The sequence below is a fragment of the Rhizobium sp. FKY42 genome (genome assembly GCF_005222835.1).
Lineage (GTDB): Bacteria > Pseudomonadota > Alphaproteobacteria > Rhizobiales > Rhizobiaceae > Neorhizobium.
Genome location: NZ_STGA01000058.1, coordinates 1 through 41318 on the forward strand (window position 1 = coordinate 1; position 41318 = coordinate 41318).

Consider the following 41318-nt stretch of genomic DNA (forward strand, 5'->3'; position numbering starts at 1 on the left):
GGTTCACATGGCTCAATTCTCAATGGAAATTATGCGCCTAACCGGCTCAGTTTCGCGCGGAAACCAACAACCGAAGACATCGCCCTTCGCGTCGGACAGTGGATCGAACCATCCCCGCCCCTCATGGATGACGATGACGATTTCCGCACTGCGCCGGTATTTTACTGCCTTGCGGGTGCTCTCCTTGACATCGATGGAAAAGCCGGCCTGTTCCAACACGGCTGCGCACGGGACACGGTCCCGAAGTTCTTCCAGTTTCTGTTTCTCCATTATTTTCCCGGCGCTCTTGGCGCCGCCCTTCTCTCCAGATCCATTCTTCCCGCAATTTGCGGGACCGTTCCCGGCGGTCCGCGAAGAGCAAAGGAGGCAAGGGCGCGCCATGGCAACCTGCTGATCTGCAGCTTGGCACCTCCCGTCGGTGCCAAGGCGCGGCGAAGCTTCCCTTGTCGCCTGCCGCGCGCAAGCGGCATCAAGGAGAGGAAAATGCCGGCTCAATGAGCCGGCCAGGGATGAAATTCATGCACGATCTCCAGATCGTCTTCATCGTCGAGTTCGTCGCTCGGCAGAACGCCGAACTCGTCGCCGGACCTGAACAGTGTGACCGGAACCATGAGGGTGCGTGAAAGCTGGAAGGCGTGGTTCTGCGCGACAGAAAGATCGGTGTTCATCTGAGGCTCCATCTTTGGAGCGGGCCATTCCCGCTCGATGGCTCCCGTCAGTGTCCGGAACCGGTCGCGATCACCGCGAAGGCAAAGCCGAAGCGGCCGCAGCTCGCTAGCGGACCCCGTCAGCGGGTTGATCGACGGAGATCGGGGACCGGACCAGGAAGCCATCCATCAAGAGCGGGATTGGGACGCCTCCATGGGCCGGCCTCCGACAAACAACGATCGTGCTGACGCGGATCTTGTTGTAGCCCTCGATACCTGACGCTACCTTCTTTTCGCTCCGGTCATCAGGTCAGAGTCGATGCCTATGACTGCTGGAGGCGGATCACAGACGACGTGAAGCCGCGAATGCTGGAGGTTCGCGATTGTGAGCCATGCGGAGCCGCCTCTTGAAAAGCCGACACGCAACCGATATATATTGAGCATAGTCGAGAGCGCTGATCCGTCGGTGCGTTGAACGATTGTTTCACTCGGCTTACCGAATTGGAGCGGACCGCATGCGGTCCGCTTTTTCGTTTCAGGGGGATTCGTTGCATCTACTATATCTCGACGAGTCTGGTCACTCGCATGATCCAAGCTCCGACTTCTTTGTCCTTGCAGGCTTTAGCGTATTCGAGCGCCAAACGCATTGGCTGGAAGCCCAGATAGATCCTGTAGCGGCGCGCTTCAGCTCAACCAATCCTCGAGAAATCGAGTTCCATGGAAACCCAATGCGCTCGGGCAACGGTACCTGGAAAGGTGTGCCTCCCAACGACAGAGTTCAAGCCGTCGTCGATATCTTGTCGCTACTGGCAGACAAGCAATTGCAGTTGAAGGTCTATGCCTGCGTCATCGAAAAGAAGCTCTTCTCTCCGAACGATATTCTGGCTCGGTGCTTCGAGGAGGTGGCTTCGTGTTTTGATGGCTATCTGAAGACGCTTTATAAGAAAAAGAACCCCCAGCGCGGCTTGGTCATCCTCGACAAGAGCAACTATGAGGAGAAAATCCAAACCCTCTCTCATGTGTTTAAGCACGTGGGGCATGCCAACGGCCAACTTCGCAACTTTGCCGAAGTCCCGCTTTTTCTGGATTCGAAGGCATCGCGCCTGATTCAGATGGCGGATTTGATCGCCTACTGGATTTTCCGTCACTTTCAGTCGGGCGACCAGCGTGGCTACGACCTCATAAGGCCTTACTTTGCCCGGTATGGCATCGGGCCAGTCTCAGGTCTGCGCTGTCACGTCTCGCCGGAGACAGAAGCGCGCCTCGCTTCGCATCCAGTTCCAGCTCACCCTTTTCCAAAGGCAACCCCGAAAACTATTGCCGCCGCATCCCAAGTCTCTACGCCTGAGGATCAAAGCGATTTTTGAGGTGCATGCGCTCCCTCGACACGCCCGGTTTGAGCATTTTTCAGTGAAAATTCCGGCTCTTCACCTTCAGCGTATCGATATGAAGATCGGGCGTGAACATGTCCCGCGGAACGACCGGCTTTGTCCTGCCGCGTGAATCCGGCCCGCCACCACCTTGGGCAAACTCACCGCCGCGACCAAGCGTACCACGCCGCCGTGTACGAAGCGGGTGACCTATTCTAGTTCATTGACGACACGCCGAAATGCGTTAGTCGCCTCCGCCTTGAAGGGACTCGAACCGCCGACCCCGATATTTCGCCGATAAGTTCGCGCTGAATTTCCGTATAGGGACAACTACTTGCCCTCGGGAATGGCTTATATGGGGCCGGCAACCGACTGGCGGCTTTGTGATGGGACGCCACCAGAAGCTACGTGTGAAGGTAATCCACCGAGCGCATGAATTAATTTGCGCACCCGACGCAAATCTTTTCAACCACTCAACAAGGCGTGCTCAGTCAACTCACAGGCCAACTTTTCGACGAGAAGACGGGTTGGCTTGTACGGTCGGGTCCGGCGGTCGCAACCGCCGTCGACAAACTTGCAGCCAATGCGGAAACTGAAGGAGCCTAAGCTATGGCTCGCTCATCGATCGCTTTGAACTGAAAGCCGTTGTCCATCAATTTCTTCAGCAGGGCCGCAAACAAAGACGGATCGTTCTTCCAGTGAGCGTCGTGCGCAAGAATGATGTCATTGTCCTTGGGGAACCCCGCGTCTGTGGCCGCCACGCCGGCAATGCCCTGCCAGTCTAGGTTTTTGATGTGCTCCAAGACGCCATTTGGCGCAAACTCGAACTTCCAGCCGATATGCCGCAAGCCAAGATTGCCGACCTCAGTGACCGAAGGCGGATGGAAGCGCCCATCACCTGGCAACCGTGCGAGCGAAAAATTCAGAGTGGGCTTTCCGGTCACCGCCCGAAAATGGGCAACGTTGTCGGTAAGGTTCTTCTTGAACGCTGTCTTTTGTGCTGGTTGGGTCAGGTCGCCGTAGGTAGCCTTATAGTCGGGAAGCGCAGAAGGCTTGTGAACGAAGCAATGGTTGCCGATCTGGTGGCCCTCCTTCAGCATTCTCTCGACGAGAACTTTTTCTTTGGCATCATCAAAACCGTTAGACCCCGTCAGAAAAAAGGTCGCCGGAGCGGCTACATCCTTCAGCTTGTCCAAGACGACGGCCGTACCAACATTGGGGCCATCGTCAAATGTCAGAAATGCATTTTTCGCCACTGTCCATACTCCTCTCTATTCGCGCCGTCACAGGCCCACCCTATTCGGTCACGGTTATCACGTTGATCGGATCCGAGAGGCCGACAAGTCGCCCCTGCGCCTCCGGAAGCTTGTTGAGCGCCTCGGGAGAGAGCGCGGCAGGCAGGTCCAACCGGCCCTTGGCTACACCGAAAATCCAGTCGAAGTCGAAGCTATCCACCGAAAGCCCGACATCCTTGACGCTGTGCAACAACGAGACATCGAACCAGCGCTCGCGCTTGGGTCCCTGCGCATCCTGTACAGACAGTGTGATAGCGCTGGCACGAAGAATCTCCGTGATTTTTGGCTCCACGCGCACAACACTGTTTTTCTCGCCAGCGACGAAGCGCCTTGGCCAGCGGATTTCGTAGCACCAGACGTCCTTATTGCTAGCATCCCTTTTGCTGTAGAAGAGGAGCTCGAACGATCGAACCAACGTCGCCGCACCAAGGCCGGTCGGAAACTCGATCATGGCCGTCGATCCATCGTTTTGAGCCTTCATGGCGATGACCAGGTCAGATATATCCACCGGCTCGTTGGCGGCCCGGAAATGAAAACGCATTTTGCGTATATCACCCGACTTCGATGACACGAGATCGAAGTATCCCGAAGCGAACTGCTCCAAACCTCGGATGGCCTCGTTGGTCTTACCAACAATATGCAGGATCTCGGCCCGCGTCTCGAATTCTGCCAGCAATAGCGAGCTTTCCGCCGCCAGGTCTAACGACGTTCCGCCGCCACCGTCGAGCAAAAACGCAGATTCGAACAAGTCGACCTGATGCCCGATTTGCTTTGAGGGCTTGCGAACGATCAGCGCGAGATGTCGATGGACATGGAGCGGATACCGTCGCGTCGCAACAGGGCTCATGATATGCAGTGCTTCCGTCTTCATCGCCTCGACAAATTTGAGCGGTGATCCCTTGGGCTCGCCCACCGCCACCGCTGCTGGCATGAATTTCTTTTCCTGGATCAAAATGGCTGTCAGACCGGCGACTGCCGTTAGGTTCTCGTCACTGTCCGGCTTTGTCGCAAGCCGGGTCATGACATTGCCCATGTCGCGTCCGGTGCGGACCCACTCAACAAAGCTCGACTCTGACTGCCGCGTCCTTCGCAACGACAGATCCGCAGACGGCTCCAGCTCGCCCGTCGTCTTGACGATGACCGATGCCCGCAGCTGAGGCCGCCCTCGTGCGTTGTTGTCGCCTTCCAAAATTTTGATGTGACCCTGGTAAACCCCGAGTATGTACCGACCATCACCGACCGGCCTGATCATGAGTGCAGCATCAACCGCCTCACCTTTGTAAAGTTCGACCGGAGAGTCGGAAATTCCATCGACGAACAGCGCCTCATGGGCGACGTCAATGGTTAGAATACCGCCCGTGACATCAACCGCGACGCAAGTTTTGCCATCGCAATTTAAGGTGAAACTTTGATCGATCAGGACCCAGCTCGCATCGAACCTAGAAAGCGTCTTTTGTTTGACGTCAGTCTCCCCGGGCATCCAGCTCCAGCAGGGGTCGGCATAACGGGATAGCGCTAAGCCGACGAAACTTTCCTCCATCTCACTCAGGTTTGCGTCGGGCTCGTTTATCGCTTCCGGCATCACGAAATGCAGCATGAACTGCGAATTGCTATAGATCGGCAGCTCTGTGTTCGGCTGATCGAAGTGCAGGCCGACAGGCCCTTCGACGGCAACGGAAACAGCCCGCGAGCGCGCATCGCCGACCGGGAAGTAACTCAGCAGCGGGTCCGGACCGATCTCCTTGCGTAACTGATCGAGCTGCAGGCGGTCAGGGTCTTTGGGCGCTTCATCCTCGATGCTCTTGAACTTGTAGGTGTTGATCATCTTGAGGTCCGCGTCGATACGGTCCGCCAGACCAAAATGGTAAAACGGAGGTTCGGAAAGCACACATGCCACTGGTGCGATCTTGCCTGGGCTGCCCGGTATGTTTCGCAGCGTCGGGAAGAAGGCGCGAACCTGGGGTCGCGTAATGTTGGCGACAGATGGCGCTGCCAGAATAACGGTGCGCGCCGCGGCCCATTTATCGTCATCGACAAACAAGTTCGTCGACCGCCGACGGGGATCGGTAATGATCCCACCATAGCGGCTGTGGAGCGTGACCCGATGTCGGTAATAGGTCGCCGAGTGTTCAGGCCAGCTGAATTGATCGAGTGTCGTGGCCGCGGGACGCGGAATGATCCGGATGTTGTCCTTGATGTCCCCGATCTCATCGGAAACGCCAAAGAATGCATCCGCCTCGAAATCAGCGAGCGCGGACCGGTTTACTTCTCCGACGGCGCCGGGCTCGCCTTGGACCACGTTGATCGGCAGAACGGGAAATGCCGCGGCCGCGCCTTTTGGCACCGGATCGATCCAGTGATAGATGGGCTGGCCGGTGGCCCGCCAGCGCTGTGTCGCCACCCGCGCCGATCCGTAAATACGGTCTTCCGGCCGGGGCCGCAGCTCAAGTCGGAAACTGCGGGATACGTCGGCGCTCGACGCGGAGACGAGGCTCCCCGGCGCCATGGTGGCTCCCGCCAACGAAGTGGCGGTTTCGACGAAGAACTTGGCGCCGTCGAAAATCGTCCATTTGCCATGACGTCCCACTGCAAGGGTCTTCATGCGGTCATCGAAGACCTCGCTTTCAAAATGCTGTGAGAGCACCGCCGGCGCGACCAGCACACGGTGAACCCAGCCTTCCGGAAGATCCAGCACGATACCGGATTTGCTACCAGCCTCGCATGTTATCGTCAGTTGGATTTGCGCCCTGGCGAGGATATCGTCTACGAGTTTGCACAATTCCTCGATGCGTTTAGACAGCTCGCCCATGCGTTGACTGCCGTTGGACGTCAAAGCAAAGCTCGTCGGAATTGTTAGGCCTGTAGGGTCATAAGGATTTATCTCAATGACACGGTCGAGATAGCGGCCGCCGGACTCCACCGCGCCAAAAATCTGGTCCGATGCGGCAACACTTATCATGACTGCCTTGACGGCTGGATCCGGCAATTTGCGGATCTTTTCCGCGTAGGCATGTCCCGCACCCTCGAATAAAGCCTGCGCCCAGCTGAGAGCGGTAAACAGCTTTTTCTGCCTGTCCAATTCCTCCGCGGTGCTTTTTTTCGTGTCGTCAGAGTTGTCACGGGCCGTCTGGTTCCAAAGGTCGATATTGCGAGCCCAGCACTCGAAATCGGCATAAGACACCCGAGGCGTTTCAATCGTCAGATCTTCCGTGGACCGCCGCATCCATCCTTTACCCGGCGGTGAAAGGAGAAGCACCGCACCAGCGCGGTCTGCGCTTCCTTGGGCGTGGTCGCTGGATGGATCGGAAAAGCTTAATCCGCCAGGTTCGCTCAGACCCTCCTTCCAAGTCAGCCGCAGCCAACATGGCGAAGGGTCGTCCATTTTATCGAGCGTGATCGTGAGCGTCTGATCGGTCAGCGCCTTCGATTTTACCGAAGTTGTGATAAACACGCCTTCAATCGCTTGGACTTGTTTGATCTCGAGCTGATCGTCGCGAAGCTTTCCGGAGATTGCGGCAGCGTGCAGTTTGATCTCGGTGACATCCGAATTGACGCCTCCCGTACCGTCGCCCAACCTGAACAGATTGAGATGCAGCTGACCCCCTACGATGTTCTCTAGCACCAGCCTAGGGTCGTCCTTCGCCAAGGGAAAGACATTGCTCGGAATGGAAAATTTGTCCTTCTCCGCCGGCTTGCGGGCAAATTGCATGTCGGAGACGGCTGTACGACGCAGATAGGGCTGGAGCGCATCTGTCGCAGGAATGAATGCGGCCACGGCCGCGTTTGGCGGATTGCCCAATGGCGCTGGCAGGTAGGGATTGTTGTCAACTCCCCGCAACGCGGCGGGTAGCGCACCCGATCCCGGCAGCCAGAAAGCGGTGATGCCGTACCTGCGGCCATAAGCCAAAGCAGGTAGTGGCGGGAAATCTCCGTTATACTTGGCCTCCGCCAACTGGTAGCCGCGCACCAGCTTGGCCAATTGCTGCTGCTTTATCTGATCCGGGCTCATCTCTGCACCACCCCGGCCGGGCAAGGGGCGGTTTTGAGTTGCGAACGGCACACCCTCATAATTGACGAATATGCCCGATGCCCCATTGTTTAACGCCGGCAGCGTAGGCAGCACCGTTCGATCGTCAATAACGATCTTTGGATCCTTGCGGTCGACGAGCGCAGCCAAGCTGGCATGCACCGTTTCGTCGACGCCTCCAGAGACGGCGCGAACAAAAAAACCCAGACCCGAAATCCTAGCGCTCGCCATTTCCACGGCCGTGGGATCGGCCGTCTCGGTTATCTGGATCGGTAGCGGCTGCGGCGTCGCATCGGGGCGGAAAAGCATGCCCGACGGCGTCTTTCCGGTAATCTGCGCCACACGGCGCTCGAACACGTGTTCCAGCAGCACGTCCCGCAAAGTTTCGGGGACAACTTCGAAACCGGCCAACGGCAGGCATACGTCCAGCAGGTCGTCCAAAATCGCCGGCGGCTTGGCGCGATGAACCCGTCGCTTAAGCCACAGACTGTCCGACAGCCTACCTTCAAGCGCGTCGCCGTTCTCGATTTTCGACCCGATCAGCGCGCCAATAATACGCTTGCCGAAGTCACGCCTAACGGACTCGGCCGCGTTGAAATCGCCTTCGATGAACTGCTTGAACTGGGAATAGACGTCGGTCGCTTTGTTGATATCGCTGGGGTCTGGATTAGCTTCGTCTTCGAGAATGCGCGTTCCTTTCAGGAGATCGGCATCCAACCGACCGTTCCGCAGGAAAGCCGCATCGCAGAATGCAAGCAGCCAGGCTTCAAGTCCGGTTTCACTCTCAAGAAACACCGACAACTGTGCGAGTTCCGTCCAGAATGCCTTGACTTCCGCGCTCCACGTTTCCCAGGTCTCGGTTTTTCCGGACGGTACGGTTGAAAAGAGCTTTTCGATCGTGTCCAGTTTCAGGGTACTGGGAAGGTAACGCGCTATGCTTTGCCAAGTCAGCGAAGGCGCTATGTCCTGGTCGGCAACAGTGCCGCCTGGAGCAGCGACAGGGGCCGCCGATCCGTCGAGTGCAGCCAGTGCGGCATCCAAGGCGTCATAAAGATTCTTGTATAATCTCGTTTCATCGACATCGAGCGAATAACGCTCGCGCTCGAACAGGCTTGCGAGACTGCGGCAAAGCGTCAGCAAGATCTCGCTGCGAGCCGATGCCGGTTCGGCCTCGGAGCCGGCGGGCTTAGGATACCGCATGGCGACTGTGATCACGTCGAACAGGGCAACGACCGAGGCTCGCTCGAACCATAGGCGCACATCGGTCGGAAGCGCCGCGGTTTTCAGAACCTCCCTGCTGGAAAGGCCAGCGACTGTTTTGCGGAAATCGTCATCCCCGACAGCCTTGGCGAGATCAGCGACAAAGTCCTCGTCACCCGCGGCTTCTGCGAGCGTCGAAGACATCGCAAAGAGCGATGGCGCATGCTCCTCGATGGCGCCGACGAGCCTGCGCAATTCATCCGCCATCGCGACCGGCTTCACGCGGCCGTCATTCTCGAAGAACGTGTTTGCCGCCTCGTAGTCTTGAAGCGTTCCGGTCAACAAGTCGAACAGGTGCTCTCCTGCTGCATTGCTGACCGCGACCACCAAGAGTTCTTCATCCGCCGACAACAGGCTGAACTTAAGCTCCGCCACTGCTTGGCCCGGGGGCACGAACAGTACCCCGTGATATTTGTCGGCTGCGCGTAGATGGGCGCTCGTCAGCAAGACCGTCAGGTAGTTTCTTTGCGCCAGCGGCGCTGGCCATTTTGCGGTTGCGCGGAGCAGATCGACAGCTCTGGCATTACGAATGTCGGCCACGTCGCGTCTGTCAGTAGTTGCAAAAAACTCGACGGGCTCTCCAGCAGCGTCAGTGAAGGCAGTCCCACAATCCTCCAGCCAGGCTTGGATCTCTCCCGGCGAAACTGCTCCTTTATAATGTTCGAGCCCGAGATCTCCGACCACGCTGACCGGGGTGCCATCCTTCGGAACCGCAATGAGATGGAAGCCTCCCTGGGGTAACTCATCCAGAAAACGCCAGAAGACCGGCCGGGCTGCATCTTCGTTGTCTTTCACGGTGCCGCCTACGGCCTGCACTTCAAGACCGACGTGACAACCAAAGACCTCTCCTGTCTTGACGCCATGCAGCGCGTTCGGCTCAATTTCCCCGGCGATGTGGACGATCTTCTTCATAGGGCCTTCCTCGCCTGGTCGAGCGCTTCGAACTTGTCGAGCATCTGCTGGTATTTTTCCGGTATTGTGACCTCTGTCTGCGATTGGCTGCTGCTGCGTCCGTCCCGCAAATTGTAGGTGACCTGGGTCGAGTATCTAAGCTTGAACCAGCGCGAGATACGCACCTCGACTGAAAGCGACCCGAACGCCTCCGCTTTGCCGCTATCCTGGTAGCTGATCGACAGCATCAGTGTCAGATAAACCGACACCATCCCCCAGAGGCTGACATTGCCCGCGACGACCAGAACGAGCGATACCGAAAGACCTTGATCAGAGCCCGCCGGTCCACCGATCATCTTCTGGAAACGGATCGCTACGCTAAGCGTGATGTACACGCCACCGGAAACGGGGCCAAAGGAAAAGGCAAGCGCAGCGGAACCACCGACAGCAGCCTCGACGGACACCATGAGCCTCGGTCCGAAAGGCCGATATTCTGCTTCGATCTGGATATATCCAGTGCCGCCAATGATGAAAAAGGAGAAGATAAACGGCAGTTCGCGCCGGGACAGGTTGAAACGGTCGGCAATGACAAAGTCGGGATAGGCGCGCAGCGAGAAGTGGTTCGCGATCTGGATGTTGCTGACGCCCGACGTGCCGAAGTTCAGCGACATGGGCGGCATGGTAAAGTCGTGCTCCACCCCGACCGGAACACCGCCCTCCTTGAGGAATTTGAGCCCGCCCCAGGCGTCCGGGAAGATCGATCCGAGCGTATCCTGGATCATTTGCATGGCGCGATGGATGCGGATCTTGCGCGGGTCGAGCGTGAAATCGAGATGCCCTTTGCTGCTGTAACTAATCAGCACATCCTCAAGCGCGGCCATGACCTCGCCGCCGACCACCATCTCGATCGTCGTCGTCAGCAGAGCCTGGTCCGTAATCGTGATTTCCTTCTGGTCCTTGGACGCTTCCGCCCGTAGGAACGCCTTAAGCAGACTGCTCTTCAGGAAGAACGTGAATATACCGTGAGAGAATAACTCTTCGCGATCGGGCATGGGCGCATTGACATCGGCACGAGCCCAGGCCCGTCCGGCCTTCGGGTCAATGTCGTGTGTGATTTTTACGGCATTGGCGATGCCGCCCGGTATCTTCGCGCGCGGCAGCATTCCGGAAAAATTGATGCCAAAATCCGGTATCAATCGTCGCAGCAGCGTGTCCTTGTCGACATCGAGGCGGAAGGTGTCGCCAAATTCCTTGAAGTTGAAATCAAGGCCGACGGACTTGAGACCGTCACCCAGCTGATTGAGCATGCCGCGCACTGGCGTCGTCTCGAGCGCATCCTTCGCCTCGTCGAGAAGAATGCGGATGCGCTCCGCATTGGTCCGGAAGGTCGCGATCTCGGGCGCTTGGGTTGCCGCGGAGAAGAGCTGCAATGCCAGTCCGGGCAGCGCCGAAGCCTTCGCCGAACCGATCTGCGATAAAACATCGGCGCCGCGATCAATGTAGCTGCGGACGTTTTCTCCGGCCTCGGCGAAGCGGTTGGCAATCTCTGCTGTTGCTCCTAGCAGTCTGTCAACGCCGGCCCGTGTGTCTTTCCACTTGCTAGGATCGAGGATGCCGCCGGAGAACGCGTCCAGGATCGGCTTCAACTCCGCGGCTGCCTGCTGCGCTGCGGACTCCAGCCCATCCCGGATGGAATTGCGGGCCGCGATTGCCTCCTCGCAGAGCTTCTTGGCATCACTTACCGCGGCCAGAGGCAGGGCTGTGAAGCTGTCGATCGCCGCCTCTGCTTTCTGGGATATCTGCAGGATCACAGCTCGGGTATGAGCCTTTATGCTGTCGGCCTCCGTCGGCCAGTCCGCGGCGAAGACAGTGTCGAGGATCGGATTAACCACTTGGGCCATGAATTGCTCCACAAGCGATTGTTCAATGGTGGCCTGAGCGTTTTTGACCCTGTCGTCGAAGGAAGCAAGCCAGCTGTCGATCGCGCCAAGCGCCGTGTTTGTAGCTTGTCCGATGCTGGACAGTTCCACGTCGATCCAGTTCACGGCTCGCTCGACGGCGATGTCGAGAGGAAGCATACCCTCACGCCACTGGTCAAAAATCGCCTGAGCGCTGGCCGTGAGTAAACCTTCAAGCTTATCAAGCTCGACCACGAGCGCAAGAGACAGGGTCTGCAACTCTTCTTGGGTGAAGTCGACGGCAGCTTTCGTGGCGGCCTCTGACGAATCGAGGGCAGCCACAGCTACAGCTTTCGCGCTGTCGAAGATGGTTTTCGTTGCCGAGTTGAAGTCAGCCGTGATTAGCTTTAGGGCCCCAACCCCGTCCTTTAGATCTTTAATTTTCTTGCCGAGATTAACAGCGCCAAGGGTTAGTTGGAGCTGGCTAAGCACTGCGCTTGCCGCGGCCTTTGCCTGCGGATCTGAGATGCTGTCGATCGCGGTTTGCAGATTAGCGATTGTCCCGTTGATAGCAGGCTGCAGGCCATCGGCCGCGTCGATCACCGGGCGAAACAGCATATCGACAAGCTGTGCGTAGTCCGCCGCCGCAGCGTCGGTCGACTTTTTGAGGTTTATCACCTGCGCTATGCACGCGCTGATGCGGCCCCCGAGCGCTGAGGCCGCACCACCGATCTCTACCGCAAATCGCTGGCGCGCCTCCGCAAGCGCCGCCTGCCCTTCCATCGCCACGGCGTCGAACTCGTCATGAACCTGTTTAATGGCCTTATCGAAACGATTGATCGACCACGGCTTCTCGTCATCATAGGCGTTGCGCAAGGCCTTAAGGCGCGCACGCGCGCGCATCATCGCGCTCTCGGCATCGCTACGCCAATCGCCCACGATCGCGCGGGCTGTCGCGATCTCGCTACGGATGGACACGACACCTTGCGAAGCCTGTGTCAGGATATCGCTCGTCGCCTCGACAATTTCCCGTTCCGCCAAATCGCGGACGTCTTCTCTGGTCGGCAATGCCAGCGGTTCCAACGCGGCTATCGCCTCCGTCTCTGCCTGCCTTATCATCTCTAGCAGCAGCAGCTTGCGCTTCTGAATGGTTCCAGCAGCCTTGGTCGCGATCTGGTCGCAATCGGCGCTTTCCATAGACCATGCTTCCGCGATCAAGGTCGGTGCACCGTCAGCGAATTCTTTGACCTTGTTCAGCACGCTCTCGCCGCGGGAAAGGAAGGTGTCGATCTCCTTGACGCCTGCGACATCGGCCATTGCCCCGAGGGCAGCCTTTAGATCGGTGAGTTGCGCGGGTGTGGGCTCGTTGTCCCCAATCGTCTTCAGCAAGGCCACCACCTTGCCATAAGTCGGGATGGCTGTTGGCTGGTTGCCCGTGCCGTACGGAAGAACCAAGTCAGGTTTCAGCAATGCTTGGGGTTCCCCGGCCCTCAGCCTATGACCAAGTTCGGTTTTGATCGAGTCCTTCGCCGGAACAGATCCCGGTGCACGCATCAGTGATACCGATTCCAGCCCCGCGAAAATCGGCTTATCCCCACGCTCTGCGTTCAGCCGAGTCCGGATCGCTGAGGGCGCCAAGCGCCAGGTGAAACGGCGCAGGCCGGGCAGGATGCGTATTGACGCTGCTTTGCGCGCCAGCTGTTGTTCTCCGTCTCGCATCCTTTCTGCGTCGCTTTTGTTGCCGACAAGAGCGTCGGCGCTTGCCGCCACGTCGCGCAGAAAGTCCATATGTCCGAAGGGCGACGTATCGATGCCATCGCGGATCGGCCAACGATCGGTGTTCGCCGTCGTCTCGGCTGCTTTCGCATCGGTATAAAAATAAAGATGCGCAACGTCGAGGCATTCCTGAACGGCCTGCGGCCGCTCGCCACCACCCTCGCCGGCTGTGACGAAGGCGACATCTGGGAAGGGGTAGACTTGTGGACGCAGTTCGGCCTCACCTCGGTTCCAGAGCGGCACTTCCCACCCCTCTGTCCCGACGTCCCGACCCCAGGCACTGTTGACATGGATGACACAGGAGTTAAAGCGCACCTCCTCCAGGAACCCCCGGCTACGGGGTGCGACATCCTCAATATCTGGATAGCGACGGCTGGGCTGCAGGATCTCGATGAACTCTTCCACCTTGCGCAAGACCGGTCGCCGCGTGCGGGTTGGCTGATGCGGATAAGGTGCAAATTGTGCCGAGGCGGCAGTCGTGCGCTCGTAGATAACGACATGCTTGGCGCGGTGCCAAAGCCCGGCAATGCGTCCGAGAACCTCGACACGATGCTTGTGCAACCGGCCTTCGCGTGTCTCGGTGATGACGGTAATATAGCCATTGAGAAATCTGACTGTCTGGTTGCCGCTGTCGCCCATCGGGGTCAACGCGATCGAACCAAGCGTACCGTCCGATGACGACGGGTTCTCTGCAAATACACGCGTCACATTGGCGGATTCGAGCGGCCACATGGCGCCGCCTGCAAGACCGCGCTCGTGAAAGCGCGGCGGTGCAAGTCCGCTTGCTGTCGATTTTGCCTCATACTCGCCCGCCTTGACCGGCGGCGCGAGAAGCGCAGTGCTGCGCAAAGCGAAGGTTAGCCCACTGTCGAACTGGGATGGCACGAATGGATCGGAACGACGGGTGTCGAGTGACCATACCTCGAGACGTTCCGGTCGGCGCTGAAATGCCTTGCGCAACTCTCTCCAACGGGTAGCGGTCGCATCCTTTTTCTCGTCAGCCTTGACCATCCGACCGGTCAGAGCCTCTAGCTCTGCCACGCGTGGACCAGACCGGCCATCCTCGGCCGGCGGCACAACAAGACCCGTCGAAAGACCATAAAGCAGCTCGGTGCGCAGTGCCGTCAGTTTGCGACCGATGCCGAAATCGCTCGAACCGGTGAAAAGATCGCGCGCCCGATATTCGGGAAGCATATACGCACGCGCCAGATCGGAGGGATCGACCCAAAGTACGGTGGGCGGAGAATATCGCATATCGACCGCATGCTTACGCGTGACATCCGTCTGTGGCGGCGCGGGCCTGATCGGAACCGTTCGATTGATGGGATCGTGTATCTCAAGCATACCCGGTTTGTCGGCGGCCTCACCGGTGGACGACGCCGGACGGACAAACATGTAATCGGCGTCTTGTAGAAACATGTTCCAGTCGCGTGTGTCGCTGTCATACTGCGCCACCGGACGATCCTCGCCCCCTTGCGACAATGGCTGGCGGCTGAACCGATAGGCCGAAAAGGGCGCGTCGCTAAGCACGGTAAAGGTTGCAAACGGGACATCCCCGGCAGCCTGCTTACGCTCCGACAGACTCGCTGTAAGCTGCCAGTCGTTGTCGTCCTGCAGCGTTTCCCTCATGCGCAGAATGAAAGTCGAGCGCTCAGGCTCTGGAGAAGCCACTGTCAGGGTCTCGCGGATCAAAAGATCGGCCGGGCGGGACGTTCTGTCGCCATGGGCGACATCGACGGTTACCGGCTCCGCAATATCAATTGCGAAAGAGAAATCCCATTCGAGGCCGATCTTCGGCGCCCGGTCTGACGCATGGCGCGCGTCCACCATTGGCCGGTGTCGGCGCACGATCCTCAGTCTGTTGTCGGTTCCTGTTAAAAGTAGCCCGTCGCGCGCGAAGGCGAGTGATCCGAGCCGCGTCTCAAGACCCGCGAAATGCTTCTTGCTTCCGACGTGAAGCGTGGCGCTAGCCGGGTCGTTGCCGATCGCGACACTGATACTGCTTTCGTCATCATCACGACCCGCATCACCAGCGAGGAGCGCGCCATCGAAAGCGATACGCACATGGTTGTGATCGTGCGCAGGATTGGCCGTGTCACCAACTTTCTCATTGAAGGCCGGCTGCACCATCCTCAGCGGCACTGGCTTTCCCGATGACGGGGGAATACGCCAGCCGACATCCTTCGCCGGGCGGGACAGCAATGGAGGTTGAGGCTTGTCGTCGAGCTGATCGGTGTTGAGTGTAATGTCGAACTGTGAAACAGCTTGCTTATCGGCATGCCGTCTAGTGATGCTGGCACCTTGAGCCGTCTGGTTAAGTGCGCAATATAGCTGGCGTGCGATAGCCAGCAGAGGCATCGCAAGCCTGTCGCCACCCGAGGCAGAGATGAAGTCCGGCATCGTCGACTGGGGCTGGCGCAACGTCGTCGGCATACCACCACGAGCCAGCCTCGAAAGCCGTGCCGCCTCCTCTAGCCCGCCGCCACGCAGGATCATGCGATCGCGTTTGTCAAACGGCGTCTTGACGTCACTGCTTCCAAGATTTCCATCTTTAAGCATCGCTGTTGAGACGAACCGTAGCGCGGCTCGGAAGTCGGTATTTGCCATTTTGGCCGGACTTGCGAGCAACTCTTTCACCGTCTGATCTGTAAGTCTGACGTGCCAATGGCATTCGGCGGTGACTTTCCCGCCATCTATGTCCAGAACACCGCCATATTGCAGGCTAAGATCAAGTCGTGCGGCGCCGCTCTCGAGTACCACGCCATCTTGTTCGATAAGATTGAGATCTCCCCGAACGGCGAGAAGGTAAATATACTCCTCGTTCGACACAGCGTGAGACTGATACTCTACGACGTGATTTACCACCGTGCCTTTTTGTCCAGGGAACCCCATCGCGGCAAGGAGCGATTGCATGTGCGGAACATCCGTTTCCGCCGGTACGTCAATGACGTGCCTATCGGCATCTACAGTTGTGGCGACGGCGTAATCGCCGAATTTGTACTGTTTCCGAACGACACCTGTCCCGCCCGAAGGTCCGGTCAAAAGGAGCTGTGGCTTGGTAAAATCGGTGCCGTTTACTGTAAAGTCGAACAACGCGCCAAGACTGATGGCGCCACCTGTCTCTCCCGGCGCTGCAGCGTCACGACCGATAGCCACCGGCGTCGGGAAGGCAAGCTCGAACCGGAATTCGTAAGACCGGTAACCCGGTTCGTCGCTATTGCCAAAGGTGATGCATGATGTGCGTGAGACGCCGTTGTACACGTAGGACGGCACCAGCGGAAAGCGCTCGGTCGGAAGCGCTGCCGAGGCCTTACTAAATTGGTCAAGAAAGAGCGCATCGAAAACAAAGAGTGTGCGGCCGGGCTTAGTTCCCTTGCCCTTGCAAGCCCAGAACGCGACCTCGCTCTTGTCCTTAAGATCACTGACAATTCGCTTGAACGCGACCGGTTCAAAAATATTGTCAGTTGCGGGCGGCGTTGCGGATGGCAATGGCGGAAAACCGCCCGCTCCAAGGAGCGAAAACCGTACGAATGTCTGATAGGGGCCCGCCTCGGTTTCGGCGGAATGGAATATCTCAAATATGTTCGCGGCCATCGCAGTGGCGGCCGCCTCATCCGAGGTCGCTCCAAACCGGAAACGTCCAAAAACTCGGAATGATCTTAATATTACCACGGCTCGCCCCCCCAAAGTCTGATCGTATTGAGCGCCCCCATTGTTGCCTCCCCAGCTTCAGTGATCCGATTTCAGCAGATGCCACGACCCGTCGCCAGCCGCGATAAGGCCATCGCGGCGACAATCAGCGTGTATAGAGGGGCTAGAAAAATGCGATGCAATGACCGACTTACTGCAAGCTTTGCCAGACAAGTACTTGGCGCAGCACGGCTTTCATTCGGTATGAGACATAGTATTTTTGATTTTGACGATGTCAAGTTGTATAAAATACCAAACAAAGCGCAGAAGATGCACTGTCTTGCCGGGCGCTCACCCTTTCCGAGGTTTGGAAAGCCTCGTCTTCAGCAATCCTGGCCGCGACAGCGGCTTGCGACTCCACACCGGCTTTCGGTGCGTCGACTTTCGCGACCGACATCCAGCGCTTCGAACCACTTCTGGCAATCACTTTCCTGCTTAGGCGGTATAGAGGGATCGGGTCGACGAATGATTTCCATCAGCGGATCCGGAAGATAGACCGAGACGGCCCCTATCATCACACGCTCTCACGAGAAACTCAGCACACTCACCCGCTTTCACGCGCATCAATTCCAGAAGCCATTGAGCCCTCCTCACACCCGAAACTGGCAGTTCTTGCGATGGCATGAAGCTCACCCGCCACCGCGTTGTCGAAGCCGTCGGCTGCCCGAAATCGTTCGCCTCCGTTTGCCGTCTCCAGCGTCGGACGGCGGTGGCCATGGTTCCAGTCTTTTCGGCGACAAGCTGGAGACGCCGCGAGGCCGTCATCGGCAATCGAACGAGTTCTCCGACGACGACACCGAGGCCGCCGAAGGACAGGCACTCCTCCATGCTCGCCAGGACGTCCTCCTCCTTGTCCCCCTCGATGAATACGACCCGGTCGGGATGAAGGCCGACTTGCGCCAGCGCAGGCATGAAGAGGTCGGGCCTCGTCAGGCACCATGCCACCTGCCCCTTTGTCCGGGCGGCTACGGCCGATCGCAGCGAAAGCAGGATGGGAAATGGGAAAGCTCTGAGGAGCGGTATTCCCGCTTTCTGCAAGATCGGTCTGAACTTCTGAGCACGGATGCGACGCGACCATTCCTAGCCTCACTTGCTTTACTTGCGAAGGTGGTCCGTACAAAGACCGTTAGAAAAGGTACGGGCAGTTATTGGGTAAAGCATATCGCCGAAAATTTCGAATGCACATATCCCGAAGGCGAGCCGCTAGGTCCACACTACGTTCCGAACGGCGTCCTGATTGCAGCTGCGATACACGCAGGTTTCCTGACCAAATCGCACTATGACGAACTTGGCTACCACTCGCTGAACGTGACCTTCAACATGTCCAAACCCTGCTCGGAGGATCTCGACTACGCCATTCGGCCCGATAGCGGTCGGTCTCAGGACCGGCGCCGGGAAGAGGAAAGACGGGCTTCGAAACGGAGCGGGCGACGCCGGTGGGTCTAAAGAGTGAAAAGCGGACTTGGCTTGTCACGGCAAATCACAAGCGTCAGGTTTTTCATCGCCCTGCTTAAACTGACATACAGCAGCCGCCGCTTGTACTCGGTGTCTGCAAACGATTGCTTGTCACACATCATGACCAGTGCGTTGTCGCACTCAAGCCCTTGTGCTTTGTGGACGGTACTGATGCACTTCGCTGGAGGTTGGGGATGGGAAAACGTTCTCCGCCTCGTAATTTCGATAAGTCCTTCGGTGGCGGAAGCGTATCCCCCCAGCTTGACGGCGTCCTGGAACTCGCTTTTCAGATCAATGGTGGTTTTGGCGAAACCTGGCGTCTTCGATGTGATGTGAGTTCGTAGAAGGCTAAGGCCACGACTGATTCCGCGATGGTCTGGCTCATCCAAGATAACGCGGCCAATCGCCTGCAGGTGAGCGGGCATTCCTCTCGCCGGTTTGCGGCACCCATCTTGTACCTCTTGCCGCAGCCGCCGGCCATGAAGTGATGCGGAGAACCCGGTGCATGTTTCTTCGACAAACGTCAGCAGCGCTTCGGTAATCCCGGATGCCGAGCGCGGGTTATCTTCGATTGACTTGACCAGCGAGGAAAGCGCCTCACGTCCGTGCCCTTCCCAAATCCGAATTGAACGATTGAAAAACGCGTTCAAATGATTGACACGGTCATTCCCGACAGTGAGTACGAATAGCTGCGAAGTTTTCCGTGCAATCTCTGATACTTCGCGACGATCGTCAGCAGTCATGGTAATGGCCTTGTGGGCGACCGGCGCAGAATTTGCCGCATGCAGGACTGTAAGGTCGGCTGGTAGCATTCCGGCGAGGTTTATCGTCTTGCCGGAGGCAAGTGCCTCTCGCGCTGCAAGCACCCATTCCCCGAGCTCGATCGAGCCCGAACGCCAACGATGGGGATTGGCCAAATGCCCCCACCCCCCTTCGTTTTTGAGCGCTTCCCAACGCTTTATTGCCGCTGAAGTGGTGCCCGCGCCGCCGTAAATGATCTGCATCGGGTCCCCGAGCAATCGGACGCGAGAGCCAGCTCGGTGGATCGCCATGACCGCTGCGTGCTGATCAGCGATGGCATCCTGATGTTCGTCACAAATGATTATCGGATACCTGAGAGCCGCGGCACGTGCGACATTTCCCGAGCACTCGAGAAGTTGTCTGCACTGGGCAGCGACAACATCATACGCCGAACTCTCGCGGGCCCAGGAACCTACATCTAACGGAAGATCGAGGGTTCGGTGATACATCGCAGCGATTTCAGTGAGAAAGCTGTCGAGGGTCCGGATTTCAACTCGGTCGAGCAGCTTGCGGGTTCTGTTTGCGAACACTGATCGAGCAGCGTGGGTGTGGGTAAGGATCAGAACGCGACCGGCCGCAAGCGAAGAGGCAGCGTCGAGCGCGTAATTGGCGCCCTGAAAGGTCTTCCCGCAGCCAGCCGGTGCCTCGATCGTTGCTAAGGCAACATCACTGCGGAGAAGAAATGCGATGTCTTGGTCCGTCACAGTGTCAGCTCTCCAGGATGCAGGGCTACCTCACCAACTTCGGCCCGGATTGCATTAAGGAACGGCAACAAGGCTGGCTCAACGAGATGCCATAGCCTTAAGCCGATCATTTTCTCGCATAGCTCCGCGCCACCAGGCAGCGTCTTGAACCACTTCTGACTATGTTTCGACCATTCTTTACCAGTCGGTTCGCTGGGCGCTCCGCTCCTGTCACCGGTTGCAGCCTGAACGATCAATTTCCGCAGACTGTCATAAGACCCACATGCGCTGAGTATCGCGCTCTCGCTTTTATCCGGAATAGCAAGTCGGTCGGCCAGCGTCCGAAGCCGGTCTCCGCTCACACCGTCGTTGTCGTACGCAAGCGAAAACAGAGATAAATTGGGAACGTGCGCAATGATGTTTTCCTCAAGGCAGCCAGTTTGCCACTGAAAAAGCTTCGGACCCGCGGCGGCCTTGAGCTTGACCCAACGGCCCGGAAATTTGCCTTCATCGTCGCAGAAGCCGCCAACGCTGATGCCCGCATCTTTAAGTGCCTCAAGCACGCCAAGCATGGCCTCGTTGCCACCCCCGTCCACCACTCTTATGCCATGGACCATGTCCTTGCCGTCGAAGACGAGCTTGAGCAGGATCCGCAGGAAGCCGACCTCCGTAATCCCCTCAGCAATGATCGGAACTCTTGAGAGAAATGTTTCCGGATCGCGCGACTGCTGGCGGGCGATCTTATCCTGAGGGAGGCGCCCAACCCGGCCACTGCCATCGATGTACCAAAGCGCAGCCTTCTTCGCTGCGGCCAAGACAACGGGGCTGTGCTAGGTCACGAAACACTGTTGTTCGTCCACCGAAAGCGTCTCTAGGAGCTGACGCAAGCGGTACGGCTCTAGTCCGCGCTCGATCTCGTCGATCACCGTTAATCGGGTCGATGCTTCCGTCGCTCTGGCAATTTCGAGTGCAGCCATTCGGCGTGTCCCCGCGCCCCAGCTTGACACCGGGAGCACCGTACCAGTCTTTTCCGCGAGCAAGCCGACAAGCGCTCCGATCGAAAGGCCCTGACTGCCGGTCAGGCCGATATCAAGACCACTCGGAAGACCCGCGGCCGCCATCGACTTGTCGAGCGTCTCAAGCGACCGTTGCTCATTTTCTGTCAATGCGTTGGACAAGTCAGCCGCTGAGACTTCTTTGCTAATTCGAGATTTGAGGTTTCCCTTTGATAGTAACCGATCGAGCGCCGACCCTGAGACCAGACGCAAGTCGCGATCGTTTCGATCGTCGTTGGCCAAACGCACGATTCCGACCCTTCGTCGCAGTCCAGCCGAAAGGCTCACTGGTTCCAAGTTTGGCTGGATAATCTGCCAGACGAGTTCCAGATCGGAGGTACCAATCAGTTGGAAAATATAGACCGGATCGCGCAGCGCCCCTTCCCGCTCGTTGTCTGGTAGCACCGCTTTCTCGCCATCCCATTCCCATGGCCACAAAGCCTGTTGGAAGTTTGCCAGACCAATATCTTCAGAGAGCGAGATCGTTGCTTCGATCGTAAAGCCGGGCTCCAGTAACCGATTGTAGTAGTCGGTTTCCAGGAGCTGGACGGCGTTGGTCGGACTAAACAAGAGCGATAAAGCATGAAGGAGCGTAGACTTCCCCGAGTCGCCGCCGCCAATGATTATGTTCATACCCTCAGCCGGCCACCACTCCGTATGGGCTAGGCCACGGAAATTTGTGACTGTCAGACGCCGAATTCTTGGCTGCACTACCATCCGGGATACCGAATCAACTAGAAGAGGATTTCCTCTGGCTGTCGGCATTGACCATAATATCAAGAAAATTCAGCAGCCAATGTTGCCCGCGGTAAAAAGCATCTGTGTGCAACCTGAACTTTTCCTTTTGACGCGATCTTTTTTCATTCAAGACTAGCTCCAAGTCCAATCAGTCGGGGTGCGATTTCCGTGGTCTCAACGAATGAAGAACACACAGCGGAAGCACGGTTAGGCGAGACGTCACTAACCTACTCCCAGTCGGATAGTTTCGCGTCGGTCTGGGATCTTGAGCATGAACGCATCCGAGATCGATCGCCTCGACGCGAGGCATTTGATAACCTAGCTGCAGAAACGGAAATCAAGAAAGCGGGTCTGTGTCTCTCAGGAGGAGGCATTCGCTCCGCTGCGGTGAGCCTCGGCGTCGTTCAGGCATTGCAGGCACTAAAAGCATTCCCGCAGCTCGACTTCCTTTCGACGGTGTCCGGCGGTGGATATCTGGGCGGCGCGGTTATCGCTGGTCTCTATCGTACCAATGGAACCTACTCGCTCGATTCCTCGCAAGCTGGCGGTGCGATGGCGCCAGCCGATATTGCAGACAACGAAGAGGTGTTGCGGATTCGTGACCGAAGCCGCTACTTGATGCCGAATGGGCCCCTCGACTTGGTCGTTTCATTTGCAATCATTTTGCGAGGTCTCGCCGTCAACGCCGTCATCGTTGCCGCGTGCGTGTTCGCCGGTGCTGCCTTGACGTTGTTTCTCTATCCAACGGAGGATCTGCTTGCTCATTCTTGGCTGTTCAACATTGCTGCGGCCAACCAATGGAAGGCATCGGGTTGGTTTGTGTTTGACGGCACACTTCCGCTGACGACGATCGCACTGGCATGCTTCGTGCTATGGCTTGTGGTTTGGGCTGCCTGGCGCTCAATCATATCCTCCATTCCGGGGAAGTACGCGGAACTACAAGATCCAGCCTCGCAGACCGCCAAAAAGTCTGCGATCGCATGCATCGCCCTGGCCGCACTGTTTCTTTTTGAACTGCAGGTTCCCATCCTTCGCCTCGCCCTGCAATTCAGAGACTTAAGCTGGAAGGGATTTCTGAGCGTGGTGGCGCCTTTGACCGCTGGAACCGGCGCTTTTGCCCTTCTGTGGAAGCGCCTTGAACTCCTAATCCAAGCGGCGGCAAAGGAAAACTCTGGCAAGGCCGTCGTCTCGCGAATACTAAACTCTGCTCTACTTGTCGCTCTCGGCCTAGCGCTCCCCCTTCTCATTTATGCCTTCTACTTAGCCGTCACTGTTTTTGGCATTCAACGTAACGAGGCTCCAGGACAACTGGCCGAAGTGCTCCCCACTCTTGGAATTACTAACCTCATGGTCGCGCTGGTGCTGGTCCCAGTCGCCATCATCATTGCAATAGTGCTTTGGTCCCGGATCGTGGGCCCGCTCGGCTTAACGCTCCTAAACCGTCATGAAGTTATCGATATGCCGACTAAGCGAAAACGCCGCTTAATGTTATGGGTCATCGCGGCGGTATGGACTTTTTTGTTTTTCCTTGGAGCGATATTAGCAAATGTTATCGGTCCGTCGCTGAATCTTTGGGGGGTGGCAATGCTCTACCTTGGAATTTGTGCCACTTTGACTCTGATCGCGGGTCTGTTCACGGAAAACGCCAACTCGCTACATCGCCTTTATCGAGATAGGCTGGCAGAAGCTTTTCGGATTTCTGACGACGGAAAGCCAATCACTTTTACCGATCTCGCCAGCGCTGATGACAGGGGTTTGTCCCGAAGACCGTACCCTATCATAAACGCCGCAGTTAACATGCAAGGATCGCAGCGTCTCGGCCGTCGCAGGAAAGCTGACTTCTTCACCTTTACCCCGGACTATATCGGTAGCGAAGCAACCGGCTACCTCCCCACAAATATTTATCGAGATGCCGAGCCGGATATCGACCTAGCGACGGCCATTGCCATCTCCGGTGCCGCCGTCTCGTCGGCCATGGGCCAAGTGGGAAAGGCTCTATTTGCACCCACTCTCTCGCTTCTTAATCTGCGCCTTGGTTACTGGGTCCGAAATCCGAACCGAGTGAAAACTCGGGAAGATCTTCATAGAGCGAGATTGGAGGACTGGCGGTTCTCATATTTGCCGGCGGAGATTTTTGGCCGATTGAGCGAAAAGCATGGAAAGGTACTTTTATCAGACGGCGGGCATATCGACAATCTCGGCCTCTACCAACTCTTGAAGCGCCGATGTGACTTCATTATTGTCAGCGATGCGGAAGCTGATCCGACAATGAACTTTTCATCACTGATTTCAGTTGAGAGATATGCGCGAATTGACCTTGGCGTTCGTTTAGAACTTCCTTTCGAAGCCATAGCAGGCGCGGCCTTGATCAGGGCACAGGATAAAGCGTCTAGTAAAACACAGTCGGCTGGCGCGCCGGATTGGCAACATGCAGCCATCGGAACTATAAAGTATCCCGAAGTTCTACGAGCCGGTGGCGAGCGTTTGCCGGAGAAGACTGGCGTACTTCTTTACATCAAGGCTTGCGTGACCGGCGACGAGCGCAGCTATGTCCTTGACTATGAACGCAGGTTCCCCCGTTTTCCGCATGAATCAACTGGTGACCAATTTTTTACCGAGGAGCAGTTTGAAGCCTACCGTGCTCTGGGGTTTCATGCGACGCAGTCGGCGCTAGAGCAGACAGACGGTACTCAACGGTGGGTTTCTTTGCTAACAGATCTGCGCCGTCACCTTAAGGTTATCCAGTCTAAATGAGCGGTGCAAATTATGTGCTTTACTAGTCGTCAGAGAGCTCATTGATGTCGATCTTGAAGAAGCGTAGCCAATTTGAGAGAGCTCTCTTAATTTCAAAATCGGGTTTCTGCGCGATGATTGTCTGATAAAAGTCGCCTTCCCGGGCGAGTTGTCGCACGGTTGCAGACACGATGGTCGAGATGTTGCCATCGTTGGAGACAGGCCGATTCAGAAACTGGTTTACGAGATCGCGCTCGCGCGGATCATGGCTCGGCGAATGGTTTTGGATGCTTGCTATCAAAAGGCCGACGAGAATATCGCTGGCCTGGATCAGCATCGCAGTCCGCAGTGATGTAACATCCCCTGCAGGGACCGAAGTCCGGGATTTTACGTAGGCGTGAACGGCGGACTCCCAGCCCGTGCGTCTGTTAGAACTCGACGGCTTTGATCGGCTCGAAAGACGCTCGAGCATTGCAGACGGAAGAACATCGCGGCGATGAACGTTGAGGTAGGCATAAGCGTGGCGTAGGGCGGGCGCGGTCAGCTTTTTTGCATTTACCGACCTCAGCCAAATTGTCGCGAAGTCGGGATCTTCCGCCGAAGCTAACAGACATAGGTCGTTGATTTGCAGTTCGCTTAGCTTTGTCAATCTCGCGAGTTGCCGAGGGTTAATTCCGGCAACCTGTTCCTTCAATCTGGTGACCTCGTCCTTCAGTGCTCCCTTTCGTGGGACAAGGCGAGCGATCCAAAGCGTGTAGTAGCTCGCAAGCCATTCGCTATCCCCTCCCCGGTCCTTTAGCTGGAAGCAGACAAGGTTAGCTTGATCGATGACATGGTCTGCGTTGGCCCCGGACACGGCGGCGATCCGAAGTCCGTGCTGAAGGATTGGGTGAATTGCTGCATCTGGAGCGCGTGTCGCGGCGGCAGCTATTTTTTCCAGAGCCGAGTGGAAATTCAAGCGAACCAGATCGGCCATCGCGTCGGCGAATATAGCTGAATAGCTAGCTGAGCGGAAAACCGGGTTTGATCTTCTGAGTTTATCGATCGTCTCGACGCGTCCAGAATTGAACGCCGTAAAAACGTACTTGATGCTTTCTAATTCCGCGTCTTCTTCGAACGCATCCTTGAAGTCTCCTAGCTTCCAACGCCGGTCCAACTTTCGTTTCAGCCAAGCCTGAGATCGTGGTGTGAAATCATCAAGGTACTTTAGTAGTTCGCTACCTCCGTCATGGTCTGTCCATAGCCGGTCGAGTAGCGGTCGCTCTTCGTTCAGACACAAGGCATAATAGAGTGCCTCATTGGATGCTTTGCGATCTCCCTCTCCGAGTCGCTCGAGGAAATGGTCCAAAGCCCGCCGACGCATAACGGCGAAATCAGTCTTTTGAGGCGTGGCATCGCCAATTCTCAGAAGAATGTTACGGATGTCCTGTCGCAGGTAAATAGCATCGTCCGACTTCTCGAAAAAGATTACCTGCTTCTGCAAATCCTTGAAAATCTCGTCGATCGACCGATCGACAAAACGATCTAGCTCCTTGAATAGCGTGGGATCTGCAAGCATTTCAGCGGTTACACGGCGCAGTGGCAACGCTGAGCGCGCAATTTCGCGATGCAGGAAACGGGGAAGCTTTTCGATAATCCGCTCTAGAACATAACGTTGGAAAAAGATGTCGTTCCAAGGCGTACTCCTGAGGTCCTCCAGTGTCAGGCTCTTCTCGCGTTTGACTGCGGCGACGAGCAAGGTGAGCAAAAGCGGGTTGCGCTCCGGCAATGTCCGCGCAACAAAATATTCAGCGGCAGGAGGAAGCTCGCTTTCGCGACAAAACTGACGAACCTCTGCGTCCGACAGTGGTTTCAGATTTATAGTCTTCAGCGGCACGCGAAACTCAAATGTGGATAGTCGTGTCGCCAGAAGTACGAAACACCCATCGAGATCCTCGACCAGGTTCTCGATTAAAGACATCAAGGGCACGGGATCGGCAAAGGCATTGAGGAAGATTTCAACAGAATCGAAGAATATATGAACCCGACCGCCGGTGTGTGTTTTGGCCTCCACGAAGCGCTTGAGTAGTCTCGTCAACTGTGACGGATCAAACGTCTCGTTGATCTCCTTCTCCAAAGCTATGAAGCGGCTCTCTGGTATGAGGTCCGCGTCAAACAGCGCGTTAAGAAGCTCCCGGCCCACAAAAGGGACGAGATTGTAGTCATTCACCGGCCGTTCGAAGTCCACCTCGACATTTATGATTGACCGTTCATCATGAATGTCCTGCAGCGCCTTTTTGATCAGCGTCGTCTTGCCGACACCCGCGACGCCGTGAACCTGCAAAACACGATGTTGATCGGAGTCGATCAAAAATTCGTGGACCTCTCGTAGTTCATGTTGGCGACCGACGAAAATTCTGCTGTTTACGGACTCGAACGCATCTTTCTTTCGAAGCCGCCGGCTCAGCGACTTTATTTTCTGCTCCGATGGCAGCCTTTGGTCACCCAAGATTCGTGCAACACGAACCGCTGGCTCACCACCGTATTCCTTTATAAGGCTCCCCGTGAGCTCACCACTGGTCAAAACCGAAAGAAACAATCGCTCGAAGCTATCCCATCCAGCTACAGATAGGCCATGATCAAGAATGGACCGCCCTCTCTCGCGAACGATATCGCGGCGGACTTCATCTTTAAGGCGGTAAAAATGTCCAGATGGAGTTTCAATGCCCTGCGAAGCTGCTGTGAGCTGATCTTCAACGGGGCGGACGATATTCGAAGGAAGATCCGCGATAATTGCCCGTACTTCGGACATGGAAAATAGCCCGGGTCTCGCTACCTTTTCGAACAGATCATTGCGCGTCCGCAAAACGAGACCGTCATTCGTCCCCGCTCCGCGCAGACGCGCGAGGATAGCCTCTTGTGCCGGAGTATTCGCTGTTCCAGGTCCAGATGTCATATCTTTAAACCAAAGCAAGTTCGCGAAGACTGTAACAAAGATCATGCGCCCGATTTGCATGCATGACCAGTGTCGCCTGTGTGAAATCTACGGAATCGAGCACGATCCTAACTGCCTCTTCTCGCAACGCGGGCGAAAGCCCGAGTTGGTAATAAATGCAGTACCGTTCAGCTAGTTTTTCGAAGTCTCCTGGTTTTATTGGGCCAAGCTCAAACTGCTCCACCACTGCACCAACAGGCGGATCGATCGATCCAGACAATGCGATTCGCACATTCTTGAGTTCGGTGGCAAGGCCACAAATGTGCATAAAAAGGTCTCTTGAATCTTCATCGACGACGTCGAAACCATCAAAAAAGACAAACGATATTACATGTCGAGTGGCAGCCTCTTGATCGATTTGATGAAGCAGATTGCCCACTCCTCGCCGAAAGTAGCTCGCAAAGGTCTCCACGTTCTCGTAAGGCTCGAAGCCTCTTGTAGTTCCGAACATTCGCCACGCGATCTCGCGGATAATCTTCGGAGACTGTCCCAGCGTGCTTATTTCAATACGCTCGTGAAGCTTGCTCGGTCGAAACGCTTCGACGATCTTGTTAATGAATGTGCGGCCAGATTGCTGCGATCCGAACGCATAAAGAGGCCGCGTATCGACGCCCAGCATCATGTTGAGCAGCTTCAAGATAAGCTGATCGCGGTTCAAAATCGGTCTGTCGTCACGACTCGTCCGTGGACAAAGCTTGTCTAGGGGCGTTGAAAAGAGCTCGGCGCCAACCTCGGGAAATCTTCTTTCGATGTCCGCAATGATGGTGGCCATTTCGACGGCAATGTTTTCGTTCCCGTGGGTTGCGACGTGTAATGCAAAAGGGGTCAGTGATCTGTTGATAAAACAGAGCCCTCCCGACGATCCCTCTTCAGTCGCTGCCGAATGATAGAATCGATCGTTGACCTTCCTCGTTAATGTTCCCTCGCTGACAACATACAGGGTCTTGCCTGCTACGGGATCGCGAAAAACGACGTTGTCATCCCTGACGACGGGAAAATGGAGAAGCGCCATCGGCTTTTCCATTTCCGTCAATCGTTGACGAGCGGTTGACAATGGAAACCAGCCACGCATGCGGCTGGACGCTTCCTCATATCGATGAAGCCCGTACTCGTCTGGTAGACGAATAATCGCGTAGTCGAGTTCATCGTCAGGACTAAACGCTATGACGTCACCTTCGGTGATTCCAATTCTGTCTCGTTTCACCGGACCCTCGGTCGACCCGTAGAATTCGATATAGATCTCGTCGCCCTCCCTCAGTGAACTCCAAATAGCTTTGATGACATGATAGGCAGTCATGACCAAGTCGGGACCAATCAGGAAAGCCGAACCGGTAGCGTTTCTGGAATTGAAGAGCCGGCACGAGCGGCCTGACACATCGATGAGCTGTGAGAGTGAGCCAACTCCCATCATGGTCCCCGCTCGATGAGGCACGGCGGCTTCCTTGATTGGCAATTCTGTATCTGACATTATAGCTTGAGCGTGGTTGGCAAATGGGTGGCAGCAGGATCCGACCTTGTGAACCGCAGTGCCCTTGTTGAGGAGTTGAGCGAAGGCGAAGAGTCACTGGTTGTACAGGATCGGTTGAAACTCAACCGTTAACTTGGATTATTTGTGTCAACTTGGCAACTGGCGCGCGAGGGACATCACAGATATCTAGGTTAATTACCGCCAAGTCGATCCTGTCGCATTGGCTATACTGTCTTGAACCATTTTCGGTAGCTCGTTCAACGTCTTTGCCCATCAATGATACCGCCGATGTTTGTGAGTCGCGGTCGCTAGATTGCGCCCCACGCCCGAAACCTCCCCCTGCCCGTCATCTCCCTCAAGCCCAGTTCCAAAACGATCCGCCGCGCCGCCTGCGGCGTGACGTCCAGCGTCTTCGCCACCATCCCGGCCGACACCAATGGCTTTGCCATGACCAGCTCGACCAGCTCCGGCAGTTTCGAAGACACCCGGCGCCCCTCCAGCTTCCGCTCGAACAGGGTGCGCGCCAGCACCAGCCGGTCATGCTCTTTCATGCCGATATCCGCGGCTGCCAAAAACCCGTGCGCGATGGCGAGCAGCCGCGTCTCCCGATCGCGATGACGGCGCCGATCGACGGGTATGGTTTTGAGGCCAAGGTTGACGGCCGCGAGATGCGCGCCGGTGCTGATGCCGGCCTCGCGCAGGATGGAGGCGGTAAACAGTCGGCCGAGCCAGGGTGCGTGCTGAAGAACTGATAGTTCGTTCCAGGCGTCGAGGGCGATGATCGCCTGCAGCACCGCCGGTAAGTTTACGGCCTGGCTCAGCACGCCGCGCCATTCGTCCAGTCGCACGTCCTCGTCCCAGTCGAGATCATAGACCAACGGATCAGCCGGAACCCGGCCGGGCTTTCTGGCTCGTTCGATCGCCGCGTCCGATCGGGCCAGAAGCGCATCGATGGCGGCATAGTCGACCCCGGGCAGATCTTTAACGTTGTCATCATCACCCTCCCCTTCCGCGTCGATCGCGACAGCCGCCCGAATAACTCCGGCCGTCGTCGCCTCGTCCCTCCCGCCCGACCCGATCTCCGAGGTTTTCCGCAGCGAGCGGATGCCATCGGCAGAGAGCGCCCAATCCGGGGATTGGCCAGCGATCCGCCGACGAGTGCGCAGGACGTCGCGGGCGATTGTCAGCTCATGGGTGGGTGTGCGAATGTCGCGGGTGGCGTCATGAAGGACGAGGTCTTCGAGATGGACGAGTTCGCCGTCGATCCACAGCGAGGCACAGGCGTCGGCAAAATTCTGGCGCTCGATCCATCCTGCCCCGACCTGCGAGCGGGCGATACGCTCGTCCAGACGCGCAAGCGCGACACCGGCCCGAAAAGCCGGCTCCAAAAGAGCTGTCATGCTAATTTTCGCGAGATCGTAAGTCATTGAAATTATGATAAATGATTTTCTAAAGGAACTCTATATAAATATTAAAGTTCCTCACATTGTGCGATCCTGAATTCGCGCTATAATCATCGATAAGTAACCCTTATCGGGGGTGATCAACTTAATAGACCTTCTTATCATATAGAGTTGGCGAAGACCCACTTAGGGGCCAGAATCCAGCTTCCTCTTCGGCCCAAGCTACGAGCGGTCGGTTCAGGCTGAGGGCGAAATGACACCCTAATGAGCGAAGTCAGCTTTCGGCTCATTGCGGACATCGCGTGTGGTCGCACCCGCTAGCCTGAACTGCGCCGATAGTCGGCGGTCAGGCAAGCGTTCGGGTCGGCATCACACAATTTCCAGCAGGCGTTGGCATATCGGAGGCGTCTCAGCTGACACCGGAGATTTTCGAGGTTTGTGCAAACCTTCGCATGGGACCGCGCTCTTTGCCAAAGTCGCGCGCATCGTCACCAAATGGTGTGGCCGTCCCACAAACAAGGAGGTCTTGCCGCAGATGATAGATGATAGATGATAGATGATACGATCTATGCATGGCGTACCGGTCAATTCGAAGGGATATCGGTCTTCAGGGCTGAGGATCCCGGCGAGCCGACGCTTGTCGAAAGTAGGTCGGCCAAGATCGAACTCGAGCGGACGGCGGGGTGCCATCAGATGATGCCTCTCCCCTCGAAGCGGAAGAGCCACAGGTGCGGGATAGCGGACAGGCAGGTATTCGGATCGACCTTTCGCGAATCGGGGTGAGATAAAGCGCAATGCACGGAGGATGAGGTGGTGCCGCCGAAACCTTGCCCGAGCGGCCATCTGATCGCTTAGCGGTCGCCCCAACTATTTCGGGATAATTTGGTCGTAGGAAGAGGCCTCCTACTGCTCGGTCGCACGATTGTATTTATCAAAAGTCTCGGTACCGGCTCCGAAGATGCGTAAATCGGGGAAAAGCTCAATTGTCTCTTTCAGCTCGATCTCTTCTTCACCTAAAATTCCCAATCCTCCGATTGTGAGCGGTCTGCGCACAAAGATAGGTGGCATTATAAAGAGGCCCATCGGGATATAATCCTGAACGTGCCATTCGTTGCTCCTCTCGCGCATATCAATGGAGGCGGCGCAATTCTCTTCATTCGCTACGCTCCCCAGCGAACCCAGTTCGCTGCTTCCACTATCCGAAGCCGAAACTGATCTGACTACCGTTCTCGCACCGATGTCGACTACTATACCCACGCTTCCTTCGGCACCCCCACGTCCATCCACGACATGTGGATTTGTGTCGCCGGGCTGAATTGTGGAAAAGGACAGCGGAACATTGGCGAGGGATAGAGCGCGCCGCAGATCGTCCGGAAAGATCAGATCGCGGCGAGCCGACATCACTGTTGAGAAATGGACAAGAACTGCGCGGCGGCTTCGCAAAAACTCGCGTGCGGAGAAGTCGCTGTTGCTCATATTCAAGTTCCCTTTACTCATTGTGGTCATCTGCTCTGCAACAGCAGATAAGGGATTATTTTTCTAACGAGAACGGCGACGCGTCTGCGAGTTCTCGAACAATTCCTCGGATCAGGGGCACGGTCGTATTGCGATAAAGGTCCAAGTCGGCTGCATCGCCCTGGAGTAGTTTCCGCAATTCTTTACCCGATGCAATATTCAGTTGTTGCACAACTTTATTCGCCTTCATGACGCCCACCGCCGTAAGAAGACGACCATCTTCCATATGGTCCCCCAAACCGGCTGCCAGTCCGTCCTGAAGTAGCAGCATTCGGGTAGAGGGGCTGTGGTAGTGCTCACTCGGGTTTCTTGGATTGTGTCCCTTTTGAAAGAAAAGGCAGATCATCACTATCGCCAGGCAACTGGCCTCAATGAAGTCGCCGATGCTCTCGACTGCACCAAATTTGCTGATGATGGACCGCGTGTTATCAGTGAAGTACATGGCAATCATGGTCGCACCAGCTCTTCTGTCTGCATCGCTTTCGTATGCGCGAACGACTTTAGGATCTTTGGTTTCGGGGTCTAGTGGCCGATCCAAATGTCCGTAAGCGACGTGTGCAAGCTCGTGCGCGATCGCCGCAAATGCGGCTAACAGGATGACCGCCTCGGGTCGGTAACGCTCGTCACCTATAGCGGTAACACCCGCCATTTCCTTGACGAGTGCGTCGATCAATCTGACGCTGAGCCTTATCTTATATGCTTGGACGTCGCGCGTTGGCACTGCGCTTGCAGGTAAAAGCGGCAGCAACGCGCTATCAAGTTCGAAGACAATCAACCGCTGTGCAAAGCTGTCAGCGCCCTGTGTGAACGCGTTGGTAAAAATTCGCAGAGTTTCAATCGTCTCGCGCGTCAAGCGTTCGCGCTTAGCAAGATCCTCGCCTACGCTGTCATTATCCTCAGTTAGCTTCGCGTAAAACTCGCTGATCCTGTCATTCACTAGCATCTCTCCGATAGATACGGCGGTCCGCCTCCGTACCTCGCGGAACCTTAACATTTCAGATTGTCAGCGACTTCGATTGACACATGTCTCATGGTGTTGGTCGGCGGCGATCAGCTGAAGTGATGACCGCTTCTGACGCGAAGCGGCCAAATGCGAGCTGTCCCAGATGACTGAAGCCTGTTTGGGACGGTAACAAGGCTATGCAAACCAAGGCTTTCCGGCGTCAAAATTCACGAGGGTTCAATTAGGAGGCTTACAGTGTCATTTCGCCCTCAGCCTGAACCGGCCCCAAAATCGGAGCGTCGGCAGGGCAGGGGAGGCTAAAGACTTGCCGACAAACGTCCATTTTCTCACGCATTCTTTATCTGTGCAAAGCCCCTGAAAAGCGCGTGAGAAAATCATGGCAAAACGGCAAGTCGCCAATCTATCTCCAGCGCCAAAGCGCCTCATAGGCTATGCACGTGTCTCGACCGATGATCAGGTCCATGACGCACATATGGACGAGTTGCATGCTGCCAGCTGCGAGCGGATACTTCAGGAGCATGGCTCAGGGGCATCACGGGCGCGCCTAGTTCTGACAAGGCTGCTCGGAGACCTCACCGCCGGCGAAGTGCTGGTCGTCGTCCGGCTGGACCGCCTTGCCCGGTCTGTGAGCTATCTTCTGAAAGTTATCGAAGATCTCGAAGAGCGTGGTGTCCATTTTCGGTCAATCCCCGATCCGATCGATACGTCCACGCGCCGTGCATCGCATGGTCCGCGAGAAGCTGGCCGAGCCCAAGCTATTGGTTCGCTCTCAGCGCCGTGCGCCAGAAGATCACCTGATGAAGCTCATCGCAGCTATTGCCATTGCCGATCCCGGCCTGTCGCTACGCGACATTGCCAGCCAGCTCGATCAGATGGGAGAGCAGCAGGCGCGCGGTGGACGCAAATGGCAGCCATCATCTGTTCGCAATTTGCTGGATGAGGCGCATCGGTGCGGCCTTATCCGTCATTAAGGGCCCGGATGTTAATTTCCGTGTAAGTTTGAACGGTTCAAATCCTGCTGAAACTCAAAAACCAACTGCACATTTCAAAAATTCCTCCTTTTCGAATTTATCCATAAAAGCAATTTCTTAATTAAAGCATATACAAACTCATAGATTGCGCCTGCGCCAATTTTACCCCACAATGTAGATGCGCCCGTCTTTCCGGGTCTCGCTCCTTGGGGGACGATGGCGATATGGCTGGTCGAAGCGGACGTCATCAGCGGCTAGGAGAAACCCGATTTTCAGGGCCTTTGATCGCTGCTGCGCTGTTCTCAAGCGTGATCAATTTGCTCGGATTCACCGGCCCGCTGTTCATGCTGGAAATCTATGACCGGGTGATCCCGAGCGGTAGCATGCCGACTCTGGCCGCGCTGCTGGTCCTGGCTGCAGGCCTCTATGTTTTTTCAGGCTTTCTCGATGTCGTGCGCGGCAAAGTTCTCTCTCGTACCGCGAGCCTCATCGATGCCCGGCTGTCGCGGCGAGTGTTGCAGGTGATAGGAGGCGCATCGTTGAAGGCGCGCATTGGCGGCGACGTGCTAAGGCCAGCTCAGGAAATGGATCAGATCCGTAGCTTTCTCGGCCGGGTGGCATCGGCTGCACTTTTCGATCTACCATGGATGCCGGTCTATTTAGCCGTTTGCTTTTTCCTGCATCCGCTAATCGGCTGGCAGGCGGCCGCAGTGATGCTCATTCTCATCACTCTGACGATCGCCACAGACATATTCACTCGATCAAGCACCCAAATGGCCGCGTCGGCAATTTCCAGCCGTAACCGGTTCGGCGAAGCAGCCCATCGGAATGCTGAAGCCATTGCTGCGATGGGCATGCTGGAAGAGGTAGAATCACGCTGGCCTGACGCGCAATCTGGCCTGACGGCGCTTCAACGTCGAACGGGCGATGTCGCGTCAACATTCGCCGGCGCGTCGAAGACACTGCGACAGGCCTTACAATCCGGCTCGCTCGCACTGGGGGCTTATCTGGTCATCCAGGGGGATATGAGCGGCGGGATGATCATCGCGGCCTCTATCACCGTCGCCCGCGCCTTGCAGCCGATCAAACAGGTGATCGCTAACTGGCGCAACATGGTTGGGGCTCGGCAAGCATGGCAGCGCCTTCAGGACCGCTTCAAGCTGTTCCCGGATGCAGTTGAGCGCACCGCGCTTCCGGCCCCGACGAATTTGCTGGCTCCCGATGCCGTCTTTGCCGCTCTTCCCGGCGAGCGTCAACGGATGACGGTACAAAACGTCAGCTTCCGCGTGCAGGCTGGCACGGTAGTAGGCGTTACTGGTCCAAGCGTGTCGGGTAAGTCGTCGCTCGTGCGCACCATCACAGGTGTTTGGTCGCTGACCCGTGGCAAGGTTAGCCTCGACGGCACCAGCGATCAATGGCCCGCCCACGAGCGTGGCAAGCACATTAGCTATATGCCGCAAAGCTCCGACCTGTTTCCGGGTACCATTGCAGAGAACATTGCTCGCCTCAATCCAAGCGCCGATGATAGCGCAATCGTCACGGCGGCGCGGGCTGCCAGCGTGCATGACATGATTGTAGCACTTGCCGATGGATATGAAACGCAGGTTGGCGATGGTGGACTTAACCTCTCAGCCGGTCAACGCCAGAGGGCCGCTCTCGCACGAGCCCTTTACGGTGATCCGTTTCTTGTCGTTTTAGATGAGCCCAATTCTAATCTTAATGCGGATGGCGACAAGGCATTGGCGGTGGCAATCAATGCCGTCAAACGCCGTGGGGGCGTCGTCATCGTTGTTGCTCACCGCAATAGCGTGCTGGCACAGATCGACCTTCTGCTGGTCATGGAGAACGGCGTCGCAAAAGCTTTCGGCGCGCGACGAGGTACTGAAAGCAATCCAGCAACAGAGACACAGGCTGCCACGCACGACTCCCTGCCCAAACCTGACGGTGATAGAAGGAGAGGCCCAACGATGACGGACAATACTGATATCGAAGATTCGTTGTGGCGCTCCTTGCGACGCAACGTCATCGCCGGAACAGCGGGCATTGCCGTTCTATTTGGTGGCGTGGGGGGATGGGCGGCCACGACCGAACTATCGGGTGCAGTGATCGCAAACGGAATCCTCGTCGTCGACGGCAATGTGAAAAAAGTACAGAATCCGACCGGCGGGATTGTCGCTGAGCTCTTGGTCAAAGAAGGACAGTCCGTTATCGCTGGGGAAACAATCGTCCGCCTCGATGCGACGGTGACGCGCGCCAACCTAGTGGCCGCGTGGAAGAGCCTCAACTATCTGTATGCGCGGCAAGCCCGTCTTGAGACGGAGCGTGATGGACTGTCTGCAGTAGAAACACACCCCCTTTTACGAGAGCGGCTTCCAGCAGGACATGCCGAAACTGTGATGACTAGCGAGCGCCGTCTCTTTGCCGACCGCCTCGTGTCGCGAGACGGACAAAAGGCGCGGCTAAGAGAACAGGTGCAACAGCTTCGCGAGCAAATCGGTGGTCTCGGCGAGCAAAGCAAATCCAAAAGCGAGGGACTTAAATTTATCGAAAAGGAACTCGACGGACTGCGGCGGCTCTTTGAGATCGGCGGCATCACTATGAGTCAAGTCAACGCTCTTGAACGCAACGCGGCGCGACTGCGGGGCGAGCGGGGGCAACTTATTGCTTCGATTGCATCGGCAATGGGTAGCATTTCCGAGATCGAGCTTCAGCTTCTGCAGGTCGATCAAGCCATGCGGGCTGAGGTCGCGGCAGAACTTCGTTATATCGAGAACGAGCAAGCCAAGCTCATCGAGCAGGAAGTGACCGCGCTCGACCAGCTGAAGCATATCGAGATCAAGGCATCGATCGGCGGTACCGTACATCAGCTGGCCAGTCATACGGTTGGCGGCGTGATCACGCCGGCTGAGGTTCTGATGCAGATCGTTCCGAAGGGAAGCGCTCTCACAGTCGAGGATCCCATTGCGCCACAGGACATCGACCAGCAGACTGGCATGAGTTTTTATCGTACCGCCCTGTCAATCCCTGACGAAGAGTTGTCCCGATTGTCAGGCTTAGCGCTCGTTCCGGGAATGCCGGTGGAGACGTTCATTCGAACGGGGGATAGGACAGTCGTTTCGCATTTGGCGAAGCCTGCCCAAGATCACCTGCAACGCGTGTTTCGGCAGGAGTAGTGATGGAGACGGTATCTGCAAAGCGGTTCAGACATGCATCGATTCAGTTGATTGGCGTCTTCGCGATCCTTGCTGGCTCGATCCTGACCGCACACACTTCAAGCGCCGCCGCACGAGACTGCAGCGTGAAGGCCGATGAACAGCGCAATTTGAAGCCGCCCATTTCAACCCTTTCTTTGGAAACGGTTCGAATAAGGCTAAACGGTGTCGAATATGCCGTTCCTGCAAATTATTTCCGCTACCCGCCAGTGGGCTTTAACACTGAAGGAGATATGCTTCTTCGCACCACCTATCCGGATTTGCAGGGAGCGACCAGGGAAACGCAGAAATGGTTCGATCAAGGACTTAACCCGCACACGCTCCAAATATTGGTAACCCGTCAAAAGAACAGCGCCAATTTGAAAGGCTTCCTTATGGGCGTGGAACAGCGTTTCCCGCCTCCCAAAAACATGAGGACCGTGTCGCAGGAGTTCGGTCTTACGAGGATCAAATTTACGGCCGATCGCGGTTATTACATCCGGGCCGTTGATGCGTTCTACCGTACTAAGGGTGAGCAGGTGGTCGACTTTTTCCGGTGCAATCGTGGCCGGAACGGCGACTTGAGTACGTGCAGGATGATCGTCCTGCTGGATCACGCTCAGGTCCAGATCACATTCATGCCGGAACATATCCCCCAATGGCAGCAGGTCAAACAGGCCGGCGTCACTTTGCTCGAGCGTTTCAGATTTCGTGCCAAAGACAACTGAGGAGACTGAACATGCCGCTTTCCCCAACACAGGTGCAGCAGATTGTCGATGCCTTCGCCGCGATTGACAACAACACCAATCCCGACCTGCAACCCGGACTCGTGCTCGCATATTACGGTGCGCTGGAAAGCGCTGGGTTCTGGTATGGGGCTGCGGCGGCCGAAGTTGTTAGGGACGACGAGTAGGGCGGAATTACCGCTAATCGGTACGCGTTGAACAAACTTGATGGCGACCTTGGCCTGGACTACGTGGGATTTATCCCGCAGATCCAGCTCGGCCTCGTGAACGCCGATTTCGAAGCGAGGACCATTCGTGACCCCGTTACTAACGAGATCATCGATTTTGGCGATCTCAGCGGTCAAACAATCTCGGATTATCACGACGAAGTATTTGCCAACGTTTATGATACGACAACGGCCCAACAGGCTTGGACAGCCTATCACATCGTCCGAGCTCTCGATTCAGAGGTCTGGGTCGGCCTGAACACACTCTATGCATATTCAACGGCCGTTTATCTGCCCATGGTGACGGGTGTCGTCAGCGCGGATTCATCCGTCTCCAATTACATGAACTTTTTCGAGTGGACGCAGGACATGCGCACGGGATTTGTTCTCGACAAGCGCGACTGGTCATGGACGCAAGGAGATGGCGTCAACGCTCAGGTTCTGGCCGCTCAGCTGGGAGGGGGAGCCTCACTCACGCTGGGAAACATGGAAAAAGCCTCGCTTGAGGGATCGGCCGTTGGAAACGGATTTTATTCCAACGGCGGCGAGGATCTCTTCTACTCGATTATCGCGATCAACGGCGAAAGCTCAGACGCTGTGACCGCCACAGTGATCGATGATCTTGGTGGCTGGATCAATATCGATGTTGCCGCGGCGATCACAGCAGTGAGCGAAGCGAAATGGCTTGAATCCCTGACCTTGGGAGCAAAGCTGTCGGTCTTTAACGGGATGAGCGCCACAGTCTGGGCGACCATTGAAAGCCCGGACGAGCGTTATGCCGATATCTTTTCTGCGATTGACGCGTACCAGGCAGATCAAATCGTCTTCCTGACCGGAGCGACGTCGGCGACTGCAGGTGCGGACGACACAATGATGCTTGGCACGCAAGACGGCGATACACTGACTGGTGGAGTGGGTGCCGACCTCATTTTGGGCGGGACCGGACACGATACTTTGGAAGGTGACAGCGGCAACGACGTCCTGACAGGAGGGTATGGCGCTGATGTCATGTCCGGCGGCGTTGGAAACGATCATATTGCCGGCGGGATCGGCGCGGATTGGATCGTCTACACGGAGGGCACAGACACCCTCGATGGTGGCGTCGGCAATGACTATTACGATGTCGATGATGCCACCGAAACCTCGGCAACCATAGTCTTCCAGAAAGGCGACGGTCATGATGCGATCAGTTCAAACGCCAATATCGCCACAATCATCTTCGAGGGATCAACAGCACCGACGTAAAGCTGACCTACGACTACGAGGCGTTTTTCCCTCAAAATGCCGGAGGCTATACGATCTGGCAGACGCAGGGTGATGTGCTTCTCACCATCAATTCGACCGGTGATACGATCTTTATTCCGAACGTCGGTGGAGCATATGAAGTCCCGAACGGTTCATCTACGCCGGATTATGGTTACTTCGTAGGAGCCAAACCAGGCCTTGTATTTGATGACTTGAACGTAGGACAGGGATGGCATTGGACCTTCGGGTTTGTCGGCGCAGATCTTGAGCCCACCCCGATTGATGAAAGCTTTAAGTCTGCCCCTGATGACCATCTCAATGAGCGAAACGATGAACCTGAAGTACCTCCGGGATACGAATATGTTCCCGGCACTCCGGAGGACGATGTGATCATTGGAACCGACAATCCGGAATACATCTATTCCGGCGATGGTGACGATACCGTCGCAGCAGGCGGTGGAGACGACATTATCATTGCAGGTTCAGGCAAGGGCAATGACAGCTACGACGGGGGCGCGGGTTTTGATACGATCAAGTTCGAAAGCACCCAACAAGGCACAACGGTCGATCTTGCCTCGCAAACCGCAGCCGGCGCGGAAATTGATTCCGACACTTTGATAAACATCGAATCGGTCGTTGGCGGAAGTGGCGATGACATCATCATCGGAGATGATGTGGCCAACCGCATCGAAGCTGGGGGAGGAAATGACGATCTCCAAGGTGGCTGGGGCTCGGATACCTATGTGTTTGGATCTGGTGACGGCGCTGATGTGATCGATGACTGGGCAGACCCGAGTTCGACGGACGTTCTCGAACTTGGCCCCGGCATTTCCCCCGGGTCTGTTGCCGTTGACAGAGGAAGTGCAGTTATCTGGGATATCGTCCTCGATTTCGGCGGTGGCGACAGCGTCACTATCAAAGGCGGCTTCTTTGTTGGAAGCAGTGTTGTGGAGGAAGTTCGCTTCGCTGACAACACCGTATGGGATGTCAGTGACCTTCGCCAAATCCACCTCGACCAAAAAGCGACTGGCGGCAACGACACGATCGAGGGCTTCATTGACGTCAACGACCTCATCCATGGGAAGGAAGGCGACGACACGATCTATGCATTCAGCGGAAATGATACGATTTATGGCGATGCTGGCGACGACACGATATTTGGCGGCGAAGGCGGCGATACGATCATCGGCGGGGCCGGTAGCGACTTCATAATCGGTGACGCCGGCTCTGATGTGTTCGTCTTGAATACCGGCGATGGCGAAGACTGGATCAACGACTTTGAGGTTGGCGTTGACAAGATCGATCTCAGTTCCATCACCTCCATTGTCGGCTTTTCTGACCTGACCGCAACTGCGGCTGAATGGGTAGCCGGATCGACGTGGCTCTACACCGATGTGAACAACTACGTTCGGCTTGAAGGTGTGGCCCTTTCCAGCCTGCAGGCCAACGATTTCATCTTTGCTTAAAAAAGCGGCCTTGTATTCAAGCGGTAGCGTCGCCTTAACTTGAGAAGGTTGGTCAGAGTGTCGGCGCAGCCAGGGTTATGTCGCGTTTGGCAGCGTGATTTTACGCCAGACGGCCATAGCCTCAGTGCGAAGGGTTCGGTGATCGGCGGTAGTTTGATGCTTGCGGTGGAATAGAAAGAGGTTCCAAATCGGGCCGTGGCTTGAAACGAAACGTTGGCATTGCGCGGCAGTCTTAAACCGCATCATGATCCGTTCTCTCCGCCTTATCGGGAGATGGGAATTCTCGGCCCGATTGTTCAACCCCTTATGCGAACGATGCTCAATGCCGAGCATGATATCGCGTTTGGCGGCATCGTGGGACCGGAGTTTGTCGGTCACCATCACACGGGGTGTCACGCCTTGGCCTTTGAGCAACTTGCGCATCAATTTCAGCGCTGCCTTTTTGTTACGACGGCTTTGCAAAAGGGCGTCGAGAACATAGCCTTCAGCATCGACGGCACGCCAGAGCCAGTATTTCCGGCCTTTGATCGTTACCACCATCTCATCGAGGTGCCATTTATCCGCAAAGCTGCCCTTTGAGCGCCGACGAAGCGAAGCCGCAAACTCGGATCCGAATTTGGCGACCCATTCCGATACCGTCTGGAAGGAAACGTCGATTCCGCGCTCTGCCAGCAAATCCTCTACGTGACGCAGGCTCAACGGAAACCGGTAGTAAAGCCAGACAGCATGAGCGATGAGCTCCGCGGGAAAGCGGTGACGTTTGTAACGATGTCCGGCGCAGGCAAAAGAAGATGTTTTCACGCCAAGCGCTCTACCGCCCAAAGCTTAAGGCGACGCTGCCCCCCCCCCC

General features: G+C 56.4%; 21 protein-coding genes and 4 pseudogenes. 10 read left to right on the forward strand and 15 right to left on the reverse strand.

The genetic code is table 11. The features are described from left to right. Positions 1-69 precede the first annotated feature (69 nt). A pseudogene (locus tag E8M78_RS23930) lies at positions 70-381 on the reverse strand (hypothetical protein); the annotation flags it as partial. Positions 382-491: 110 nt separating this feature from the next. Then, positions 492-668 (reverse strand): hypothetical protein, encoded by a 177-nt coding sequence (locus tag E8M78_RS23405; RefSeq protein ID WP_170973475.1) that lies wholly within the window; start codon positions 666-668, stop codon positions 492-494. A 494-nt stretch (positions 669-1162) separates the two neighbouring features. On the opposite strand from E8M78_RS23405, the gene E8M78_RS18900 reads away from it, so the two are divergent. After that, the gene (locus E8M78_RS18900) at positions 1163-2014 is read left to right on the forward strand and encodes a DUF3800 domain-containing protein (protein ID WP_137136527.1); all 852 of its coding nucleotides are present in this window, start codon (positions 1163-1165) and stop codon (positions 2012-2014) included. A 605-nt stretch (positions 2015-2619) separates the two neighbouring features. Here E8M78_RS18900 and E8M78_RS18905 read toward each other — a convergent pair. Beyond that, positions 2620-3273, reverse strand: a complete 654-nt coding sequence (locus E8M78_RS18905) for a polysaccharide deacetylase family protein (RefSeq protein WP_137136528.1) — start codon at positions 3271-3273, stop codon at positions 2620-2622. A 40-nt stretch (positions 3274-3313) separates the two neighbouring features. After that, on the reverse strand, positions 3314-8380 hold the full coding sequence (locus E8M78_RS18910; protein ID WP_137136529.1) for a hypothetical protein: 5067 nt from the start codon (positions 8378-8380) through the stop codon (positions 3314-3316). 381 nt (positions 8381-8761) lie between these two features. Here E8M78_RS18910 and E8M78_RS18915 point away from each other — a divergent pair, with 381 nt between their 5' ends. Further along, positions 8762-9028, forward strand: coding sequence for a hypothetical protein (locus E8M78_RS18915; RefSeq protein WP_137136530.1), 267 nt, complete (start codon positions 8762-8764; stop codon positions 9026-9028). Positions 9029-9507: 479 nt separating this feature from the next. Here E8M78_RS18915 and E8M78_RS18920 read toward each other — a convergent pair whose 3' ends face one another. The 5 genes and pseudogenes from E8M78_RS18920 to E8M78_RS18940 all read right to left on the reverse strand — a co-directional run bounded on the left by E8M78_RS18920 (position 9508) and on the right by E8M78_RS18940 (position 21481). Next, positions 9508-16758 (reverse strand): hypothetical protein, encoded by a 7251-nt coding sequence (locus E8M78_RS18920; RefSeq protein WP_137136531.1) that lies wholly within the window; start codon positions 16756-16758, stop codon positions 9508-9510. A 531-nt stretch (positions 16759-17289) separates the two neighbouring features. Then, positions 17290-17823, reverse strand: a pseudogene (locus E8M78_RS23585) (damage-inducible mutagenesis protein); the annotation flags it as partial. A 473-nt stretch (positions 17824-18296) separates the two neighbouring features. After that, on the reverse strand, positions 18297-19814 hold the full coding sequence (locus E8M78_RS18930) for an ATP-binding domain-containing protein (RefSeq protein WP_137136532.1): 1518 nt from the start codon (positions 19812-19814) through the stop codon (positions 18297-18299). Further along, positions 19811-20608 carry a hypothetical protein gene (locus tag E8M78_RS18935; RefSeq protein ID WP_137136533.1) on the reverse strand — a complete coding sequence of 266 codons (798 nt, stop codon included), beginning with the start codon at positions 20606-20608 and terminating at the stop codon, positions 19811-19813. Before E8M78_RS18935 ends, E8M78_RS18930 begins: the two co-directional genes overlap by 4 nt. 15 nt (positions 20609-20623) lie before the next feature. Then, positions 20624-21481 (reverse strand): AAA family ATPase, encoded by an 858-nt coding sequence (locus E8M78_RS18940; protein ID WP_170973477.1) that lies wholly within the window; start codon positions 21479-21481, stop codon positions 20624-20626. 273 nt (positions 21482-21754) lie between these two features. Here E8M78_RS18940 and E8M78_RS18945 point away from each other — a divergent pair, with 273 nt between their 5' ends. Then, positions 21755-24340, forward strand: a complete 2586-nt coding sequence (locus E8M78_RS18945; protein WP_246658396.1) for a patatin-like phospholipase family protein — start codon at positions 21755-21757, stop codon at positions 24338-24340. 22 nt (positions 24341-24362) lie between these two features. On the opposite strand, the gene E8M78_RS18950 is transcribed toward E8M78_RS18945, so the two are convergent. The 3 genes from E8M78_RS18950 to E8M78_RS18960 form a co-directional block, all read right to left on the reverse strand. After that, positions 24363-27299 (reverse strand): ATP-binding protein, encoded by a 2937-nt coding sequence (locus tag E8M78_RS18950; protein WP_170973478.1) that lies wholly within the window; start codon positions 27297-27299, stop codon positions 24363-24365. Further along, positions 27259-28761, reverse strand: a complete 1503-nt coding sequence (locus E8M78_RS18955; RefSeq protein ID WP_137136537.1) for a serine protease — start codon at positions 28759-28761, stop codon at positions 27259-27261. The genes E8M78_RS18950 and E8M78_RS18955 overlap by 41 nt, the downstream gene beginning before the upstream one ends. Before the next feature lie 308 nt (positions 28762-29069). Then, on the reverse strand, positions 29070-30197 hold the full coding sequence (locus E8M78_RS18960) for an RHE_PE00001 family protein (RefSeq protein ID WP_137136538.1): 1128 nt from the start codon (positions 30195-30197) through the stop codon (positions 29070-29072). Between the two features lie 305 nt (positions 30198-30502). On the opposite strand from E8M78_RS18960, the pseudogene E8M78_RS24155 reads away from it, so the two are divergent. Continuing rightward, positions 30503-30952 (forward strand): annotated as a pseudogene (locus E8M78_RS24155) (conjugal transfer protein TraH); the annotation flags it as partial. A gap of 115 nt (positions 30953-31067) precedes the next feature. On the opposite strand, the gene E8M78_RS18975 reads toward E8M78_RS24155, so the two are convergent. Together E8M78_RS18975 and E8M78_RS18980 are read right to left on the reverse strand one after the other, a co-directional pair. After that, entirely contained in the window at positions 31068-31640 is a 573-nt protein-coding gene (locus tag E8M78_RS18975; protein WP_137136540.1) for a hypothetical protein, read from the reverse strand. Positions 31641-31695: 55 nt separating this feature from the next. Continuing rightward, positions 31696-32616, reverse strand: a complete 921-nt coding sequence (locus E8M78_RS18980) for a hypothetical protein (RefSeq protein WP_137136541.1) — start codon at positions 32614-32616, stop codon at positions 31696-31698. 403 nt (positions 32617-33019) lie between these two features. Between E8M78_RS18980 and E8M78_RS18985 the strand changes: the two are divergent. The 6 genes and pseudogenes from E8M78_RS18985 (at position 33020) to E8M78_RS19005 (ending at position 40468) form a co-directional block, all read left to right on the forward strand. Next, a pseudogene (locus E8M78_RS18985) lies at positions 33020-33614 on the forward strand (recombinase family protein). A gap of 224 nt (positions 33615-33838) precedes the next feature. After that, a complete protein-coding gene (locus E8M78_RS23935; protein WP_137136542.1) occupies positions 33839-36787 on the forward strand; it encodes a type I secretion system permease/ATPase in 2949 nt (982 codons plus the stop codon). Between the two features lie 2 nt (positions 36788-36789). After that, complete coding sequence (locus E8M78_RS18995) at positions 36790-37533, forward strand: hypothetical protein (RefSeq protein WP_137136543.1); 744 nt, start codon at positions 36790-36792, stop codon at positions 37531-37533. Positions 37534-37544: 11 nt separating this feature from the next. Further along, positions 37545-37718 (forward strand): hypothetical protein, encoded by a 174-nt coding sequence (locus E8M78_RS23420; RefSeq protein ID WP_170973479.1) that lies wholly within the window; start codon positions 37545-37547, stop codon positions 37716-37718. Positions 37719-37745: 27 nt separating this feature from the next. After that, positions 37746-39002: a hypothetical protein gene (locus tag E8M78_RS19000; RefSeq protein ID WP_137136544.1), complete on the forward strand. Its 1257-nt coding sequence runs from the start codon at positions 37746-37748 to the stop codon at positions 39000-39002. 74 nt (positions 39003-39076) lie between these two features. Beyond that, positions 39077-40468, forward strand: a complete 1392-nt coding sequence (locus tag E8M78_RS19005) for a calcium-binding protein (protein ID WP_137136545.1) — start codon at positions 39077-39079, stop codon at positions 40466-40468. A 75-nt stretch (positions 40469-40543) separates the two neighbouring features. Here E8M78_RS19005 and E8M78_RS19010 read toward each other — a convergent pair whose 3' ends face one another. Further along, positions 40544-41269: an IS6 family transposase gene (locus E8M78_RS19010; RefSeq protein ID WP_137136546.1), complete on the reverse strand. Its 726-nt coding sequence runs from the start codon at positions 41267-41269 to the stop codon at positions 40544-40546. Positions 41270-41318: the final 49 nt, after the last annotated feature.

Excerpts from the sequence above, each read along its gene's own strand:
- E8M78_RS18915 (WP_137136530.1), top strand. The coding sequence starts at position 8,762 with ATGCTCCTCGATGGCGCCGACGAGCCTGCGCAATTCATCCGCCATCGC.
- E8M78_RS18920 (WP_137136531.1), bottom strand. The coding sequence starts at position 16,758 with ATGGCCGCGAACATATTTGAGATATTCCATTCCGCCGAAACCGAGGCG.
- E8M78_RS23405 (WP_170973475.1), bottom strand. The coding sequence starts at position 668 with ATGAACACCGATCTTTCTGTCGCGCAGAACCACGCCTTCCAGCTTTCA.
- E8M78_RS23420 (WP_170973479.1), top strand. The coding sequence starts at position 37,545 with ATGCCGCTTTCCCCAACACAGGTGCAGCAGATTGTCGATGCCTTCGCC.
- E8M78_RS23935 (WP_137136542.1), top strand. The coding sequence starts at position 33,839 with ATGGCTGGTCGAAGCGGACGTCATCAGCGGCTAGGAGAAACCCGATTT.
- E8M78_RS18950 (WP_170973478.1), bottom strand. The coding sequence starts at position 27,299 with ATGATCTTTGTTACAGTCTTCGCGAACTTGCTTTGGTTTAAAGATATG.
- E8M78_RS18940 (WP_170973477.1), bottom strand. The coding sequence starts at position 21,481 with ATGAACATAATCATTGGCGGCGGCGACTCGGGGAAGTCTACGCTCCTT.
- E8M78_RS18975 (WP_137136540.1), bottom strand. The coding sequence starts at position 31,640 with ATGAGCAACAGCGACTTCTCCGCACGCGAGTTTTTGCGAAGCCGCCGC.
- E8M78_RS18955 (WP_137136537.1), bottom strand. The coding sequence starts at position 28,761 with ATGTCAGATACAGAATTGCCAATCAAGGAAGCCGCCGTGCCTCATCGA.
- E8M78_RS18995 (WP_137136543.1), top strand. The coding sequence starts at position 36,790 with ATGGAGACGGTATCTGCAAAGCGGTTCAGACATGCATCGATTCAGTTG.
- E8M78_RS18900 (WP_137136527.1), top strand. The coding sequence starts at position 1,163 with ATGCGGTCCGCTTTTTCGTTTCAGGGGGATTCGTTGCATCTACTATAT.